This is a genomic window from Stieleria maiorica (genome assembly GCF_008035925.1).
GTDB classification, from domain to species: domain Bacteria; phylum Planctomycetota; class Planctomycetia; order Pirellulales; family Pirellulaceae; genus Stieleria; species Stieleria maiorica.
This window is the reverse complement of sequence record NZ_CP036264.1, coordinates 8,728,222-8,785,892: the sequence shown is the minus strand read 5'-3', so window position 1 is coordinate 8,785,892 and position 57,671 is coordinate 8,728,222. Positions and strand designations below refer to the sequence as shown.

Genomic DNA, 57,671 nt, shown 5'->3' with positions numbered 1-57,671 from the left:
ACGCGGCGTGAAACAGGAGGTGGAGGACGGTGGAGGGAGATGACAGAAAAATGGGGGGCAGAAAAATGGGGTGTGGAAAGTGGTGACAAGAATACAGTTGCAGTTGCCAGTTGGCAGAAAAATAGAGGTGGGGAAAAAGAAGAGACGAGAAAATGGGTGACAGGAAAATATTGGGCAAATCTGAAAACTGACGACCGATGACTTAATCCATTTTTCTGCCCCCTATTTTTCTGTCACTCCCCTGCCCTGCTCCGATGACGCTTCAACGTGCCGGGTTTTCGTACCAGATGATGCCGAGGTTTTGGCGTTCTTCACAGGTCATCACGTCCAGGTCTCCGTCGCCGTCGAGGTCCAGCAATTCCATTCGATCGAACTTGACGGCGGTCGTGGGATCGATCGCCGACCAGTTTCCCTGTGGATCGCGGATCCAGATTCCCGGCAGGTCGCGGTTGGGGCTGGCATGGGTGTTGGCCGTCAGCACGATCCGGTCGTCAGGGAAACACTCGATCGCTTTGCCATTGTTGACTCCGGGCGGGTGTTTTAGCGTCGTCACGTGCCAGGCGTCGCCGGTGCGGCGGCAATCCAGCGAGTCGCTGTTTCGTGTGCTGATCAGGCAACGCTCTGCGGTGGCGGTCAGAAACATCACCTCCCTGCCCTGCCCCGCGATCACGTGTTCGGTCCACGTTTGTTCGGGATCGTCGGGTTGTTCCAGCCAGGCGGCGACGCGGCGGTTGCCTTTGCGGTCGGAAAAAACGATGTCCAGGTCACCATCGTGATCCATGTCGACGGCCCGCAGCGACATGATCCAGCCGGCGTCACGCAGCGGGATCGAGGCCCATGTTGATAGGTCACGGGAAGGTTTCGGTGAGCTGAGCAGCAGAGTGATCGTGGCCTTGGGACCCTTTGCCCCGGCGACCAACGCGATCCGGGAGTCGATCTTGCCCAGCGGCAAGGCGAACATCCACATCACGCCGTCGAGCTGTTTGAACCGATCGGTGGTCCAGTTTGGTTGACGGAGCAGTTGTGATGTATCCGCGTTGGAGGCCGATGTGTCGTTCCAATGGACCAACAATTGTCGCTGTTTGCCTTCGTGGCAACTGACGATGTCCAGCCGTCCATCGCCGTCCATGTCGATCGGCACGGCGTCTTCGGGGGATTTGGCACGGGCGATCGTCGCCGCCGGCCATGGGGCGGTGGCACTGGCGCTGCCGGGATTCAAGTACAGCCGCACCAGTCCCGATTCTTCCCAGCCGGTGACGACGTCGGGCAAACCATCGCCGTTGAAGTCACCCAGTCGCACGCCGTCGGCGCCGCGATGGGTGTCGTCGATCGTGTGTCGTTTCCAAGCAGTCTGTGCCGATGCGAGGGGCGGCGCGCCGGTCGACGAGAGCAGGACGACGAATCCGATGACGGACAAGATCGCATCTAGGCGGAAGCGGGTTGGATGCATGCCTGGTTTTTCGGCTAGAATTCAATTGAGTCATTATCGGATGGCACGGCATGCGTGTTGGTGTTTAGCCATTAGGCGATTCCCTGTTGCTGCAAAGCAGCGACCGAGAATTGCCCAGGGGAATCGCCTAAAGGCTAGACACCAACGTTGATACCCGTGTCGTTTGAGTCGGTATCAGTTTACCGCGGCCGAACTTGTTCAGGTGGTGCGATGGGACGTCACGGATTTGTCAGCGACGGGTACGAACGCGCCATCGCCGGGATCGAGGCCGAGGTCCGCCCCGAGATCGAAGCGCGGTACGCAGACGAGTGGAACGCGGCGGGGATCTTTCGCCGCCGCGTGCTGCGTCGACAGATCGAGAAAGAAGTCGATCGAGCGATCGAGGCTCGGTCGGATCAGGCGCCGCCTGATGGAATGTATTGAGGCGGGGACGGCTGCGAGCACCTCATCATTCTGCCACCCCTCTTGATTCCTTTTCGACGCGTCAGGTGGAGAGGTAGGAAAATTATAGGGTAGGAAAATTCGCTAAACCGGATGGACGGTGCACTTCATCATTTTCTTACCCCTGAAATCTTCCTACCCGATATCTACAGTGGACCTGGAGTGACGTCCGGATTCGCTGGGGCTCACCCTCGGCGAGGATGTTTATCGCCGTTGGCGAACCGGACGGTCTGTGTGCAAGCCCGAATAGTTTCCCTGGGGCGGCTACGCTCGGACGGCTGGCCCCAGGCTACGGGTTTGCATGCCCTTCAGGCAAAGAGGACTCCCGCGTGAGGCGAGGTCAAGCGGTTTTCGGAATCACTCGCCTCCGCGGACCGTATCATTCTGCCCCGTATCATTCTGCCGATCCCGCTCCACTGCCGCGAGCGGTACGCTTCGTGCCTACTTATTCGGCAAATGTCGAACGGCGAGGACGCCGTCGATTTTTCGGAGCGCTTGCAGTGACGCTTCTTCGATGTTGCCGTCCAGGTCGATGATGGTGTAAGCCAGATCGCCGCGCGACTTGTTCAACAGGTCGGCGATGTTCAGTCCGGCGTTGGCCAGGATCGTCGAGATTTGGCCGACCATGTTGGGGACGTTGGCGTTGGCGATCGTGACACGGCATCCGGTGCCGCCGCGTGGCATGGTGGCTTCGGGGAAGTTGACCGAATTGGTCACCGTGCCGTCTTCCAGGAATTCGCGGACCTGATCGGCGACCATGATCGCACAATTCTCTTCGGCCTCTTCGGTCGACGCACCGAGGTGCGGGAACGAGATCACTTTGGGGTGCTTGATCAACTGAGCGGTGGGGAAATCGATCACATAGGCGCTCAGCTTTCCGGAATCCAACGCGGCCAGCACCGCGTCGTCGTCGCAGATGCCGCCGCGGGCCAGATTGACGATGATGCCGCCATCGTTCATCGATTCGATGCGCGACTTGTTGACCAGGCCTTTGGTGACGTCCAACAGCGGGACGTGGACACTGACGGCGTCGCATTGAGAGAACAGGTGATCCAAGTTGATCGCTTGCTCGACGTTCCGCGACAGTCGCCAGGCGTTTTCGACGGAGATTTGTGGGTCGTACCCGACGACTTTCATGCCCAGGGCGCTGGCCGCGTTGGCGACGCGTCGTCCGATCGCACCGAGTCCGATCACGCCGAAGGTTTTGGAGTGTAATTCGCAGCCGACGTAGTTCTTTTTGCCGGATTCAACCGCCGCAGAAATCTCCGCGTCGGTGCCCTCGAGTGAGGCGGCAAATTTCATCGCCGGATAGATGTTGCGAGACGCGAGCAGCAACCCGGCCAGCACCAGTTCCTTCACCGCGTTGGCGTTGGCACCGGGGGCGTTGAACACCGGCACGCCACGCTGGGTCATCTTGTCCACGGGGATGTTGTTCACGCCCGCGCCGGCACGACCGATCGCCGCGACCGATTCGGGGATGTCCATGTCGTGCATCTTGAAGGAACGAAGCAGAATCGCATCCGGGTGACTGGCTTCGGAGGTGATTTCGTAGTCTTCGCGTGGCAGGCGAGAGAGTCCTTTGACGGAGATGTTGTTGAGCGTCAGGATCTTGTACATCGCTGGCGTTGCTGTGGTTGGAGGAAAGGTGTGGGAGCGGGGATGTCACGGCGCCGGCACTGCAACACAGGCACAGACGCCGGACAGATCGGGCGTGTTCGGCAGACCGACGCGTTACGCGTTTTTGGTTGCAAAATCGGTCATGAAGTTTGCCAGCGTCTGGACGCCCTGGACCGGCATCGCGTTGTAGATACTGGCGCGGATTCCGCCGACGCTGCGATGCCCTTTCAAGCTGACCAGATCCTGCGCGGCGGCTTCGGCCAAGAACGCCGATTGCAAGTCGTCGTTGGGCAGCGTGAAGGTCGCATTCATCAACGATCGGCAATCCGGTTTGGCGTGTCCGGTGTAAAAGCCGCCGGATTGATCGATCGCGTTGTACAGCATCGCGGCCTTTTCGCGATTGATCTTCTCCATCGCCTCAAGCCCACCGATGTCGTTTTGAAGCCACTTGGCGACTTTACCCAGCACCCAGATGGAGAACGTCGGCGGGGTGTTCCACTCGGAATCCGCGTCGGCGTGGTTCTTGTAGTTCAGGTAGCCGGGCAACGAATCGGAACCTCGCTCGAGCAGGTCGCGACGGATGACGACGACGGTGACGCCCGCCGGGCCGGCGTTCTTTTGGGCACAGGCGTAGATCAAGCCGTATTTGTTGATATCGATCGCGCGATGCATAAAATCGCTCGACGCATCGCAGATCAGCGGCACGTCGGCCGGGCACTCGGGTTCACTGGGGAATTGAACGCCCTGGATCGTTTCGTTGTTGCAGAAGTACAGGTAAGCCGCGTCATCGGCGACGCTGTAATCCTGGGCCCTGGGGACGTGGTTGAAATTCGACGCCGACGCATCGTAGACCACATCGACCGAGCCCTCTTTTTTGGCTTCGGCGATGGCTTTCTTGCCCCACGTTCCGGTTTGGATGTAGGCGGCTGACTTTCCCGAATCGCGGAGCAGATTGGCCGGGATCATCGAAAACTGCAGCGCCGCACCGCCTTGCAGAAACAGCACTGCATAGTCGTCGCTGATGTTCATCAACGATCGCAGCGTGTTTTCGGCGTCGTGCAGGATGTCGACGAAGGTCTTGTCGCGGTGGCTCATCTCCAGCAGCGAGCATCGCGCGCCGGGAAGGCAGACCAGTTCGTCACGCACTTCTTCGAGAACCGGAACCGGCAAAACGGCTGGGCCGGCGGAAAAGTTGTAAGCTCGTTGGGCGGTCGCGGTGGCTGTCATCGAACGAATCGGAGTCACATTGGGGGGTGGGGCCGCCGACGGCACGGTTGCGTCGGCAAGGATCGAAGGGAGGATTCTATGTCGAGCCGGTCGTGTGCGGAAGGAGCATCACGTCGCAGGGGGGCGGTTGATTGAATCGCAACCGAAACGTGAGCCGATGGCGCTAGCCACGGGCCTCCAAGGGCAATGATGTCACCGCCGGCCCGCGGCTAGCGCCGTCGGCTCACAGTTGGCCCGCGGATAGCGCCGTCGGCTCAGTGAAGCGACAAGTGCCGATTAATCCGGATCAAAACCGAATTCTCGCATCCAGGCGTCGACTTCGGCCTGGTCCTGGACCCGCGGTTTGTTGGTCGCCCCGCGGTCCTTTCTGGGGGGATTGCCGAGGATCGCTGGCGAACGACCGCCCTGCCCTGCCCCGCCGGAATCTCGCCCTGATCTGGCGGAATCTGAAACGGCGGAATCTGAAACCGGAGAAATCGCAAGGTGGATTTTTCCGTCCGTCAGGTCGTCCATCCAGGGTTGGCTGTCAAAGTGCGCGGCGCCCCTCCGTCGCGCGGCGATTTGGATTCGGTGGTCCGACGAGACCACCATCAGCCGTTTGGGCGTGTGGTGGGCGCGAATGATCTCTTCCAGTAAATCGTCCGCCGACAGATAGTCGACCGCGAATCGGATGGCCATTTCCTGGTGCACGAACTCGCTGGGCCGGTCTCGCGGTGGGTTGGCGGCGTCGAAGACGACACAGGTTTTCTTGCGCACCGGTGCGCTCAGGTGGTTGGTCAGTTCGCGCAGCAACACGTTGCGATCGCGCTCCAGCCAACGGGGGTCGGCGTTTCGAACCGGCCCGATCGGCTGGGTGATGTTGTAGCCGTCGATCAGTAACAGGAGTGACATGGTGCGTGTAGCCTACCATGCACGATCGACGGCGAAACGGAAGCCACGAAGGCTTTCGGCGGTGTTGGTGTGGGGTGACGCCGGGGGAGCGAAACTCTTGGCGAGTTCCGCTACGGGGGTTTTGGGGGGGATTGCCTCTCGCCTACACGTCGCGAACCGGGCGTTCAATCCAGGTCTTGGCGGATTTCCACGTTGGTCGGGCTGCCGAATTGATAGAGTTGGTAGCCCAGCAGCCCCAAGGTGGCGACGACCAGCGTGACGGTCCCGAGCAGTTTCCAGTCGTAGCCCTCACCGGAGCGGAGCGAGAAGCTTGGCAGATTGAAGGAGCGTCGGGCGGCGCGCTTGTATTGTTTGTGGTCGATCTTTTGCCGCGGCGGTCGCTTTTTCGGTTTCGAATCGACTTCGATCTCTTTTTCACCGTTCGACTCGTCGTCGATCTCATCGGCCACTTCACCGATGAACGTGTCCTGGGGTTTGCCCGAACGAATCGCGCTGTCGGCGAGCACATTCGCATCGGCGATCTCTTCGGCCAGAGCGTCATCATCGATGTCGGCTTGTCGCGAATCGCTGCCGTTTTCGTCCGGCCCGTAGCCAAAGTCGAAGTCGATTTGGTCTTCCAGTTCCAGAAACTCTGTGACGTCCTGGTTGTTCCACGAGATCGGTGGCTCGCTTTCAGCGGCGTTGGTGTCGCCGCCGTTGTCACCGCGCCCGGGGATCGCGGCGCTAGCGGCAAAGGCGGGTTGTTTGACGGAGACTTTGAAAACGACTTTGCCGAAGCGGAGTTCGTCGCCGTCGGCGAGCACGCACCACTGATGCGGGACGAGCTTGGTCCCGTTGACATAGGTTCCGCGCGTGCTTTTCAGGTCCAGTGCTCCGAAGCCATCCTCGTTGTGCAAGAGCAAGCAGTGTCGTCGGCTGACCGATCGGCTCTTGGGCCGGATTTGACATTCCTTCAGCCGCCCGACCAGGTAGTAGCCTTGGTGGATCGGCGCCGCCGTTCCGGCATTGCTTCCCTGTGTGATAATTAATTCGACGGACATGGGGGATCTTGGTCCTTCTCACTGCTCGATGACGATGACATTTCCTTTGCCGTCTTCCATGGTTTTGAGTCGGGGGGAGGCTTTGTCGTCTTTGGTCACTTGGTAGAACGTGACGCCGACGACCGCCAAGAGCGCGACGATCGACAGTGCCAGTCCGATGCCCAGCAGAATGCTCTGGCCGGATTCGACGTCGCCGCCAGTGCGTTTGGTTTTCGGTGTCGTGGTCTTGGTCGCCGCATTGGAAGGAGCGGCCAGGGGGGAGACGGGAACGGCGGCGCCGGGCAGCGTCGCCAAGTCGATCGGCGGCAGGCTGCCGAAATCGATTTCGGCGATTTCGGCCATGGCCGCCGGTGATGCTTCGCCGAGCGGACCACTGTCGTCCAGTGACGCGAAACTGGATGAGTCGTCCGGCGGGGTGGCGATCTGTTCGGAACGAGGCCGATTGGCCAGCTCGCGACCGGCCAATTTGGAACCCGCAATCCGACGCAGTTGGGTCAGCAGCTCGGCCGCCGAGGCGGGACGGTCGACCGGGCGTTTGGCCATCATCCGTTGGATCAGCAAGCTGATCGCCGGCGGGCAATCCGATCGCGTGTCGGAAACCAGCGGCACCTTGGCGGTTTGGTGCTTGGCCAACCGCTGTGCGACGTTGTTTCCGGAAAACGGCGGCTTGCCGACCAGCAAGAAGTACCAGGTGCAACCCAGCGAGTAGATGTCGGCGCGGGCGTCGACGGTGTGTGAGTCGATGGCCTGTTCGGGGGCGATGAAATCGGCCGTGCCGGTCAAGCGATTGGGCGCATCGGTTCCGGCGGCCGTGTAACCGATCCTGGCCAGACCCATGTCGCTGACTTTGATCACCCCGTCGTTGCGGAGCAGCAGATTCGACGGTTTGATGTCGCGGTGGACGATGCCCCGTTGATGTGCATGGGCCAACGCGTCGGTCGTTTGGATCATCGCGTCTAGTGCTTCGGTGGGCGACATCACTCCGTCGCGGGCGACCGCCCGGTGCAAGTCGACGCCTTCGATGTATTCCATCACGATGAACAGTTTGCCATCGGATTCGGAAAAGTCGAACGCCTGGACGATGTTGGGGTGCTCCAGCTTCGCCGAGGCCCGCGCCTCTTCTTTGAAGCGTTCGATCCGGCGCGAATCTTTGGAGGCTTCGGAGGGCAGGATCTTGAGCGCCATCAATCGGTTCATGACGGCATGACGGGCCAGAAAGACGACTCCCATCCCGCCGCGTCCGAGCGGGCGAAGCAGTCGATAATTGCCCAGGTGAAATCCCCTCGCTTTGCCGGCCAGCAACTTTTTCGCTTGCCAGGGGGTCAACAGGTCTGCGCCCACCATGCCTTGGGCCAGTCGGTCAGGGGTGAACACGACGTCTTCGGTCATCAGCGAAACGACGACCTTCTTGATGTCGGCAAGTTCAACCAAGCCGGCTTGCATCGACCGGCGAACGAAGTCGCGGGTTGCTTCATCCAGGACCGGTTCGGGCACGGTGGTTTCAACCGACATTGATGGGTGCGTCTGCTCTCCGAGAATGACCCCCGCGTGATCACGCGATCGCGCAATTTGTGGGAGGCTAGATTATTGAGCATCGACCCACGAAAACGGTTAAGGTTGAGTTAAGGGGCGGTGTCGATCCGATGAGGGTTGGCCGCGGTGGTTCTGTGCCGCGGCGTCGACACGTTTAAGGGGGTTCCGGCAACGTTAAGCGGGTAGGAATCCGGGGCGGTAATAGACTTCTTTCAGAAAAAGGCCCTGGGGAGGTGCGGCTTGCCCCGCATAGATTCGGTTTTTCTGGCCCAGCACCTCGTCGATCCACGCCGGTGTCTGTTTCCCGTAGCCGACTTCGACCAGCGTCCCGACGATGTTGCGGACCATGTTGTACAGGAAGCCGTTCGCTTCGACTTCGATCGCCAAGTGGCCGCTGGTTTCGTAATCCGGCGCCGGGATCACTTGGCAATCGCGGACGTCGCGGACGGAGCTTTTCCGCGCGGCGCCGGCCGATTCAAAGCTGGCGAAATCGCGGTGCCCGATGATCTTGGCCGCGGCGGATTGCATCGCCGCGACATCGACGTTGCGGCGAAGTCGCCAGCGGTAGCGATGCCCGAAGGGGTCACGCTGCTGGCGGACTTGGATTTGGTACCGGTAGCGTTTCCCGATCGCGTCGCGGATGGCATGGAAATCCTGCGGCGCGTCGTGGACTTCAGTCACGACCACGGTATCGGGCAGGCGTGAATTGATCGCTTTCAGTAGTGCGTCGGTCGACGCGGTCCAGGTCGCGAATCGGCAACTGGCGACCTGGGCGAGCGCGTGGACGCCGGCATCGGTGCGTCCGCTGCCGGTCACCGTGACGTCCTGTTGGGTCGAGCGCAAGATCGCCCGCTGCAGCGTCCCCTGGATCGTCTCTTGGCCGGGTTGGACTTGCCAGCCGGCGAAGTCCGTGCCGTCATAGGCGATCGAGAGCGCGAAGGTTCGCGTCACCGATCAGCCGGCCGACGCGACGCTCTGTTGCAGCAATTCGGCGATCTGCACGGCGTTGGTCGCGGCGCCCTTGCGCAAGTTGTCGCTGACGCACCAGAACGCGATTCCGTGACCGTTGCCGCTGATGTCGCGTCGGATCCGGCCGACGAACACGTCGTCTTTGCCGTCGCAATCACGCGGCATCGGGTACTGGTGGTTGCCCAGGTCGTCGACGACGGTGATGCCCGGTGCGGCGCGGAACAGCTCGGTCGCCTCGGCCGCGGTGAGCGGTTTTTCGGTTTCCACCAGGATCGATTCGCTGTGTCCGATCGTGACCGGAACGCGAACGGCGGTCGGGCAGACTTGAATGTTCTCGTCGCCCATGATCTTTCGCGTCTCGTACACCATCTTCATTTCTTCGCTGGTGTAGCCTTCGAATTTCTCGCTGCCGATTTGCGGAATCAGGTTGAAACCGATCGGGTGTTGAAACGTCTCGTGGCTGGGTGTTTCGCCGTCGAGCATCTGTCGGACGCTGGATTTCAGTTCCACGTTGCCGGCCAATCCCGCACCGCTGGTCGCCTGGTAGGTGCTGACGACGACGCGTTTGACGGTCGCCGCTTGGTGCAGCGGTGCCAGGGCGACGACCATCTGCGTGGTGCTGCAGTTGGGGCTGGCGATGATGCCTTGGTGATCGGCGACGGCGTCCGGGTTGACTTCGGGGATGATCAGCGGGACGGTGGGATCCATCCGCCAATATCCGCTTTCGTCGACGACGACCGCGCCTTCTTTGACGGCGTAGGGTGCGAATTCGGCGGACACCTCATCGGGGGTGCTGGCGATCACGATGTCGACATCTTCGAAGGCGCCCGGGGCGAGCAGTTCGATTTTGATCGTTTCGTCTTTGACACGAATCTCGCGACCGACCGACCGCTCCGAAGCCAGCAGCTTCAGTCGCTTGTAGGGAAAGTTGCGGCTGGCAAGTTGTTCAAGAACGATTCGTCCGACCGCACCGGTGGCGCCGACGACAGCTAAGGTTTCGTACACGGGACTTAGAAAGGTTGGAGTGATGTGGCGAAGGGAGGCCTTCGCCGAGAGGTTCATTGGGGTGATCGAGTTCGCGCTATTTATTGAGCTCTTCGATCGCTTTGGGCAAGTCTTTGTCGATCACGCCCATGCCGCCACGGCCGCCGTCCATCCGGGATTCGACATCCAGCAAGGTGTCTTCGGCTTGGGCCTCCCAGAACTTGGTCAGCGTTTCTTTGGCAAGCGGCTTGTAAGATCGGAAGATTCGGAAGCCGACGCCGCGCGAGGGGTCGCTGGTGTGCCACCAGGGGCTGCGTGGGAAGTTCGGGTCTTCGGATTTCCACTCTTCGTCGTCGGAGGCCATGCGGGCGGCGCTGCGCAGGTCTTCGGCGTCTGATTCCCAAGTTCCGCCACGCACCACGCAGGGCGAGGGGACTTCGGGCCACTTGACCAGGTCGGTGGCGTTGATGCCTTGCTTGTCGGCGAAGGCGACGTAGCCGTCTTCGGTGTATTGGTTGACGGTCCATTCGCCGACGTTGCCGTGCATGTCGTGCAATCCGAACGCGTTGGGTTTCTTGGTTCCGACGGCAACTTGGCCCTCGTCGGCGTTGTCAAAGAACCAGGCGTAATCATCGATGTCGTCGGCGTCGTCGCCCCACGAGTATGCCGTGTCGGTTCCGGCGCGGGCGGCGTATTCCCATTCCGCTTCGGTCGGCAATCGGTACTGTTGGCCGGTGACCAGACTGATCCACTTGGTGAATTGTTGTGCCGAGTACTGGGTCATGGTGACCGCGGGTTGATCGTCTTCTTCGCCGTATTCGTACGTGAACGTGGGGTCGTACAGTTCCGTCGGCGCGGTGATTGCATCGACCTTGTTGTCGTCATTGACCGCCCGAATTCCGCTCGATTCGAATTCTTTGAAGATGCCGTACAGTTCCATGTACTCCTTGTACAAGCCCCAGGTGACTTCGGTTTTGGCGACCCACATCGGATCGACGGTGACCTTGATTTGCGGGCCTTCGTCGTCGCGGCGGTCCGCCTCGTCCTCGGGGCTTCCGAACAGGAACTCGCCGCCGGGGACCGGGATCATTTCCACTTCTTCGTCGGTGCCGGGCACGCGAAGGGTGTAAGGGACCATGTACCCCTCGTCGACCTTGACCGATGGGCCGTCAGCGGGCTTCTCTGCCGCGATTCCAGGTGTCGATTCGTCCGCAGACGCCACGGGGGTGAAGGAAACGAATGCTGTGAAAACGGAAAGGCCGATCACAGCAATGACGCGGGGCATGTTCACGGTGCTGGGGTCTCGTAATTGGAAAAGAGAGTCGGAGGGTTTTAGCGATCTTAGTATAGCGCAGGGGCCGAGGATTTTCGATCGGCTGAATGTGGGAAAATGCACCGGAAAGGGTGGATAGCGGCGGAGTCGTCACCGGGGTGTACTGGGGGGACGGGCGAGATCAGGTAAGAAGATTTCGGGGGTAAGAAAATGGGGACCTGCGACGCATCAAGTTTCTGCCTCGTTCCTAGGCTCCGCCTGGGAACGCACTGCAACGTCCCTAAACCCGGCACGGGTCGAATGTGGTAGCGGAATTCGCCAAGAATTTCGGCTTTTCCCGTGTGGACTGCTGCAAGTCGAAAGCCTTGTCGGCTTCCGCTACGGGTTTCGGGACAGAGCCTACCGGAGGTCCATGGGCGGTGGGCGGCGGCCGAGCAGCACGTCGAATTCCATCGGCTGGCCGTCGCGGACGATGTCCAATCGGATCGCCGTGCCGGCCATCGCGTTTCCGATCAATTGCATCAGGTGATCGACGTTCCGCACCCGCTCTTGGTCCAGCGAAATCACCAAGTCGCCGGGTTTCAGCCCGGCTCGCGCGGCCCCGGAGTTCCGGTCGGCCAGTGCGGCGATCATCGCCCCGCGGACGCGGTGGTTTTGGTCCTGCAACCTGTCATCAGGGACCTCGACCAGGGAGACACCCAGCCAACCTCGCTCGATCGATCCCGTTTCTCGTAGTTGCAGGTAGATCTTTTTGGCGATGCCGCTGGGGATCGCAAAACTGACTCCCTGGTAGGTGTCGCCGACGATGGCGGTGTTGATTCCGATCAGCGTGCCACGTGAATCGACCAGTGGTCCGCCGCTGTTGCCCGGGTTGACGGCAACATCGCTTTGCATGAAATCCTGGTAGCGGTCTTTCGCTCGGACCACGCGGTGTTTGCCGCTCAGGATGCCGAAGGTGACAGTGCGGTCCAGGCCGAAGGGGCTGCCGATCGCCCAGACGGGAGAGCCCACCCGAATCCGCTCGCTGTCGCCCCAGGGGATCGGGATCAAGCGATCGGCGTTGACCTTCAAAACCGCCAAATCAGTCAATTCGTCGGTGCCGACGATCACGGCATCCACCGTCCGGCCGTCGCTGAGCGTGACGGAGATCTGGTCGCTGCTGGCGACGACATGGCGGTTGGTCAGGATGTAACCGTCGGCATCAACGACGACTCCACTGCCCTGGTCGGAGATCAGGATCGCCGGTGCACCGGGGACCTCATGATGGGCGACCGCTTGGTGGTCGGTGCGGTGGATGTCGATATGAACCACGCTGGGCCCGGCCGCCGCATTGACCATCTGGTAGGCTTGGCTGAGCGTGTCTAAGGAGACGTTTTTCAGTCCTTCCCCGGCGACTTCGAATTCAGCCCGCAGCTGACCGCGGTGTTGTGCGTAGCGGATTTCTTCGACGATCCCCGGCAGGATGTACCGGGCGGTGCCCAGCATCGCCAGGACGGTCAACAACATCACCACGCCGTGTCGCACCGGATCGCTACGCCGTGCGTGTTGGCGGTGTTTCGTCGAGATCGAAATCGACTCGGGCTCGGTGATCAATTCCGGATCGGGGCTGACGACGATGTCCGCTACATCGATGTCCGTGATTTCCGCGTCGGTGATTTCCGCATCCGCCTCAGGCGCGAAGTGCGGACGGGGCGGACCGGAGGTTCGGGGGTGAAACCGATGGAAGACCAGCGTGCGAGTCGGATCGATGTTCTCCACTTCGATCGGTTCGGCCGGAGGCACGTCGCAGGGGCGATCCGCTGTGGATGGGGCTGTCGTCAAGCGGTCCGTTTCGGGCGGTTGCGGATCGCCGGCGGAAGTGTCTTGCGCGGAACCTGCGATTTCGTCGGAGGACGGTTCAGGCTGCGGGTCTTCTGGCGGTCGGTCCATGATGGAGCTCGGTCCCACACGCAAACGGACGGAAAACGGAAAGGTCATATTCTAGCGCGACAGGATTCCGAATCGGCAACTTTTTTTCTGCAATTCGGCAGCAAATCCGTTTCTGCCGGCGGAAAAACCGGTTCGGGTGGCTCGCCTTCGGTCACGCTTTGCGCGACAATTGGCGTTTGCTTTGCGGGTGACGCAGACCGTACCGGGGCCAGTCAAACGGCGTCGCGGGGGGTATGCTGTCGGACGCAAACAAGAACTGACCGCACCTTTCGTATTTCGGATCCTGATCCCTTATGGCTTCTTCAGCGGCACGTGACACCTCTTCGGCGCGCGAGACGATTTACCAGGCAATCTCCGCGATTCGTCTGGTCGACCCCCACACGCACATCAATCCGCACACGCCCGCATCGAGCACGTTGGCGGACATTCTGGGGTACCACTACTACACCGAATTGGTCCACTCGGCGGGGATGCCGCGGCAGGAGATCGAGGAACCCGGCATCGGTCCCCGCGAGCTGGTGCGGCGAATGGTTCATGGGCTGGGCAATATCACCAACACCGCGAACTACCACTGGTTGCTGCAGATCTGCCGCGAGTTTTTTGATTTCAACGACGACGCGATCACGCCAGACAATTGGGAGTCGTTGTACGACGCGGCGGAAGAAAAAATGAACGGCGCCGGCTGGGCGCAAACCGTGCTGGACCAAAGCAATGTCGAAGCGGTTTTTCTGACCAACGACTTCGACGATGAATTGGAAGGCTTTGATTCCAGCACCTACATCCCCTGTCTTCGCACCGACGATCTGGTGTTCCATCTGGCCAAACCGGAGGTCCGCGGGCGGCTGGAACGTTGCAGCGGCGTGCCGCTGGACGGAACCCTCGGATCGCTGCGGGCGGCGCTCGAGCAACGTTTCGAGCATTTCGTTTCTCACGGCGCCCGGGCTTGTGCGATTTCGATCCCGCCCACCTTCCAGCCCACGATGGTCGACGACGGTGCGGCCCAAAACGCGTTGGACCATGTCTTGCGCCACGACACCGGGTCCGAAGACGCACAGCGTGACGCGCTGTCGCGACGTGTCTTTTGGACGCTCGCCGAATTGTGCGATCAATACGGTTTGCCCTTCGATTTGATGATCGGTGTCAACCGCGGCGTCTATCCCTCGGGCGTCTATCAAGGCCAAGACCTGTATGACAGTCGGGTCTCGTTGATCCAATACAAAGAACTGTTCAACGCGTTCCCCAAGGTCAAGTTTCCGGTCTCGGTGCTGGCCAGCGTGACCAACCAGGAATTGGTCAGCTACAGCTGGATCTTCCCCAACGTGTTGACCAACGGGCATTGGTGGTACAGCAACACGCCGTCGTTCATTCATCGTGATGCGGCGGCGCGGTTGGAAGCGGTCCCGCGCAACAAGCAAATCGCGTACTACAGCGATGCGTACAAGTTAGAGTTCGTGTTGCCCAAGTTCGACATGTACCGTCGAATCTTGTCGCGGGTGCTGGCGGACGAATTCGTCGGCGAAAACGGTTGGAGTGAAGAGAAGGCGATTCAGCTGGGCCGTCAGGTGTTGCGTGGCAACGTCGATGAAGTCTTTCGGTCGCCGTTGATCGAAGCGGATTCCATCGACGACTCAAACGACGCAGCCGCTTCGCCGATCGTCGTCGCGACGTCTGGCGGTGGCGATGAATTGGGTTTGTCAGACGATGATTCGGAACTGTCGGCGTTCCTGGCCAGTGATTCCGATGCCGGCGACGATCAAGACGGGTTTGCGACTGTCACCGATGATTCCGATCGCACGGTCGGGTCGGAGAGTTTTGGCACGGTCGATCCCCTTGCCGAAACGGTCGCCGCGTCGGACGATGAGTTGGGGTTCCTGGACCCGATTCCGACCGCCGAGGAAATCGATGCGGCGGAGGTGGCCGACGTCGTGTTGGAAGATGCCTCGCGTGATTTTGATGCCACCGCGATGGAGGCGGAGATCGATCCGAGCCCGCTGGACGTCGGCGACCTGTTGGGAGAACAAGGGGACAACCCGCCCGGTCCCGATACCCCCGGTTCCAGCATTCATCTATTGGCCGCCGACGGAGAATTCACTCCCGACAGCGACTCGATGAAACTCAAGCCCGATCCGATGACCGGCGAGTTGCATTTTCCCGTCGGCGAAGACGACGGTGGCGATGAGGATGAGGGCGGGTTCGGAGCCGGCGTGTTCGACAAGTCGTGACGGACGGGCCGCTCGCTGACGCTTCCCGCTGGCATGGGATGCCAGCACGTGGCGTAAGCCAGTGGCGGGCGCTGGTGGTGGAGTGGACTGACGAGCCGCTTGCTGACCGGCCCGTTGAATTAATCAGCCGTTTGGCGCGAGCCTACGGGCACCAGTGCGTTTTCTTGGTATCGGAAGCCCGTACGCTCGCGCGAAACGGCTGATCCCACGTGTGATCGAACTAAATCAACAGGCCGTAACGCTTCCCGCTGGCATTGCCGCTCGCTAACGCTTCCCGCTGGCATGGCCGGTCGCTATCGCGGTCGGCGGGTATTGGGATCGTCCCACGATGGCAACTCGAATCCGTCTAGCGGTGCGTCGCTTCGGGCATCGTCGGGTGCGAGCAACGATTGATAGACGCGATAGTCAACGGTTTCGCTCAGGAACCGCAATGATCCATCGGCCAGCGCGATGTTCACACCGCCGGGGTGCAGCGAACTCGGGCGAGCGAGATCGTGGGCGTTGGCTTTGGTCATTTCCAGTGCTTCAATCGGACGCCCGGCGATCGTGGAATTGATGCGGTGGATCGGATTGATCGCCGGCAATCCGCTCGAAGGATCGTCTGATTCCCGGTGCCAGACAACGCCCTGTGTGTAGCGGCACGTCGGTTCATACGACACGTGCTCTTGGCCTTCGCGCAGGACTAGGTCTTCGGCATCGATGAACCCCGCGCGGTGCCACGGCATCGCTTGCAGGTTCTCGGTGAACAGCAGCGTGTTGGAGAGTCCGTCGGCAATGTCGTCGAAACGAATTTCGGGGCCGAGCGGAACCGTGTCGCCGTTTGGATCACGTCCCGGGAATTGATTGTTGAACACGCCGTTGGCCGCGGACATCGAGCGTTCAAAATGCGGACTCATCATCGGGGCGTGCATGCCTGCGTTACAGGCGTAGTTGTTAACGCCCGGAATCGCGGTTCGTCCCGCCGCCTCCGGGCACTGCAGGACGTCGATCGACGCGGCAATCGATTGATTGAACCCGATGCCGGCGCGACCTTCGGTCAATGGACCTTGCGCTGCGAATGCGATCGGGAATTTGTTTATAGACCATCGGTCATAGAGCGGTTGCTGATCCAGATAGGGCAACATCGCGACAACCCAGGTACCAACTTTCTGGTGTGCGCGCGTGCTGGAGAGTTCAACGTCGAGAGGATCTGCGGAGGGTGAAAGCGGGCCCGGTCGCCAATCGCCGTACCACCGGACGTATCCCGGCAGTCGGCCTCGTTGGGAATGGAAGTTCTGAGCGGCCAGTCCGAGTTGTTTGAGGTTGTTCAGGCAGTGGACGTTACGATGTGGACGCCGCACGGCATCAATGGCCGGTAGTAAAAGGAACACCAGCATCGCGGTCGCAGCGCCCAAGAAAATAACTTCGATCGCTCTCAGACGTCGTTTTGAACGAGCCAATGAACTGATCCTCGCTGATTGCTACGTTTGTCTATTGACATCGTAACAGGTCGGCGGCGCGATGGCTCGATTCTGTAAGGAGGCACACTCGAGAATCGGATGGAGGTTCACCCACGGATGGCAAAGCGTACCCACGGATGAAAAGCAGCCAGGGATCCGTGGGTACGCTTTGCCATCCGTGGGAATACTTTCACACGAGTGACATCAGCCGATTCGCGCAAGCGTTCGGGCCCCAGTATTCGTGGAGGCCCGTAGGCTGGCGCCAAACAACTGGCCCTAAGAGGGTTTAGCGGAATCGAAAACGCCAAAATCCTACGAACGAAAACGGGAACGAATCGACCGGTTTTGTGCAGCCCAGGCGGAGCCGGGGAACAAGTTTTGAAAGAGCGGTATGCACAGCATGCCCTACGACGCGCATCACTCTGCGGCGATGCGGTTGATGGCGTTCAACATCGCCAGGATCGTGCTTTCGACGCTGTCGGTGCTGACGCCGGTGCCGCGATACAGCCGTCCCTTGTGTTCGACTTCCAAGTTGACTTCGCCGATCGCGTCGCGGCCGAGTGTGGCGCTGCGGACGCGGTAGTCCTTGCAGACCAACTGCACGCCGGTGATCTGTTCGACCGCCCAGAACGCGGCATCGATCGGGCCGTCCCCCTCGGTGACTTCGGCCGACTTTTCTTCGCTGCCGTCACTGAGCGTCAACTTGACGCGCGGCGCCTGCTGTTTCGAACACGTGACTTCGTAATCGACCAGCGACCAGGTCTGTCCGCCGCTGGTGCTGATCTTTTGTTGGACCAGCGCGATGATGTCGCCGTCGTAGATTTCCTTTTTCTTGTCGGCCAACAACTTGAACTGTTCGAAGACGGCGTTCAGTTCCTCGCCGTCGATGTGGAAGCCGAGCGTCTTGGCGCGGTCGGCCAACGCGGCGCGGCCGCTGTGTTTGCCCAGCACCAAGTCGGTTTTGGCGAACCCGACTTCTTCGGGCGACATGATTTCATAGGTGCTGCGTTCTTTCAGCATCCCGTCTTGGTGGATCCCCGATTCGTGCGCGAACGCGTTGCGACCGACGATGGCTTTGTTGCGTTGCACGCTGATCCCGGTCACCTTGCTGACCAGTCGGCTGACGGGAACCAATCGCTGGGAATTGATTCGGGTGGTGCAGTCATAGAAATCGCCGCGGGTCTTCATCGCCATCACGACTTCTTCCAGGGCGGCATTGCCGGCGCGTTCGCCGATGCCGTTGATGGTGCATTCGATCTGGCCGGCACCGGCGGCGACGGCGGCCAGGCTGTTGGCCACCGCCATGCCCAAGTCGTCGTGGCAATGGGTGCTCAAGACGGCTTTGTCCATGTTGGGCACGCGGTTGCGGAGCATGTCAAAGATCTTGAAGATCTCCGCGGGCGTGACATATCCCACGGTGTCGGGAACGTTGATGGTCGTCGCCCCGGCATCGATCGCTGCTTCGACCACACGGCACAAAAAGTCGTGTTCGGTGCGGCAGGCGTCTTCGGGCGAGAACTCGACGTCGTCGCATTTGCTGACGGCCAGTTTGACACCGTCGACGGCTCGCTGGACGATCTCGTCGGGCGTCATCCGCAACTTGAACTCGCGGTGGATCGCGCTGGTCGCCAAGAACACGTGGATGCGGGATTGTTCGGCGTTCTGGACCGCTTCGGCCGCCCGCAAGATGTCCTTTTCATTACAGCGGGCCAAACCGCAGATCGTCGAACCTTTGATCGTTTCGGCGATCTGTTTGACCGCTTCGAAATCGCCGGGCGAAGCGATCGGGAATCCGGCTTCGATCACGTCGACGCCCAAGTCGGCCAGTGCGTGGGCGACCTCCAGCTTTTCGGCCAAATTCATGCTCGCCCCGGGCGATTGTTCGCCGTCGCGAAGCGTGGTGTCAAAGATACGGATCTGACGCTGGGATTGGGGATTAGTTTCTGGCACGGCTTCGCGGGGTGCGATTCTGGAGTCGGGGGTGGTGGATTCCATGACGGTGTCCATCAATAGGGTTCGGATAGTATGGGAAACAGGGGGCGTTTAAAAAACACGGGGATCCCAAAAACCCGGGGCATTCGTCGGAACAACAAAAAAACCCGAGTCCTCGGGGACTCGGGTTTTCGCTGTTTTTTCGATTGATTCCGCGTGTCAGCGGTTTGTCAATCGAAGCGTGCAAACCTTCATCTCCCGCCCGTCTGGCAGTAGCAGTAGAAGTAGTAGAAGGCTAAGCAAGCTAATGTTCATGGCCGTAGCGTAGATCAGGGGGCCCGGGGGCGTCAAGTCAATTCGGTCAGCAAGTTCGGACGCGGAAGTCCGCCGGCGGGTTCGCGCCGGCGCCCGCGGGATGCGGCAATGCCCGCGGGAAGCGTCACTTGTTCCCGGGCTCCGCCTGGGAACACACTGAACGGGAGGCTCCGCCTCTCCGGCAACGCATTGGGCGGGAGGCGGAGCCTCCCGGCAGCCCGTTCCAAGGCAGAGCCATGGAACGAGTCGATAAATCAACAGGCCGTAACGCCACGTGCTGGCATTTGCTCGCCTACGCCACCCCCTGCACCGCTTGCGTCGTCGCACTTGCCGCGGGGGCCGCCCGTTGGGCGTCTCGCATTTCCTCACGCAGCTCTTGTTCGGTCATCATCAAATCCCGTTCGTGTTGCCATCGGGCCAACGCGTAATCCACGCTGGACAGTGCCAGCAGCGTCGCGCCCATCCAAAAACAACACCCGATCAAGGTGTCAAAGATGGTCGTCGCGATCGCGGCCATCGGCTGCTGGGCCAGACCGACGAAGGTTGGCAGACCATGACGCACCACGCCGATGGCGACGGCGCTGACTGCGATCAGTTTTAGCAGCGTGATGGCGAATCTCCCCAGCGAGCGAGCCGAGGCCATCGACTTCAACCGCGCACTCGGCGAGAACCGGTCCAGCGAAGGAGCCAGTTTGGACGGCGTCATCATTAAACCGGTCTGCAGCAGGTTCAGGGCGACGCCGCACATCAACATCGCGACCAGCATCGGCAGCAACATCGTTCCGACCGCCGCAAACGCTTTGATGATCCGGCGCTGTGATTCCCACGTGTCCAATGACAACGTGATCGGTTGACTGAATGAATCGGTCAATGACGCGGTCAGCGATTGTGCCAACCCAGGACCGAACCAAGACAGCAAACACGTCGTCACCAGCAAGGAACCGGCAGAGACCACGTCGCTGCTGCGCGGTGCCCTGCCCTGCTCTTTCGCTTGCTTGCGTCGGCGTGGAGTCGGCGGATGAATCTTTTCGGACATCAGTGATTCGGGTAGTGGGCGAGGCGACGAGCCCTTTCGGAATGCGAACTGCGAGGACTGCTCACGTCGTCCACTACTTCAACCTCAGCCTCGCGATCGCGTTGGAAAGTTCGGTTTCGAAGACCAATCCCGCCGATCCGATCGTCAATGCCATCAGCAACAACGCCGCCATCACGTTGATGTTCAATCCGATCGCCAAGACATTCAATTGCGGAGCGGTCCGGCTGACCAACGCCACGACTAAATTGGTCAGCATCACGCAGGCGACCACCGGCGCGGCGACGCGAAGGCCTGATTCGATCCCGATGGCCAAATGATCGATCACCAATGCGGACAGCGTTTGATCAATCGAGACGGTCATCGGCGGAAACCGGTGAAAGCTGGTCAGCAACGCATCGATCAGTAAACGATGCCCGCCGACGGCGAACAGGACTGCCGTCACCAACAGCCCCAGCAACCGCGAAAGTTGCGGGACGGGCTCGCCGCTGGACGGATCGGCGGTTTGCGCCAACTGCATGCCCGTCGCGTTGGAAATCAGTTCGCCGGCCAGGGAGACGCCCGAGACCAGCAGTTGAACCACGCCACCGATGATCATCCCAAAGATGACTTCACGTCCGGCGGAAAAGAGGATCTCGATTCCGGCAAGCTCGGTTCCGGCAGAGGGAACCGCGGTGCCGACGCCGGGTACCAGCACCAGCGTGATCGCGAGTACCAACAGCACACGAATTCGCATCGGCAGCCCGCCGGAAAGGACCGGCAACGCGACGACCAGTCCGCCAAGCCGGGCGGCGACCATCGCAAAGACCATCAGCTGGTGCAGCAGCCATTGTCCGGTCACGTCGCCGAGCGTGTCGTAGAAATTCATCGAGCAATACTTACGGCGAACCGACGAACATGGTCTGGGTGAATTCGATCATCCGCGAAAACATCCACGGCATGCAGGCCAACAGCACCAGGCTGGACACGATCAATTTGGGCACAAAGGAAATCGATTGATCTTGGATTTGAAACAGCGTTTGCAACAGCCCGGTCACGATGCCGACGACCGCGCCGATCAACAACACGGGGGCGGCCAACAACGCGGCCAGCATCAACGCCTGGCGGCACAGGTCAACGGCTTGGCTGGAATCGAGCGTCATCTAACCCACCGGTCCAAAACTGGCCAACAACATTCCCACGACCAAGTGCCAGCCATTGACCAGCACGAACAACAACAGTTTCAGCGGCAGCGAGATCATCGCCGGCGGCAGCATGAACATCCCCATCGACATCGTCACGCTGGCGACCACGATGTCGACGACCAGGAACGGCAGGTAGATGCTGAATCCCATCAAGAACGCGATCTTCAGCTCGCTGATCACGAACGCCGGTAACAGCACTCGGATCGGGATGTCGGCAAAGGAACTTGGGGTCGGCCCGTCCGGGACGGCGTGTCGGTAAAACAGGACCACGTCGGCGTGGTTCTTCGCCGCGGCAATTTGTTTCGACATGAATTCGCGGACCGGCAACGCGCCGGCTTCATAGGCCTCCGCCAGCGTCATCTCCGTGTCCGGATCGGTGTAGGGTTTGATCGCTTCGTCGTAGACGCGGGTCCAGACCGGTGTCATCACCAACAGCGTCATGAACAATGAAATGCTGGTCAGCACCTGCGTCGGCGGCAAGGCCTGTAACCCGATCGCTTGTCGCAGCAGCGAAAGCACGACGATGATGCGGATGTAACAGGTCGTCATTAACAGGATCGCGGGGGCGAGCGAAATCACCGACAGCAACAACATCGTTTGGATGCTGCCGCCGACTTTGTCGGGGCTGGCCCACGATTCGGGGCCGCCGGCGATGGTTTCGATCGCCTCGGCCGACAGCGAGATCGTCGGCCGTGAAACTAACTGTGGAACTGAGTCGTCGGCCGCGACCGCCCTGCCCTGCCCCGGCAGATTGCCCTGCCCCGGCTGATTGCCCTGCCCCGGGAGATTTCCCTGCTCCGGGAAGTCGAGGCTGCCGCCCTGCTCTGCGGTCACCCTGCCCGGACACAGCAGTGTCAGCAGCACCAGGGGCAGCAAGAGTGGCAGGAAGCGGTTCAAGATCGGGACCGGGTCGCGAGTGGGTCGGCGGACGCGGCGACCCCGTCGGCCGCCAGCGACCGGGACTTTAGGAAAAAGCACGCAGAAATCGAAAGATTAGTTTTCGACTTGTTCCCGGGCGGAGCCCGGGAACGAGAGCGGCTGGCATGGGATGCCCGCGCGTGGCGTGAGCCAGTGGCGGGCGCTGGTGGTGGAGTTGATTCCCGGGCCGCTCGCTGACCGGCCTGTTGATTTAATTCGATCACACGTGGGATCAGCCGTTTCGCGCAAGCGTACGGGCCTCCAATACCAAGAAAATGCACTGTCGCCCGTAGGCTCGCGCCAAACGGCTGATTAAATCAACAGGTCGTGACGCTTCCCGCTGGCATGGGATGCCAGCACGTGGCGTGAGCCAGTGGCGGGCGCTGGTGGTGGAGTTGATTCGCGGGCCGCTCGCTGACGCTTCCCGCTGGCATGGGATGCCCGCACGTGGCGTGAGCCGGTGGCGGGCGTTTGTGGTGGAGTTGATTCCCGGGCCGCTCGCTGACCGGCCTGTTGATTTAATTCGATCACACGTGGGATCAGCCGTTTCGCGCAAGCGTACGGGCCTCCAATACCAAGAAAATGCACTGTCGCCCGTAGGCTCGCGCAAAACGGTTGATTAAATCAACAGGTCGTGACGCTTCCCGCTGGCATCGCTGGGCTTCACCCGGCGTCTCGCAGGCCGGCGAAGTAGGCGTCGTAGCCGGCCAGCGTGCTGCCCGGGACCAGCAACGTGGTCGAATCGGGAAACGTCACGCGGCAATCGCTGCGGACATACCCGGCGACCTTTTCGATTCTCGTGTCGGCGATCGGGCAGCGGGACACGACGAACAGCTTGGTGGTCGACTGGTCCGTGTCCGTCTGAATCCGAAAGCAGATCAGCGACGAACCGATTCTCGCAAGCGCAACGGCCTGCTCGGTGGACTCGATCCTGGCATCGCTGAACACGCAGCGGATCGACTCGCCGGTGCCGGATTGGCCGGCCAAGTAGTGCAGTGCCGCGGCGATCTCGGGGGACAGGCTGGGCGGATTGGGTTTGCCCAGCAGGTGCGCCGCGTCGGATTGGCGATAGCATTTGATCGCGGCTTCGGCATCGGCGCGGAGGAAGTACGCGGACACGCGGAGGGCGTTCTCGCCGGGCCAAGTGGCCAGTTGGACGCCATCGTCTTCGACTCCAGGTCCCGTCTCCAGCAGCGATGGCGATTTGCGACCCGCGGCCGCCAACTCGATCAGATCACTGAGATAACGCACGCAGACTTCGCTATCCGGATTCACGTCGGGCGGGTGATACAAGAACGGCGGATCGGATTCCAGTTCTCGGGACAATCTCGCGCGAGTGGAGGAATCGATCGCATTCCAGGTCTTGGTGGACTCGATCCGACCGATGGCGGCGTCGGGTTCGTCGCCGAAGTGCTGCAACGCAAACGCCGCCAACGCCACGACCGCACGCTCGGATTGTTCCTCGGCCGACGCACTGACTTGGCCGGCGCGGAATTGGATTTCCAACCGGTCGGCGGCCGCGGACTGCCAGGCATCGATCAGCGATTTTTGCGGTCGATTGCGTTTGTCAACCAAGACGTGACTGAGCAAGAACGCTTCCAAACGCTCGGCAACGATCCTGCGGTCGGATGCGGACAAGGATTGCGCGGGCTGGTAGTTGGCCGGCCGGGACGTCGTGCCGTCGGCCAGGTGCCGCATCAGCGAAACGCGTCCGTATTCGTCGCGCAGATTCAGTGCCGCCAACTGTTTCATCGCCGCCACGCGGGCGGAATCGGAAATGCCCAATTCGCCGGCCAGGTGCACCAGTTCGACGCCGTAGATCCAGTGCACATCGCGGTAGCGGACCATCGGGCTGTAGATGGATGCGACTTCGATCGCGATGATTTCGACCAGTTGCCGGATCAGCCCGACGGCTTGTTGGTCCAGCACGTGCTCGCCCAACTTGGATGCGCCGTAGGTGGTCGCTTTGCTGGCCGCCCACCAGGCGACCAGGGTCAGCGGGTTGGTGCTGCTGACGATCCGCCCGGCAAACAGCACGCTGGAGGCGACATCGATGTAGGGTTTGGCGGATTTGTAGATCCCGAACGTTTTGACGGCCCGCATCACGACGTTGTAGATCGATTGGAAATCGTAGCTCGCCAGCCCTCCCGGCAAACTCTCCACGGCGACCAACAGTCTCAGCGAGGCGCGTCCGACGGCACGAGAAACGGCGTCGACGTTGGTTTTCAAGAGCGGCGAGGTTTCGCCGGGGCGATAGATCGCCACGACGTCGGAAACCAGCGCGAACAGGTCGCTGCGAATTCGCTCGTTGTCAAACACTTTGCGGTCACCGCTGTCTTTGCGGTACGCATCTCGCTTGATGCTGTCAAACAACTCGCGTGTTTTGGATTCGACCAATTCCAACAGTTGGCGATCGTGCCGGGCCATCGGGTCATCGGCCGAGATCGTGGGCAAGTCCTGTTGCGGTCGCGGACGGAGATCATCGGGGTGTTTGAAATCGATCGCGTCGGGAAATTGCAGCCATTGCTGCAGCGACAGGGCGCGGCCGTTCAAGTCCCGTTCACGCACCGCCAGCGATTCGGCACGCTGGTCCAACCATTCGGCCAGCCCCGCGGCGTCGTCGCCAGCCGAGTCGGCACCGCCCTGCCCTGCCCCGCCGGTTTGTTTGGATCCGGCCGCGGCGAATTTGCTTTTCAAACGGACCGAATCGACCAGTGCAGCGGCAAGCGGCAGCAATCCGAGTGCCCCCAGGCCGATGTTGGGGATGGGGGTCCGGGAAACGGCAAAGACGACCAGCACGATCGCGACGATCATGCCCGAGGCAAGCGAATAAAGCGGCAGGCGTTTCAGGGTATCGGCGGGCACGGTGGTGATGGAAGCGCGAGCAGCTGAGAGCGGACGAGTATCAACCCGCGGACGAGCATAAACGGACAGAGCCCGGCGATGCAGCGGTGTGACGGAAAATCGGTTCGCAATTCGTTCAATCCGCTGGAAACTTTGCCGGCAGACGCATGCGAAGCCCGCGCGATTCCCTTAAAGTGAGTTTTCGGGAGGGCTGTTCCCCGCAATGGTCTGCCAGGCGGGTTCCTGGAGACGTCCGGACGCGGATGTGATTAGAATCAGGTCGATCGTCTGGAACTTGGCGGATCCAGTCCCACCATCGAACGTCCTTTTCCTTCGTGTCGTTTGCCGTCGCGCCCCGTTCGCCGGGGTGTAGAAGACTCCGCCATGCAAAAACAAACTTCCGGATCTCTGTCTCAGGTTCAATCTGCCGGTCCGATTCCGACGCTGCCCGACTACCAGTCGGACGGTTTCTTTGACGAACTGGTGGACCAGAACAACCTCGCTCGGCCCGACGCCGAAGCCTTGGTTTCGTTGTTCAACCGGCTGCCGCCGAAAGAGTTGCTGCGTCGTCAGCACGCGATCGAGCAGGCCCTGTATCGGATGGGGATCACGTTCACGGTCTACAGCGACAAATCGGGAACGGAAAAGATCATGCCGTTTGATGTGGTTCCGCGGATCGTTTCGGCGATTCTGTGGAAACACATCGATGCCGGACTGCGCCAGCGGATCCGCGCGCTCAATCGATTTTTGTGCGACGTCTACAACGAGCGGGAGATCATCCAGGAAGGCATCGTTCCGGCGGAGTTGGTCGATACGGCGCCGGCCTACCTGAAAGAGTGCCGCGGATTGAAACCCTTCAACGACGTGTGGTGTCACATCACAGGGACCGATCTGGTGCGTGACAACAGCGGAACGGTTTATGTGTTGGAGGACAATTTACGCTGCCCGTCGGGGGTGTCGTATGTGCTGCAAAACCGCCACGTGATGAAACGAAACTTTCCGCAGGTGTTCGGCGCCTCGCGGGTCCGGCCGGTGACCGATTACACGTCGCGGCTGTTTCAACTGTTGCGTGACGTCGCCCCGCCACACGTCTCCGATCCGACCGTGGTGGTGCTGACGCCAGGGGTTTTCAACAGCGCGTACTACGAGCACTCGTTCCTGGCCCAGAAAATGGGGGTCCAGTTGGTCGAGGGCCGTGATCTGGTCGTCGAAAGCGACCTGGTGTACATGAAAACGACGCGTGGATTGCAACGGGTCGACGTGATCTACCGCCGCATCGATGACGCGTTTTTGGATCCGAAAACGTTTCGCAAGGACAGCGTGCTGGGCGTGGCCGGATTGATGGACGCCTACCGCGCCGGCAACGTGACGCTGGCCAATGCACCGGGGACGGGGATCGCCGACGACAAAGTGATCTATGCGTTCGTCCCGGACATGATCAAGTATTACTTGGACGAAGAACCGATCTTGCCGAACGTGCCGACCTATGTGTGTCAAAAGGACGAGGATCGGGAGTACGTGTTGGCGCACATGGATGAATTGGTGATCAAGGCGGCCGGGGAATCGGGCGGCTATGGGATTCTGATCGGGCCCCAGGCGACGCAAGAAGAACGTGACGCGTTTGCCAAAAAAATCAACGAGGACCCGCGGAACTGGATCGCCCAGCCGACGCTGCAACTCTCTCGCGCCCCCACCGTCGTCGACGATCATCTGGAAGGACGCCACGTCGATTTGCGACCCTACATTCTGTGCAGCCGTCCCGATGACGTTTGGGTCTTGCCGGGCGGGCTGACCCGCGTGGCGCTACGAAAAGGATCGTTGGTCGTCAATTCATCTCAAGGCGGCGGCAGCAAGGACACCTGGGTGGTCGCCGAACAAGGGCAAGCGATCGCTTCGGTGCACGGTGACGACACCGACCCACCCGAGCACTGACACTTCGAGCAATGACGGACCGGCCGATGAGAGTTGGCCATTGACAATTGGAACGGCTCGTCCGAATCAAGCGAGCCGAAGGAAACGTAGACGAGAACCGTCGGGGGACCGACGGGGGACAACCTAGCAGAGCCAAAGATGCTTTCACGTGTTGCTGAATCGATTTATTGGATGAGCCGTCAGGCCGAGCGGGCTGAGAATCTGGCTCGTTTCATCGAAGTGACCTTGCACATGACGTTGGACCAGCCGGAATACCTGGTCGATCCCTGGGAACCGCTGGTCCAGGTGACCGGGGACAACGAGTGGTTCAAGAAAAAGTACGGCAAAGCGACGTGTCAGAATGTGGTGCAGTTTCTGGCATTCGATGGTGAGTATCACAGTTCGATGTTGACGTGTTTGCGGGCCTCGCGTGAGAACGCGCGGAGCGTTCGCGAAGCGTTGTCGACCGAGGCCTTCGAACAGCTGAACAATTTTTATCATTTCGTTCGCGACAGCAGCCCGCCGCAGTTGACCGATCCGACGGCCGACTTTTTTGATCAGGTCCGCGACTATGCGTTGATGTGGACGGGCGTGCTGGACAGCACGATGGCCCACAACACGGCCTGGCACTTCATGAACATCGGGCGTTTACTGGAGCGTGCCGACAAGACGTCACGGATTTTGGACGTCAAGTATTTCAATCTGCTGCCACGCGTCGAAGACGTCGGCACCGCCGTGGATGACCTGCAGTGGTCCACGTTGCTGCTGGCGATCAGCGGTTTCGAAGCCTATCGTCGCGAACATCAGCTGATGGATATCGAAAAGATCGTTGCGTTTTTCCTGTTTCATCGTACGTTTCCACGCAGCATCTATTCCTGCATCGCCGGCGTGGATCGATCACTTCGCGAGATCGAAAGCGAATCGGAATCGGAATTGCCCGGCCAGGCCAGGCAGCGGATCGCCGCACTTCGCCACCGTTTGGAAAACACGAACGTCAAAGAAGTCATCGCCGGCGGCATGCACCAGTTCATCGATCGCCTGCAAGTTGAACTCAACGCCGTCGGTGATTCACTCGGACAAGACTACTTTTACGCAACTTACTCTGCATGACCATCCGCGTCGCTCTCCACCACAAGACTCAGTATCAATACGACCGCGCGATCGGGCTTGGCCCCCAGAAAGTTCGCCTGCGACCGGCGTACCATGGCCGCACCAAAATCGTCTCCTACGATCTGAGCATTCGTCCCGAAGACCATTTCATCAATTGGCAACAAGACCCCTTTGCCAATCCCGTTGCCCGCTTGGTGTTCCCCAAACGGGCGCGTGAATTGTCGATCGTGGTCGATCTGGTCGCCGACATGACGGTGATCAACCCGTTCGATTTTTTCGTCGAGGAGAGCGCCGAGTCGTGGCCGTTCAAGTACGCTCCGGAAATCGAACGTCAGCTGGCGCCCTATCTGGCCGCCGATCCGATGACGCCGCTGTTGGGGGAGTGGATCGAGGAATTGCCCAAAGAATCCGAGCGGGTGATCGATTTTCTGGTCGACGTCAATCGCATGGCGCAGCAGCGAATCGAATACAAGATCCGCCTGGAACCGGGCGTGCAGACGCCGGAAGAAACGTTGCAGCTGGCCAGCGGATCGTGTCGCGATTCGGCCTGGATGCTGGTCCAAGCCTTTCGCAATATCGGGATGGCCGCGCGGTTCGTTTCAGGCTATCTGATCCAACTGGCGCCGGATGAGAAACCGATCGAAGGGCCGTCCGGACCGACGGCCGATTTTTGTGATCTGCACGCTTGGACCGAAGTGTATTTGCCCGGTGCCGGATGGGTCGGCTTGGACCCGACCAGCGGCTTGATGGCCGGCGAGGGGCACATCCCGTTGGCGTGCACGCCGCACTACAGCGATGCGGCACCGATCACCGGCGGACACGAACCGTGCGAAGTCGAATTCCAGCACGAGATGACGGTCACGCGGATCGTCGAAGCCCCGCGGACCACCAAGCCGTACACCGACCATCAATGGTCGGAGATCGTGGCGGCCGGCGACCGCGTCGACGATGCCTTGGCCATCGGCGACGTGCGGCTGACGATGGGCGGGGAACCGACGTTCGTCGCCATCGACGACGTCGATCACCCGCAGTGGAACACCGATGCGGTCGGCAAAGAAAAACGCGTGCTCTCCAACGTCTTGCTGTTAAAACTGCGCGACACCGTCGCACCCGGCGCGCTGCTGCACTACGGCCAGGGGAAATGGTACCCCGGTGAGTCGTTGCCGCGTTGGGCGCTGACCTGTTTGTGGCGCAAAGACGGACAACCGGTTTGGCAAAACCCCAAGTACATCGCCGACGAAGGCAAGGATTACGGGTTCACCCACGACGATGCCCAACGCTTCGTCAAACACCTGGCCGTCACGCTGGGGATCGAGTCCAAGGTCACGCTGCCGGTCTATGAAGACACCTTTCACTACCTGTGGAAAGAACAGAAGCTGCCGATCGATGTCGAACCGACCGACCCGAAGTTGGAAGACCCCAACGAACGGGCGATGATGGTCCGTACGTTCACCCAGGGGCTGAACAAACCCGTCGGGTTCGTGATGCCGCTCAAACGCGCCTGGTGGCAAGCACACCCGGGGTGGATCGGCGGACGTTGGCCGGTCCGCGGCGAAAAAGTGTTTGTCATCCCCGGTGACTCGCCGATCGGGCTGCGGTTGCCGCTGGACAGTCTGCCCAAGTCCGCCGCGCTCTCTCCGGTCGACTCTCTGCCGTACGATCCGTTTGCACCACGCAATCCGTTGCCGGAGGTTCCGACCATTCGGCAAGACCAACAGCGAATCGAACAGGTCCGTGAGCAGCTGCGCCGTGAGGACGACAGGCCGCTGGAGGCCGAAGTGATCCCGACGGCGTTGTGTGTCGAGTGTCGTTTCGGCCGACTGCACGTCTTCATGCCGCCGACGCAAAACTTGGAAGACTATTTGGATCTGGTCTCGGCCGTCGAAGAAACCTGCGTCGATCTGGACCTCCCCGTGGTTTTGGAAGGCTATTTGCCGCCGCACGACCACCGCATCGAAATGTTCAAGGTCACGCCCGATCCGGGGGTGATCGAAGTCAACGTTCAACCCACGTCGTCGTGGCGTGAATTGGTCGATCTGACCGAAACGATTTATCGCGAGGCTCGCGAGAGTCGATTGACGGCACAGAAGTTCGACATCGACGGCATGCACACCGGGACCGGAGGCGGTGCCCACGTCGTGCTGGGCGGCAAGACCCCGACCGACAGCCCCTTCATCCGTCGCCCCGACTTGTTGGCCAGCATGATTCGGTTCTGGCACAACCACCCTGCCCTGTCGTATCTGTTCAGCGGCAAATTCATCGGGCCGACCAGCCAGGCACCGCGGATGGACGAAGCCCGCCGCGACAGCGTTCATGAGATGGAGATCGCGCTGGTGGAAATGGAGCGGTTCTATCGCGAGGGGCAGCAAATCATGCCTTGGACGGTCGACCGCTTGTACCGAGATTTGTTGGTCGATTTGACCGGCAACACGCACCGCGCCGAAATCTGTATCGACAAACTCTATTCGCCCGATTCCAGCACCGGCCGTTTGGGGCTGGTGGAGTTCCGCGGCTTTGAGATGCCGCCCAACGCGAGGATGAATCTGGCACAACAACTGTTGATCCGCGGGATCGTCGCCGCATTCTGGAATCAACCCTACAAACAACCGCTGGCGCGCTGGGGCACGTCGCTGTATGACCGCTTCATGCTGCCGCATTTTGTCTGGAATGATCTCGACGAACTGCTCAGTGTGCTCCGTCAGATGGGCGTCGATTTGAAACTGGAGTGGTTCTTGCCGCATTACGAGTTTCGTTTTCCCAAGATCGGTGAAATCGTGCTCGGCGATGCACGGATGGAATTGCGCGGGGCGATCGAACCGTGGTATCTGATGGGCGAAGAACCGTCCGGTGGCGGCACGGCTCGTTTTGTCGATTCGTCGATGGAGCGGGTGCAACTCAGTTTGGACGGTTTCGACCCCGCGCGTTACGCCGTGCTGTGCAACGGTCATCGTGTCCCGATGCATCCCAGCGAAGTGGCCGGGCAGTACTTGGCGGGAATTAAATTCCGCGCCTGGCAGCCGCCGCGTTGTTTGCACCCGACGATCGGGGTTCATGTGCCGTTGCAGTTCGACATCGTGGACCGATTCACCGAGCACTCGATCGGTGGATGCCGCTACTTCGTGTCCGATCCCAGCGGACGGGCTCACGAGATCTATCCGGTCAACGCCAACGAAGCGGAAACACGTCGCTCGGCGCGGTTCCACACCGGCACCGTGACCGGCGGCCGCCTGGTGCTGCCCGACCTGCCCCCGGTCGATTCGCCCAACGACTTCCCCGTGACGTTCGACCTGCGCAAGGTGGTCCGAAACTAACACGCTTCTCCTGAGACGATGCCGTTCCGGGCGGGTCGCGTGTGGGTGTGCAGGCTTTATCCGCCCGTTGTCGCTGCGGGGGACGTCAATTCTATTACAGCCGCATTTGGCGACCAATTTAGATTCTCTCCCTCTGGGAGAGACGGCGTTTGCGCAGCAAGCAAACGCCAGAGAGGGCCCACGGCTTGCGAAAGTCTTGGCGACTTCCGCTGCGATCAAATCCGTCACTCAAAAAATCGACGTCCGCGTGCACCACTCGGTTCACGCGGATCGGCCACGAAGACAGTTTGAGCCATCATCGCTGGTTGCCAATGTACTCGATTGAAATCGCCGAGTGAAATCGAGTCTCCAAGTCAGCAGTCAGCGCGTCGGTTGTCGCCGTTGCATTCGACAGGCGTCGGTTTGTCGAATTCGGCCGAGTCGACCGCGCACCAAGTGAGACAAGAGTCACGCAAAGACGCCAAGCCGCAAAGGCGCAGGTGCAAATCTTTGCGGCTTGGCGACCTTGCGTGAGCCCCTTCCAGCAAGTACGTCAGCGCACCTATCAAACCGTAACACTAGAGGCGTATCTCAGGAAACAAAGGTCTGATGAAATCCGGTGGACGCAATTCGAGCGCACCAATCGCAGTCGGGATGTCAGGCGTTGGACAACGCTGGGAACCGCGGAAGAGAGGGGACCACGAAACAGGCCAATCACACGAAAGAGAAATCGGCACCGTCGTCAGGCGTCGGTCAGCAGCGTGAACATCCGCCGTTCACCCAGTCGCGGCGAACGATTTTTCATTGTCAAAAATGACGACTCCAGGCCTGTCGCAGAGCGACCCAAGGCGTTCCAGCGGGCTGCTGACCGCGAAGCCGAACCGGAAGCCCGGCGGATGCCCAAAAGAATTGCTTAGCGTAGGTAAATCAGGAGCTTGGGCAGGGATAGATCACGATGCTCCCGCTTGCGGGAGCCCCTTATTTGGGGAGATCTCAGACATGTACCCGCGAGTAGGGCTTGCCCGAAAGGCGGGGCGGATGTCTCGTAAGGTCCACGACCGTGTACTGCTGAAGCTGATCGGCCGCTACCTGCGCGCGGGCGTGATGGTCGATGGCATCCTCCAACCTTCCACCGAAGGCACGATGCAAGGCGGCCCGTTGTCTCCCTTGTTGGCCAACATTCTGTTGGATGATTTTCACAAGGTTCTCGAACAACGGGGCCTCCGTCTTGTTCGCTACGCCGACGATTTTCTGATCTTCGTACGATCGGAACGCGCGGCCCGGCGGGTCTTTGACTCGGTGGAACGTTACCTCACTGGGACCCTTAAGCTGGTCGTCAACCGCGACAAAAGTTGCATCTGCCGAACCGCCGGTGTCGAATTCCTCGGCTACCAATTCCACGGTTTCGGCGGCCAGATCCGAGTGAGCCCGAAGAGTCTCAAGAAGTTCAAGCAACGGGCAAAAGAGATTTTGACCCGCAACCGCGGCATCTCGATGCGTCAGCGGTTTCGTGAACTTCGTCTGTACCTTCGGGGTTGGATCGATTACTTCGTCTTAGAACAACGCAAGAGTTTTACGCTCACCCTGGACAAGTGGCTGCGGCGACGCGTCCGAGCGTGTTACTGGAGCAATTGGCGCTTACCACGCACCCGATTGAAGAAGTTGCAAGCTCTTGGCGTGCCACACGAAGAATCCTACCCTCCGGCCCACTCGGGCAAGGGTCCATGGCGTCTCTCGACGACGTCTGGCGTTCACCAAGCTCTTTCGAACACCTGGCTGCAGTCTCAAGGCTTATTCACGCTCGAAGAAAGATGGAGCGAGCTTGCTCCGAAACGGCGAACCGCCTAGTGCGGACCCGCATGCTAGGTGGTGTGGGAGGGAACCCGGAGCAATCCGGGTCCCTATCCCGATCGGCAATGTTATGAGCATTCAGCATACAGTATGCTGCATACCAAGGTGAACGATCCAAGCAAGCCATAAGTCAATCGCCAGTCGGTCGGTGGGTCATTTTTGACCGGAACGAAGCGACGAAGCACGAAGTACAAAACAAGAACCAGGCCAATCGTCAATGCAGTCACGACTTGAGTCCGCAGGTAGGAGATTCCGAAACCGATGGCGTCCACAAATGGGATGGAGATGAAGAGCATTGCGACCGCAAGGTCCGCGACCCGCGCGCGAATACAAAACGCACCGCCTGCGAGCGCCGTCATTAAAATGATCCCGGGTAGCTGCAGTGAGAAGAAGGAGATCTGACCGGTCGCGATCGAGACCGGAAGACCGGCTTCGATCCAGGTTCGGCGAAGTGTGCCGTCTATCATCCACTCCGGCGAAAAGCAGAGCCCGATCGCGTCGACAATTGTCACACACGGGACAGCAGCGATCGCCATGACCGGAAGAATCAGCAATTCACGGATTGAAGTCTGCACGGTGTGAACATCACCTACGCGGCATAACGGGAGCGTTCAGTGGCGTGCGGCGAAGTGCCAAGCCTCTTTGATTCACCACTAGAACGTGATTCTAGCACATCTCGCAACCACGCGGCCAACGAGCACGTCCACTGCAACGCGTTGTTGGGCGGCGCGAGGGTGTCGCCGCATGTAGCGGAGTTAATCGGAGTTGCAATCCTGCAACGATCCTGCTTGAACCTGAGGTGCGTTGTCGCCCCGCAATCATCGACATGCTTTAGGAGGTCCAGCATGACGTATTCAGGTCCTTAGTTTGTTACCAGTTGATTTCTTTACCGATTCATCAGCAAACTCGCGCCGCCCAACATCAGCGATCACCTCGCACACGGACCTTTACGATTGAGATGGCGTGAGCGTGATGACCGAATCGGGTAAAAGTTTGCGTCTCGCAACAATGAGTGTGCTGGGGTGCATCGCCCGGTTCGTGGCGCCGGTCGGCACGCCGGCTTGAAACATCGTCGCGGTTTGCCAATGTACTCGATTCGAATCGCCACGGGAAATTCGAACCTCCCAATCTCCAGTCAGCATTTCAGGCGTCGGTTTTCAGCATTGAAGTCGTCAGGCGTCGGTTTGTCTTCGTCAGCCGAGTCGACCGCGCACCCGTCATACCGTGACATCAAGAGCGAATCCCAGGAAACGGAGGTTCGACGACATCAAGTGGGCCAAATTCGAGCGCACCCGTCAGCAGCATGGACGACAGGCGCCGGACCATCGCAGCCAAGTCTACCGCCGCGAACATCGGGCATATCCGAGACGCGGCGAACGTCTCACCACTTCAAAAAACTTGACTCCGCGTCTTCGGTTCATGCCATGGTTCGTTGGCTATTTCGCTGGGAACGGCTGTCCATCGTATGCTCGGTAACCATCATTACCACGAGATTCGGTTTCTAGATTTTTGTGTTTCCGGAAGTCCTCAGCCGCACCGACATCGTCACCTTCCTTCAGTCTACAGATTGCCCGACACAGATATGCCATCTCGCACTTGTCGTCCAGTATTATGGCCATCTCCGCATCGGCAGTTGCCCGCTTGTACTCGTGCTGCCTTAATCGTACGAAGCCACGGATAGCGTATGCAAAACTCGAATCGCTGGTAAGGTTGATTCCCGTTGAACAATCCGCAATTGCTCCGGTAAAATCACCCAATTCGGTTTTCGAAATAGCCCTCGTCACGTATATCTCGCTACGTGACATTCCAAGGAAAATTGCTTTCGAGAGGTCTTCGACGGCTTCCTCATGTTTCTTGGCTTGTTGTCGCAAACTGCCGCGAGTGGCGTAGGCTTCTGCTACGGATGGATGATGGTCAATAACATCATTTACAACATCAATTGCGGCAATGTGTTTGCCTTTATCGAACAATTCCCTTGCGTGCTTCAACTGACCGCGAGGATCGTCGAAATGCTGGCTTTCTTGTGCATCTACCGTTGCCGAGCTCACGGCAAGACAGAATGCAACAAATCCCGGGACTGAGATTGAGCGAAAACCTGATCGATCCATGACATTCCCCGCGAAGAGTGGTTCGAGACCACCACAAACCGTACTCAAAAGTCAACGAGCAAATCAATGGACGATCGGGTACCATTCGCTGGAATCGATTACGAAGTCCAACGAACATCAGCGATCACCTCGCACACGGACCTTTACGATTGAGATGGCGTGAGCGTGATGACCGAATCGGGTAAAAGTTTGCGTCTCGCAACAATGAGTGTGCTGGGGTGCATCGCCGGGTTCGTGGCGTCGGTCGGCACGCCGGGTAGAAGCATCGTCGCGGCTTGCCAGTGTACTCGATGTGAATTGCCGCGGGAAATTCCGGTGTCCCAATCTCCAGTCGGCACGTCAGGCGTCGGTCGTCAGCATCGAAGTCGACAGGCGTTGGTTAGTCTTCGTCAGCCGAATCGACCGCGCACCCGTCAAACCGTGACATCAAAAGCGAATCTTAGGCAACAGAGGTTGGACGACATCAAGTGGGCCAAATTCGAGCGCCCCCGTCAGCAGCACGGACGACAGGCGCCGGACCATCGCAGCCACGTCTACCGCTACGAACGATAGTGATAACGGGGTTGCGGCCAGACGATGTGAACTCAGGAAAGATGGAGTCCGCAACTCCCGTTCATCACCTGGTTCGCCGCATTTCCGAGCCGAGACATCGCGTGCGTTTCAGTCAACAAGCTATCGACAATCATACCGTCCCCTCAATCCGCGCGTCAGTGATTCGATGCATTCGAAGGAAGGATGAACTCGCAGTAGTCCAATAGGTCTGCACCAAGGTCGTCAAGCACAACTTCGGGTTTCGGGAGGAACGCCAAAAAGCACTCAGTAATGCCAAGAGAATCTGCAACGCCACGCGAATACTCCGCCCCACCGCGACTCCAGCAATAAAGTTGGTGTCCATCGGCATGCATTCTGCGGACATACTCCACACACGACGTCATCGGAATTTGCTTGGCTCCAAACGTTCGAATTAGCGTGTCGTCAACATCAATGTAGATGATGCGTTTGCGTTCCAAGTTCAATGCATCCGTGTAAGGCTTGAGTCAACACCTGTCGGCGAACGATAGGGTTCAGCGGGGCCGCGCGAATGACTCACCACTTCGTTGGACTTGGATCGCGGCCTCCGTTGCAACCGGTGGTTACCCGTTCGGTTTGGTAGCCGCAACCATGAAACGCTGCGTACGCGTCGAGGGCAAAGCGTTCGTGTGGTCCATCAGTCCCACAAAGTCGATGCGGAAACCGATTTGTTCGAGCAAGTATGGAACAGTCGCAGTAGTTCGGCAAGCAGCGAGTGGAAGCGTGTCCACAAGGCCGTCCCATCTGCCAGACCAGTCATGGCGGTCAAAAAGACCGTCCAACACGACAACTGTACCACCCGGGCGGAGCCAAAAATGCCAGTTTCGAAATGCGGCAAGTGGATCGAATAGGCAATTTGCAAGTTGCCGCGAGGCAATCATGTCGAAAGACCCCGCGTCGAAGTGCGATTGATCATCCGCGTGGTCGCAGAAGCCCCGAACGGTCGACACGCACTTCAGGTCGGGCTTCGAGTCAAGCAACTTGCTCATCGTTGCGCATGGTTCGAGAGCGGTGATGCGAAGACCGGAAACGCGAACTAACGCCAGACACAACGCACCGGTGCCACTACCAGCGTCGAGAACAGTCATGCCGTCAAAAAATGCGATGCAGCGATTGAGATCAGCAACACAAGCGTCGTGATCCGCAGAGGTCATTGCATTGACCCATGCGTCGTATTTCGACGCCTCCTCGGCGTCGCAAGTCGCAAGGTAGCGCTTTCGCGATTCCTGTTGAGTGCCACGATACGTCATGGATGCAATTCAGTCGGGTAACATCAGCGATCACCTCGCACACGGACCTTTACGATTGAGATGGCGTGAGCGTGATGACCGAATCGGGTAAAAGTTTGCGTCTCGCAACAATGAGTGTGCTGGGGTGCATCGCCGGGTTCGTGGCGTCGGTCGGCACGCCGGGTAGAAGCATCGTCGCGGCTTGCCAGTGTACTCGATGTGAATTGCCGCGGGAAATTCCGGTGTCCCAATCTCCAGTCGGCACGTCAGGCGTCGGTCGTCAGCATCGAAGTCGACAGGCGTTGGTTAGTCTTCGTCAGCCGAATCGACCGCGCACCCGTCAAACCGTGACATCAAAAGCGAATCTTAGGCAACAGAGGTTGGACGACATCAAGTGGGCCAAATTCGAGCGCCCCCGTCAGCAGCACGGACGACAGGCGCCGGACCATCGCAGCCACGTCTACCGCTACGAACGTCGGTGGTCACCGCGTCGGCGCGATGGACCGGAACTCAAAAACAAACTCGACTCGCCGACTGCGGTGCACCACTAGGTTCACGCGGATCGGCCACGACGACAGCCCGTGCCACCATCGCTGGTTGCCAATGTACTCGATCGGAATCGCCAAGGGAAATTCAGTATTCCAATCAGCAGTCGGCATGTCAGGCGTCGGTTGTCAGCGTTGCATTTGACAGGCGTCGGTTTGTCTTCTTCGGCCGAGTCGACCGCGGACCTATCGAACCGTGAAGTCAGGAGCGAATTTCAGGAAACAGAGGTCTGACGAAATCCGCTGGGCGCAATTCGAGCGTACCAGTCGCAGCCGGGATGTCAGGCGTTGGACAAGGATGCGAACAGCGCAGAAGAGATTTGTCCACGAATCACTCGAATGACACGAATCGATGTGCCGTTGCTGCCAGGCGTCGGTTAGCAGCGTGAACGGCCATCGTTCACCGCGGCACGGCGAACGACATTGTGTTTTCGGTTGACGCCGACTCCGTGCCTGCGTGTGCAACGGATGGTTCGCGCGTCCGGCCACGACGACAGCACGTGCCAGCGCCGCTGACAGCCAATGTAACTGATCGAAATCGCCAAGGGAAATCCAGTGCCCCAATCAGCAGCCGACATTCGGGCGTCGGATTGTCTTGGATCGTACTCGTACTCAGCAACGCGGTACTCGTGCTCGCACTCGATCGACAGGCGTCGGTTTGACTTCTTCGGCCGAGTCGACCGCGCACCATTCGAACGATGACATCAGTAGCGAATCCCGGGGAACGGAGGTCTGATGAATTCAGTTGGGCGCACTTCGAGCGCACCAATCAGCGGCATCGACGAATGGCGTTGGTTTGCTTGCGGCTGTTTCGAGTACGAGTACGAGTACCGGCTGACGCCTGAGTACGAGCACGATTTGGCAGCGTGAACGTTGGCGTTGACCGGGCCGCCGCCAACCAACGTTGACTTCAAAAAAGACGCGATCGGCGGCTCCGCGTCCAACGCATGGTTCGTCCTGGTTCAATCCCATGCGATTCGCATAGTTGCACCACATTCTTCGAGTTGCTTTTTCCAATTCATGAATTCTGCGGGCCATCCCTTTGAGACAAACACGGGGAGGTGTTCAATTGCCTCTTTCGCTTGAGTTGGTGTCATTTGTGTTGCAGCACGGAGTATCGCGAATACTTTTGGTCGATTCGGGCCGATACGGTCGATAAACAGATGAGGTTCATCACGTCCTTCTGTGACGGAGTATCTTTGCACACCAATCTGTCGTCGGAGTTCGGCGATTGCGGTTTCAACAGGTAAGTCAATGCATTCAAGAGCAATCGAAAGGTGTTCTTCGCAAATCCATGCCGCGCCTACGACGCCGGGGCAATAGCCACGCTTGGCGGCGGAATCATCAAAGTCCGAGAAATGCACGAGCCGTCCGCCTTCCTGAATGTGGAAGTATTGGTTTTGAAAACAGCGTCCGCAGACCGCGCAGTACGAAGGAGTCATCTTATCTCTGTGGACGAACATCAGCGATCACCTCGCACACGGACCTTTACGATTGAGATGGCGTGAGCGTGATGACCGAATCGGGTAAAAGTTTGCGTCTCGCAACAATGAGTGTGCTGGGGTGCATCGCCCGGTTCGTGGCGCCGGTCGGCACGCCGGCTTGAAACATCGTCGCGGTTTGCCAATGTACTCGATTCGAATCGCCACGGGAAATTCGAACCTCCCAATCTCCAGTCAGCATTTCAGGCGTCGGTTTTCAGCATTGAAGTCGTCAGGCGTCGGCTTGTCTTCGTCAGCCGAGTCGACCGCGCACCCGTCATACCGTGACATCAAGAGCGAATCCCAGGAAACGGAGGTTCGACGACATCAAGTGGGCCAAATTCGAGCGCACCCGTCAGCAGCATGGACGACAGGCGCCGGACCATCGCAGCCAAGTCTACCGCCGCGAACGTCAGTGGTCACCGCGTCGGCGCGATCGACCGGAACTCAAAAACAAACTCGACTCGCCGACTGCGGTGCACCACTTAGTTCACGCGCATCGGCCACGACGACCGTGAAAACCAGCGCCGCTGATGGCCAATGTACTCGATTGGAGTCGCCGTGGGGCATCCAGTGACCCAATTTGCGGCCGGCATTTTGGACGTCGGATTGCCTCGGAACGTGCCCCATTGGATGCTGGCTGGTCTCTTCTGACAAACACAATGGAACACCGTCCGATGCATCGAAAACCTTGAGGCACAGAAGGCTGGGCCTTTCCTTCGATGTCAAGCCATGTGGCAAACGAATGGATGGCAGACGAATGATTGCAGCTCGTTCTGCCGACGTTGATCGATTCTCTCCTATTCGTCTGCCAATCATTCGTCTGCCACATCTTCCACTTCGGGCGCACCAATTAAACCGTGGATGAATCAACAATCACTGAGGTCGCAGAGGGACACAGAGAAGAGGTGGGCCGTCGCTGCCGGGCGTCGGTTAGCAGCGCGAACGTCGGGGATCAGCGGGCGGCGGGAGTTGACGTTGATCTCACTAAAAACCGCACCACCGCCGCTCCGTTGCATCCCATGGTTCGCCGATTCCTATGCGTTTCGCCCGAATGTGGATCGAACGCAAGTGTGAACATCAGGAGAATTCAGTTTTTCGGATGCTGCGATGATCATTGATTCGTCACCACCAACATCCCACATGGTAACAAAACGGTTGATCGCTCGTTCACCGAATAGGCCGTCCCGCTTTAGATCGATCAAGACGTCAAGCATTGCGTCATATATCATGTTTGATTCGAGGTTATCGTCGCCCCAACACCGATTGGCGATCTCCGACACCAGCGAATTAACACTATCGTCAAAAAGTATCGTTCCAAATGATTGCCATTCCGGTGGGAAGTACGTTGCGAGGCCAACCGAGCCTGGCGCGTTGGCCTCCAACTCCGATGTCAATTGGTACGCGGGAAAGACGTGCTCGAAAGTTGCTGGAGCACAAACGGCGTACCCGCAGACATCGTCAAATTGACGCGTAAGTTCAGCGAAGTGCGACGAAATCGCAACGCGCAACGCGTTCTGTAATTTGGTTAAGAGTTCGGTGTTGTCCAAGTGCTTTATTTCGGCGAACATCAGCGATCACCTCGCACACGGACCTTTACGATTGAGATGGCGTGAGCGTGATGACCGAATCGGGTAAAAGTTTGCGTCTCGCAACAATGAGTGTGCTGGGGTGCATCGCCCGGTTCGTGGCGCCGGTCGGCACGCCGGCTTGAAACATCGTCGCGGTTTGCCAATGTACTCGATTCGAATCGCCACGGGAAATTCGAACCTCCCAATCTCCAGTCAGCATTTCAGGCGTCGGTTTTCAGCATTGAAGTCGTCAGGCGTCGGTTTGTCTTCGTCAGCCGAGTCGACCGCGCACCCGTCATACCGTGACATCAAGAGCGAATCCCAGGAAACGGAGGTTCGACGACATCAAGTGGGCCAAATTCGAGCGCACCCGTCAGCAGCATGGACGACAGGCGCCGGACCATCGCAGCCAAGTCTACCGCCGCGAACGTCCGCCGTTCACCGCGGCACGGCGAACGACATTGTGTTTTCGATTGACGCCGACTCCGTGCCTGCGTGTGCAACGGATGGTTCACGCGTCGGGCCACGACGACAGCACGTGCCATCGTCGCTGATGGCCAATGTACTCGATCGGAATCGCCAAGGGAAATTCGGCATCCCGATCTACGGAAGGCACTTCGGACGTGGGGCGTCAGCGTTGCAATCGTCAGGCGTCGGTTTGTCATCGTCAGCCGAGTCGACCTCGCACCTATCGAACCGTGACATCGGGAGCGAATCCGAGGAAATGGAGGTCTGATGAAATCCGATGGGCGCCATTCGAGCGCACCAATCAAACCGTGGACGAATGATCAACCACAGAGGTCACGGAGGGACACAGAGAAGACGTGGGCCGTTGTTGTCAGGCGTCGGTTAGCAGCGTGAACGGCCTGTGGTCACCGCGTCGGCGCGATGGACCGGAACTCAAAAACAAACTCGACTCGCCGACTGCGGTGCACCACTTGGTTCACGCGGATCGGCCACGACGACAGCTTGAGCCATCGTCGCTGATGGCCAATGTACTCGATCGGAATGGCCAAGGGAAATCGAGCGTCCCAATCTGCGGTCAGCACTTCGGGTGTCGGTTGTCAGCGTTGCAATCGTCAGGCGTCGGTTTGTCATCGTCTGCCGAGTCGACCGCGCACCGCTCGAACGATGACGTCAGGAGCGAATCCCAAGAAATAGAGGTCTGATGAAATCCGATGAGCGCAATTCGAGCGCACCAATCGCAGTCGGGATGTCAGGCGTTGGACCAGAATGCGCATAGCGGAGAAGAGATTTGTCCACGAATCACTCGAATGACACGAATCGTAGTGACTGGCGTGTCACGCGTCGGTTGGAAGCGTGAACGGTAAGGATCACGCGGCGGCGACGAAAGATCATCCACTCCAACCAACTTGATTTCGCCGCTTGTCGTGCATCCGTTGGTTACCCGTTATACGTTCCCACTTCCACGTCTCTTGAAGTCTCTCACCATGGTGAGGAACTCCCCCATATCATCTTCATTCACTTCGTGCTTATGGGCAAGATAGCACGCCTCAACTTGATCCATTTCTATCTTGTCACCCGAGTGAACCAAGGCAGAATGGGCATCTACGAGAAATGGCACTGGGCATCCCTTAAGACGCATACGCAGGATTGAAACAAGACTCACTTGGGCACCGGACATCATCGCACGCTGCCATGGCCAGAGAATCCTAAGAAACTCCAAAAGACGCATCGCTATGAAGGTCATTACGCACCCGACGAGCAATCCAGCGGCGAATTTGTCCATGGACACTTCTCGTCTTCGATCAAGTTACAGTAGCTGACATCAGGGTGCACGGCTCCTGTCACGGGTAACGATGAATTCTTGGCAGTCGGACTGCCGTGATCTACGCATATTATCAGCAGTCGGACTGCCGATAATGGGAACCACCCGATTGTACGGGGCCCGAATGGGCTATGCAATACCGCCGCCAACGATTAAGATCGAGAGGTCACTGGAATCACACGAGGGAGAAATCGATCATGACACTCCAACGGTATGACGCTTGCTTGGGATTCTTGAATTTGCCAGCAAAGGAACGGGAGTGGTTTCCTCGCTGGATGAAAGCCTATGCCGACTTCCCCTCTGTCGTCGCCGATCAGTCGGCGGCACCCAATCACACCGTCAAACGCGAGTTGGTGATCGCGTTTCTACAGAGCCTCCGAGACCGCAAGATCGAGGCTTGGAGGCGATTGCAGGCTGCCCGTGCGATCGAGGCCTACCAAGGAACCGTGCTCCAAACGAGCGAAGTCGATTTTCGGCCGATTCGGGAAACTTTGCAGCAGCTGGTCAGGCGACAATCCAGTGGAGCTGTGATTCAAGATCAACAGGACGCCAATCTGGTCGCCGGCGAGGGTAATGCAGGTGTCATCGATCAATCCGAGCCGGAATGCATCCAACGGATGCGGGCAACGATGCGCCGACTTCATCACCCCAAAAGCACCGAGGACACGTACGTTGGGCAAATCAAAAAATTTATCCGACACCTGGACGACGATCGGCTTGAGCGATTCGGCAGAATTCGCATGGATTGCTACAAGAACAAATCGCAAACGTCCGCGCGCTACACCAGTGCGATTTGGCAGATGGTTTCGGTGAGGTCTACCTGCCGTTCGCGCTGGCACGAAAATATCCAAACGCACAGCGTGACTTCGGCTGGCAATACCTGTTTCCCTCGCCAAAACTATCCAAAGATCCTCGAAGTGGAAGAGTGCGACGCCATCACCTGCACGAAAAAACGTTTGCGGTCCGATTCAAAGCGGCAATGAAGCGAACGGAAATCGTAAAAAACGCCGTGCCGCACACGCTCCGGCACAGCTTTGCCACCCACATGCCCCGAAGACGGGGCGGACATTCGTACCGTGCAGGAATTGCTCGGGCACAAGGATGTCAAAACGACGATGATCTATACCCACGTCATGAACCGACCCGGTCTGGCCGTGACCAGCCCCTCGGATCGGCTGGGGTTGGTTTGAGTCGCTGGGATGCTGATTGTAGAACCATTGTCCTCAATTGTTCTCCTCTCAGTCGCTTGGCTGAGAGGATTGGACGGGTGACCGCGTGGCGGTCAGGGGGGAACAGTTGGGGACAACGGTTCTACACTGGGACAACGGTTCTACACTGGGACAGCGGTTCTACACTGGGACAGCGGTTCTACACGTCGGCGATCGGTTCGACGTCGACGCTGACTTTGAGGGTGTTGGTGCCGCCGCCGAGGACGACGCCGCGCATCGGGCTGACGTCGTCGTAGTCGCGGCCGATGCACACCGGGATGTGGTCGGTCCCGACCAGACAGGCGTTGGTCGGGTCCAGCCCCAACCAACCGATCTCGTCACCGGCATAGACCTCGACCCAGGCGTGGGATTCATCGGCGCCGACCAGCCGTTCTTTTCCCGGCGGCGGCAACGTCCGCAGGTAGCCGCTGACGTAGCGTGCGGCCAGTCCCATCGATCGCAGGCAAGCGATTTCGACGTGGGCGAAGTCTTGGCAGACGCCGGCACGCAGTGAAAACGCTTCCTTGGTGGTGGTTTCGACGGTGGTGGCCGTGGTGTCGTACTTGAATTCGTCGTGGATGCGACGCGTCAGATCCAAGGCCGCGTCGACGATTTCGCGTTGCGGCGTGAAGGAGCTTTCGGCGTATTGGCGAAACGTCTCGGCCGGGGTGATGCGTGGCGAGCCGAAGCGATGTTCATCGATCTTGGGATGTCGCATCTGGTCCGGGCTGGTCGCCAACAGCGATTCCCAGTTCGGTGATTGTGTCTTGTCGTCGGTCGGATTGGCTGCGACGGCGACGACGCTTTCCACGTCGACGGCCAGCGACTTGTGGATCGCTTCGATCGAAAACGTGATCACGCGATTGCCGAAGTAATCGACATGTTCGTCTCGGCTGGTCGGTTCCGGCGCGATCTTCAATTCCGTCCGCTCGCAGGTCACGTTGCCTCCGCTGACCGGTTGCATCCGCACTTGATTCTGGCAGACGGCAACATTGTTGCTGTAGCGGTATTCCGTCAGGTGTCGGATTCGGTAGCGGATCTTTGCGCCGTTGTCTTCGCTCATCGCCCCGTCCCGGTCAGGATTTGTCTCGCTTCGGTATGGATCAGATAGCGGGCGTTGATGCCTTCGGCCAGTCGGGGCAGGTCCTCGGCGACCTGCTCGAGCACGGACTGCAGTTGTGCGAGCGTGCCGTCGTCGCCGGTGTCGGACAATTGGATCGGATCGGCGGTGGTGATGCGGTACTGCAGGTCCAGCACGATCCGTTTGATCGCATCGAGTCCGACGGGGCCTTCGACGGTGGGTAGTTTTTCGACCAGGGCGGCGATGTGATCGAGTTGGAATCGCAGCGAACGGGGATTGGTTTCGTCGGTCACCAGCAGGTCGATCACAGGTGCCAAGCGGACCAGGTTCTTGTAGCGTGACCGGTAGGTGACGATGCTGTCGGTGACTTCCAGGACGGCTTCGCAAACCGGTTTGCCGTTTTCCGTCGCCGGGCACAGTGTCGTGACCAGAAGTTCGCACAGGTGTTCGGCACGCTCGATCCGGCGGCCCAATTCCAGAAACTGCCAGGCGTGGGTGCGGACCAGGCTTTCGCTGGTCAATCCGGCCAGCGCCAACAGGTCGACGATCAGCCGGTCGACCCGTTCGATGGCTTCGCCGATGCCGATCGAACTTGCGCCCGAGGCGGTGGTCGAATTGGTCAGTTCGGCGGTGGCGCGATGCACGATCCGATAGGCTTCGGAGGACAGGCGGCCGCGGACGGCGATCGTGTTGTGCATCACCGATTCCAGCGTGCGAACGAGCCCGCGCGGTTGGTCGCGGTCCAGGACCGATGCGGGCAGGGTTTGTTCGACGTGCGGCAGATTGGCGACGAAGGGTTCGACGGCAAAACTCGCTTCGATCTGACCCATCGAAGCCAAGGTGCGCACCAACCGCTGGACTTCGGTCAGCGTGTCCCAGTTTTCCTCGCCGGCGATTCGTGCCAGCGTGGTCCGCATGACGCGCGAGATCGCTTCGGCGCGTTCGGCATAGCGGCCGAGCCAATAGAGGTGTTCGGCGACGCGGCTGGGTAATTCGTCGCCGCCGCGACGCAATTTGATCACGGTTTCCGAATCCGGCAGCAACGTCTTGGTTTCGTCGACCGGCGTGTCGCTGGTGACCCAGCAGTCCTGGGTCATCTGTCCGCTGACGGGCGAGCGAGAGAGTTCCAATTGGTCATGACCGACACGGGCCAGTGCACCGGGCAGCACCGTCACGCCGCCGGGGGTCAGCAATTGAAACGATCGCAGCGTGGCCTTTTGAGGTTCGATCTGGTTGCCGGTCCACACCGGAGTCTTGCTGAACTGTAACCGCTGCTGTGCGACGTAGTCCGATGGTTTCGCATGCAGTCGTCGCAGGAAAGCTTCGCGATCATTCTGTGACAACTGGTTCAGCGTGATCGCCGATCCGCCGGAGACGGCGAACGCGTTGCGAAAGTTCAGCGAGTCGAGGTGCTGCATCACGTAGGCGCGGTGATCCGGGTCGCCGCACCAATAGGTTTTCGCCGACGTCAATTTCAATTCATCGCCGAAAAAGAAGCGATGGGCCTGGTCCAGGTAAGGCAGCAGCGCGGGTGTTTGGACCAGCACGCTGCCGATCGCGTTGACCACCTCGACGCTGCGACGACGCACACAACGCAGCAGACCGGTGACGCCTTCGCGGGTCGTCGGGTCCAGTTCCAGTGGGTCGCAGCGGCGGTCCGACACGTGTCGCCACAGGACTTGGATCGGCTGTAATCCGCCCAGCGTTTTCAGATTCAGCTCGCCGTTGCGGACGGCCAAGTCGCTTCCTTGGACGAGCGTAAATCCGAGATAACGCGCCAGGTAGTTGTCTTCGAACTCGCGGTAGCTGCCGCTGGGCGGCGTCAGCAAGACCACGCGTGGGTTGTCACGATGGCTGGCCGCCAACGAATACAAGTGTTCCTTGAGTGATTCAAAGAACGACGCCAGCCGCAGCGTGTTGCTGTGCCGGATCAGCGTCGGCATGACGCGACTGGTGATGATTCGATTTTCCAGCAGGTAGCCCAGTCCGCTCGGGGCTCGCGTGCGGTCGCCGGTGACATGCCAGACTCCGTCGGCATCGCGCGCCAAGTCCGTTGCGGTGACGTGCAGGTGCTGTTGGGGCTTTTCCAGGCTGTGGTAGGTACGTTTAAAGGACGGGTTGGCCCACAACAGCTCGCCCGGAACGACGCCTTCACGGATCAACCGTTGCGGTCCCAGCAAGTCGGCCAGCACGGTTTCCAACAGTCGCGTCCGTCCGGCCAGTGCGGCCGACAGGTCGCTCCATTCGCCGGCACCGATCACGAAGGGGACGACCGACAGTTGCCACGGGCGATTGGTTTCCTCGGGGGTTTCGGCGGCGTGAAAGGTGACGCCGTTCTCGCGACAGAAGCGTTCAATCGCCGCCGAGCGTTCTTGGAGCGCTTGGCGGCCCAAGCTGTTGATCTCCTCGCTGACCATCGCCCAGTGGGGGCGCACTGCTCCCTCGGCGTCGCAGCGCTCGTAGAAACCGTCGGCGTCGAGCGTGGTGTCGTTCCACAAGGCGTTAGATTGGAGCGTTGTGTTCAATCGATCCGTTTCCGGGCCGGGTGGAGGTTCGGTTGCCGCCTGGGAATCGTTCCCAAGCCATTCGAGCCGATACATCATAGCCGCCAGCGATGGATCGTCGATGGGAACGGTGTCGCGCGCGGCCGATGATCGGTCGTCACCCCCCGGGAAAATGCCAATTTGGACGGGATACAGGGCATATGCGGTGCCCCTGCGCCGCATTCCGACCGTCGCCGTGTTCTCTGAACTCGGCGAGCGAAAAAGTCGCCGTGTTTTCCGAACTCGGCGAGCGAAAAAGTCGCCGTGTTCTCCGAACTCGGCGAGCGCGAAAAAGCGAAGCTTTCCCCGCGCCGACCTCGGAGAGGACGGCGACTGTCCTGCCACATCAAAAACGAAGCCGCGGTAGCCTAGTCCATTCGTCCCAGCGACAGGATGCGTCGGTGTCCGGCCAGGTCTTTGATGAATCGCAGATCCCCGAGCTCGCTGATGTGTTCGGCCAGATCTTCGCAGGCGTCGGCGATCATCGGGCTGAGTTCGATGATCAGCCGGCCGCCGGGTTCCAGCCGCGGATACGCTTCGGCCATCAGCCGCTTGATCACCTCCGTCCCGTCCTCCCCGGCGACCAAGGCCGATTTCGGTTCGTGTTCGCGGACCGAGCGGTCGAGCTGTTCGAATTCGCTTTCGCTGACATACGGCGGGTTGCTGCAGATCAGGTCAAACGTCGCGGGCTGATCGATGCCCGCCAACAGATCGCAGCAGACAAAGTCGACGCGATCGGAAACCTCGTGTTTGTCGGCGTTCCAGCGAGCGACTTCCAGCGCCGGTTCGCTCAGATCGGTCGCGGTGACCTGGGCGCCGGGCAAGTGCAGCGCGAGGGCGACGGCGATCGCACCCGATCCGGTACCGACATCGGCGATCCGCGAAGGGCGATCGCTGATCGACATCGCTTTGGCACAGTCGAGTGCTTCGATCACCAGGTGCTCGGTTTCCGGACGCGGGATCAACGTGTGCTCGTTGACTCGGAATCGCAGCGAATAGAATTCTTTGTACCCGACCAGTTGTGCGACCGGGGTGCCTTCGCCCCGGCGGCGGACGAGTTCGCGAAACGCGGCGCGCTGTTCTTCATCGGGTTCTTGCTCGAACGCCGTGTACAGTTCGATGCGGCTGCACTGACGGGCGTGGGCGAGCAGGATTTCCGCTTCCAGCCGGGCCGAGTCGCTGCCGCGTTTTTGAAAGAACTCGGTCGTCCATTGCAGCAGCCGCAAGACGGTCCACGGCTGATCGGCGGTTTGCGATCGAGAGGTTGGGGAGTCAGACATCAATCCACCATGTCTCCGCGGAGTTGATCTCGATCGTATTCGATCAAAGCCTCGGTCACGGGGGACAGGTCGCCGGCGAGGATCTGATCCAGTTTATAAAGTGTCAGGTTGATGCGGTGGTCGGTCAGCCGGTTCTGGGGAAAGTTGTAGGTGCGGATGCGTTGGCTGCGGTCGCCCGATCCGATCAGACCCTTTCGTTGTTCGGCCTGTTTGGCGGCTTCCTCTTCGCGTTTCTTTTCATAGATCCGCGCCTTGAGCACTCGCAGTGCTTTGGCCAGATTCTTGTGCTGGCTTTTTTCGTCTTGGCACTGGACGACGATGCCGGTTTCGTGGTGGGTCAATCGGATCGCCGATTCGGTCTTGTTGACGTGTTGGCCGCCGGGTCCGGAGGCGCCGAATTTGTCGACGCGATAGTCGTCGGCTTTCAAGTCGATTTCGACGTCTTCCGGTTCGGGCATGACGGCGACGGTCGCGGCACTGGTGTGGACACGGCCTTGGGTTTCCGTTTCCGGGACACGCTGGACGCGGTGTCCGCCGGATTCATAGGCCAGGTCGCGGTAGACGCTGTCGCCTTCGAGTGTCAGCGTGATGTCTTTGAAGCCGCCCATGTCGCTGGGGCTGCTGTCCATCAGCTCGACTTTCCATTTTTTCAGTTCGGCATAGCGGCGATACATTTCAAACAGATCGCGGGCGAACAGCGCGGCTTCTTCACCGCCGGTGCCGGCGCGGATTTCCATCACGCATCGGGTGCGATGGCTGTCTTCGCCGCCGATGGTCATCGACAACAGGTCTTCCCACAGCGATTCGCGTTGATGCCGCAGGTCGGCCATCTCCGTTTCGGCCATTTCGCGCTCTTCGCTGTCCTCGGCTGCCTCGGCCATCTCCTTGCAGCCCTGGATCTCGTTGCTCATCCGTTTGAATTCGCGATACTTGCCGGCCAGCCGGGCCAAGCCGCCGTGTTCGCGTGCGGTCGCGCTCATCCGTGCCCCGTCGCCGAGCACCTCCGGGTCGGACATGTCGCGTTCAAGTTGCTCGAATCGGTCCAGTTTTTCTTCCAGCAGGCTGCGGATGGAACTCATGGTCGCAAGCGGTTCGTTGGGTACGTCGGGGGGGCTGTGGCGGAATGCAGGGAATCGACGAAAAAAACCGCATGTTCCTGCGAGCTGCAAGGACCATGCGGTTAGCGTAGCCTGGCGTCAGATCACTTGGGGCACCCGGATGGTCGGGGCGGAGTGGTCTGGCGGCGGAGATGAACCGGCTATTTCTTCTTTTTGCCTTTCTTCTGCAAGCTGCCGTAGGAACCGGCGGCGAACTTCTTCTGGAATTTATCGATCCGGCCGGCGGTGTCGACGAATTTCAGCTTCCCGGTGTAAAACGGATGGCAGGCGTTGCAAATATCGACCTTCAGCTCGCCGCCACGGACGGTTCGGGTTTCAAAGGAATTGCCGCAACCGCAGGAGATCGTGGTCGCTTCGTACTTCGGGTGGATGCCTTCTTTCATGGCATTTCTCTCGTTGTTTCTAGGATGCAAGCGGGCCTGGCTGGCGTACAGAACCGCGAAGCCCCACAAGATAGGCAATCGAGCCCCGATTCGGCAAGGGCTGTCCTGAGAACGACCGAAAACTCCGCCGGCGCGTGATGCGCGCCAGCGGAGTTCGCTTTCGTCTTCGCAGGTGGCGGGACGAGCGACGGGCGAATTAGATTCAGCTCTTGGGCAGGATCACGGTGTCGATGACGTGGATCACCCCGTTGGAGGAGTTGATGTCGGTTTTAACGACCTTGGACTTGCCGTTCAGGATCACGCTGCCGTCCTTGACTTCGATCTTGACGGCCGAGCCTTGTACAGTCTTGGCCTCATCGAGCCCGACGACCTGCTTGGCCATCACCTTTGCGGGGACGACGTGGTAGGTCAGGATGCTGACCAGCTTTTCTTTGTTCTCGGGCTTCAGCAGGCTTTCCACGGTGCCTTCGGGCAGCTTGGCGAACGCCTCGTCGGTCGGGGCGAAGACGGTGAACGGGCCCTTGCCGGAAAGCGTTTCAGCCAATCCGGCAGCCTTGACGGCGGCGACGAGGGTGTTGAAGGACTTGGCCGCGACAGCGTTCTCGACGATCGTCTTGTCGCACGTTCCGCAACCGGCCATGGCCGACGCACTGAACGAACCTGCCAAGACCACTGCCAACGCCATTGCTACAAACTTACGCATCGAAATTCTCCACAAACGGGTGTGATGAACAGCGTGGCGGCGTGCTGACAAACATCCGTCAGCAGGGGATGAATCGCGGCGACACTGTTTCACCGAGGTTGTTTTCTCGTGCACCCATTGTCGTGAGCCGGCAAGTGGTTTTTGGGTAAGAAAATTTCGGGGGTAAGAAAATGATGAATCGCACCATCCATTCGATTTCGCCAATTTTCCTACCTCCAAAATTTTCCTACCTCTCCACCTGTCACGGTGACGGAGATCAGGTGACGGAGATCAGGTGACGGATGGCAGAATGATTCGGGGCAGAATGATTAAACGCCCCTAGGCAGGCGGCTGATTTCGAGAGGGCTCCGCGTATTCGAGACCTCCAAAACCCCACAATCGAAAACTCATTCGAATTGCAAGGTTGTTACGCAGCCAAGACGGAGCCTTGGAACGAGTTAAAGGAGGCGAGGGAGCATTGACAGGCAGAAAGCCTATCCCACGGTGGGGCGCATGGACTGGGCGACCGAGTCGATGATGGCGTCCAGGTCTTTCGTGGCAGCGTAGCCGATCGTTTCGGCGATCCGTGCCAGGTCGGGGACACGGCGGCGGATGTCTTCGAAGGTTTCGTCGTAGGCGTCGGCATAAGAACGGAAGTCGATCTCTGCCTTCGGATTGACTCGCTCGATGACGCGTTTGGCGAGCTCCAGGATCGTCACCGGGGTGTCGCTGCCGATGTTGTAAACGCGTCCGTGGGCGGCCGGCGTGTCGACCAGCCTGATCACCGCACCGACGACATCATCGACGTGTGCGAAGCATCGGATTTGCGCGCCGTCGTCGTGGACGATCAGTTTCTCGCCTTTCATGGCCGCTTCGACGAACCGCGGCAGCACCATGCCGTAGGCGCCGGTTTGGCGTGGCCCGACGACGTTGAAGAACCGCCCGACGACGACCGGCAGTTGTTGTTCCTTGTAGAAAGCCAACGCCAAGAATTCGTCGATCGCCTTGGACACCCCATAGCTCCAACGCGGCTTGGTCGTCGCACCGAACACCAAGTCGTCTTCTTCCGACCAGACTTCTTTGGGGTTCTTGCCATACACTTCGCTGGTGCTGGCGATGAAGCATGGCACGTGTGCCCCACGCCGCGCCCGTTCGCCCAGCCGGTCCAGGATCAATTGCGTGGGATAGACGTTGCGTTCGATCGTCTGGATCGGCTGCTTGGCGATCAGCGCGACGCCCACGGCGGCGGCCAAGTGGTACACGCTGTCGGCGCGGCCGACGACTTCGGCCACCAAGCGATCGTCTTCAACCGATCCCTCGATGTACTCCAGGTTCTCGTGGTCCAGAATCGGATCCAAGTTCTTGCGTTGACCGGTCGACAGGTCATCGACGATCAGGACCCGTTCCCCCCGCGCGAGCAGTCGTTGAGCGAGGTGCGAGCCGATGAATCCGGCACCGCCGGTGATCAGATGGGTCTTGCCAGAGGGGCTGAGTTGCGTCACGTCTAACTTTCACTGTGAAATTGTATAGGTGTCCTGCACGACCGTTGCGGAGCTAACTGATACGTCACGAGGGACTGGAACGGTTCGCTGGGAAGGGGTTGTGGTGCGGAAACCGCCGGAAATGCGACATTTTGGCCGGTATCTGCGGGGATCCTCACGCTCCTGCGGCGACTTTTCGGACTGGGCAATCCCGAGGGCGAACTATCGACTCCAACGACACACCGCTAAACTGTGGCTGATGTCCCGTCTGTCACCCGGACTCCTTTGCCCCCAAACATCGCCGTGCGTTCTGATTCTTTTGTTCGATCCCCGGCCTGTACGACGCCGGCCTTTGCGTTCCTGCCCCGTGCGATTGTGGTCTGCCCGAGTGTTGCTGCGGCGGTTGTGCGATGCTGCTGTGGTTTGGCGATCACCCTGACGACCCTGCTCGGGTTCTCGAGCGGCGATCGGCTGATGGCGGCCGAGTCGACCGAGCAGTCGATTGCGTTGTATGCCGACGCGGCTAATTTTCAAACCGGCGGTGCGATCGAATTGGCGATCCAGAACTGGAAGAAGTTTTTGGAGATGTACCCGGACGACGATCTGGCCTCCAAGGCGGCGCACTATCTGGGCGTCTGTTACATGCAGAAAGAAAACCCGGACTACGTCGCCGCGGCCGAGGCGTTCGGGGTGGCGTTGGAAGACAAGAAGTATGAGCTGCGTGAGGAGAGTCTTGCCAATCGCGGGTGGTGTTTTTACGCGTCGGCCGGGGACGGTCCCCAGCGTGACCGGTCGCGTTTGCAAAAAACGATCGAGACCTTCGAAACGTTGCGCAAAGAAAACGCGAAGAGTGCCTACATCGACCGCGCCTATTTTTACAGCGGCGAAGCGGCTTATGGATTGGGCGATCGTGCGAAGGCGATCGAATTTTACCACCGTTTTTTGTCGCTGCCGTCGGCCAAGGATTCACCGCTGCGGTGCGATGCCTTGTACGCGTTGGGCATCGCCCACGAAGAGCTGGACCAGACCGCCAAGGCCGTCGAGACCTTCGAGAAGCTGTTGGCCGGATGTGCGGACAACCCGTTGGTCGTCGATGTTCATTTGCGACTGGGCGATCTGATGATCGTGCAGCGGGATTATCCCGCCGCCGTCACCTCGTTCGACAAAGCGATCGCGGCATCGACCGGGGATGCCGACACGAGTTATGCGATCTTTCGTCGTTCGTACGCGCTCGTGCAAGACGGCAAGCCGACCGAAGCCGCCGCCGGGTACGATCGATTGCAACGCGAGTTTCCCACGTCACCCTATGCCGCCAACGCGACGTTGGCTTCCGGGCAAAGCCTGTATCGCGGTGGCCAGATCGAACAGGCCGCCGCTCGGTTCGAGACGGTGCTGACACAGAACAACCCGGTCGCGGCGACCGAAGCGGCCCACTGGCTGGTGCGAATCAAACTGGCAAAGGGCGACGCCGCAGCGGCCGTTGCGATCGCCAAGCAACGGTTAAATTCTGGAGTCGAAGGAGACTTTGCGATCGATCTGCGCGTCGATCTGGCCGAGGCGTTGTCGATGACCCCGGCGACCGTCGCCGAATCGATCGGTGTGGCCGAGCAAGTTTACCGCGACGCGCCGAATGATCCCTTGGCCCCGCGGGCACTCTACAACGCCGCGTTCTCCGCTTTGCAGCTGAACGACTATGAAAAGGCGGGGAAGCTGGCCGGCGAATTCTTGAACCACTTTGCGTCCGACCCGCTGGAGAGCGACGTCCGCTTTATTGTCGCCGAAAGCCAACTGTTTACCGGCAAGACACAGGCGGCGGTCGACAGCTACCGGACACTGCTCAATACCGCGGCGGATGACAACGTGCAGCGACCGGTGTGGGTCTTGCGAACCGCCGTCGCGATGAACTCCATGAAGGCGTTCGACGATGCCGTCGCGCTGTTGAAAACGGAGTATGAGAGTTTGGAGCAAGCGTCGCACAAAGCGGAAGCACAGTTTCTGGTCGGTCAAGCCCACTTGATGTCTGATCGTCCAGCCGACGCGGCGGAGTCGTTCGGGCGAGTGGCGGAGGTCGCACCGGAGTGGTCGCGCGCCGGGGAAGCTCGCCTGCTGCAGGGGACCGCGTTGCTTTCGGCAGGAAAGTCCGACCAGGCGAAAGCCGCGTGGGAAGCGTTGATCGACCGAGACCCTTCGTCGACGATGGCGGACCAGGCACGTTACAAGTTGGGGCAGCTGGCAAGCAAAGCGGGCGACTACGCCCAGGCGGTGAAGTTGTATAGCCAGGTCATCGACGCCGGACGCGACCAAGGTCTGATCCCGTATGCACTTTACGGTCGCGGCTGGTCACACATGCAACAGGGGGATCACCGCGAAGCCCTCAAGTCGCTCGACGTGATCCTGAATCAGTCGCCCGGCCATGCACTCAGTGACGATGCCTTGATCGCGCGTGGGATTTCGCATCGCACCCTCGGAGATCTGGAATCCGCCCAAGCGGATTTGCAACGGTACTTGGAACTCGGGCCGACCGGTGTCAACCTGGGCCATGCGTTGTACGAGCTGGCGTTGGTGGATCAAAAGCAAGGCCGCCCCGGTGACGCGGCGGAAAAACTGCAGCGGCTTGACGACGAGGTCGCGGGCTACCCCGCGATGGACAAGGTGCTCTACGAACTCGGCTGGTCGTTGCGTGAATCGGGCAAGGAGCCGCAAGCGGTCGAGCAGTTCCGCCGTCTGCTGAGCGAGTATCCCGAGACGTCATTGGCGGCCGAGGCGGCCTACTTTGTCGGCCAGCAAAGTTATTCGGCGAGTGATTGGCCGACCGCGGTGAATTACTTTCGAATCGCCGCCGACAAGACGGCCGATGATGCGATGAGCGAAAAGGCGCTGTATCGCCTGGGATGGTCGTTGTTCAAAGAATCCAAGCTGGACGAGGCGAAACAGGCGTTCGCCAAACAGGCGGAGAAACATCCCGGGGGAAACCTGGCGATCGACGCGCGGATGATGGTCGGGGAGTGTTTGTTTAAACAGGAAGCGTTCGAAGAGGCGCTGCGGTCCTATGCGATCGGCCGGCAAAAGATTCGCGATGCCGACGAGAACGCTAACACCCTGCGTGACGCGGCCGAACGTCAGGTCCGTGAATTGATCCTGTTGCACGGCGGTCAGTCGGCGGCGCAGCTGAAACGCTGGGACGAAGCGATCGGTTGGTACGACGAATTGAAACAACGGTTCCCCGCGACCGCTTACCTGCCGCAAGTCTTTTACGAAACCGGGTTCGCCTACCAACAGAAAAACGACCTGCCGCAGGCGCTGAAGTACTTCGGTCAAGTCGCCGAGCAGTATCGCCGTCGCGAAGTCGGCGCGCGGGCTCGATTCATGATGGGCGAAATCTATTTCGGTGAAAAGCAATTCGACAAAGCGATCCCGGAGTTTCAAAGTGTGATGTTCGGTTTCGGCGGAGACAACGCGCCGGCGGAGATCAAGAATTGGCAAGCCAAAAGTGGGTTCGAAGCGGGACGCTGCAGCGAGTTGCTGATGCAGTCCGCCAGGACACAGGATGCAAAGAATCGGTCGCGTCAGTTCGCGACACAGTTTTATCAGTACGTCGTCCAGAAGCATGCCGGACACGAACTGGCGAAGAAATCCGCCGAGCGTCTGGAGGCGTTGCAGTAGTCGTGACTTCCAATCAGATGAACCCGCGTCGCGACGGCGGCGCCAGGCAAAAACGAATCACGATGGTCTGCTTGGTCGTCGGTCTTTGTGTGGCGTGGTGGTGCGGCGTGACAGACCCGGCTCGCACTTGGGCACAAGACGACCTCGGGCCGCCGGTCAACGCGTCCGACATCCAATCGGTCATGAATGCCGAACCGGTCGGCGACGAACCGCAAGCGGTCGCCGAACCGACGGGGATCGACATGTTGTCGCTAATCTTGCGCGGCGGTCGCTTCATGATCCCGATCGGGTTGATGAGTCTGTTGGTGGTCACGCTGGCGGTCGAACGGATGCTCAGTCTGCGACGCGGGAAAGTCATGCCGCGTCGTCTGGTCCGCGAGCTCCGCCGACTGGCCGATCCGGTCGAATCCTTCGACCCGCCGACGGCGTATCAGGCGTGTTTGCAGCACCCCTCGCCGACGGCCAGCATCGTCGGCGCGATGTTGATGCGGACCGGCCAGCCGCTGGGGGAAATCGAACGCACCGCGACCGAGACGATCGGGCGCGAAGCCGACCGCTACGCGTCGCCGGTCCGCTGGTTGACGCTGGCCGCCGCGGCGACCCCGTTGATGGGATTGCTGGGGACGGTCTGGGGCATGATCGTTGCCTTTCACGAGTCGACGTCGCTGTCGGCCGATCGCTCTCGCAGCGAGCAACTGTCCGAGGGGATCTACACCGCATTGGTCACCACGCTGGCCGGTTTGGCCGTCGCGATCCCGGCGGCGATCTTTGCCCAGTACTTGGAAAATCGAATCGCAAAACTGTTTCACAGCGTTGAACAACTCGTGTTCGACCTGGCACCCGGGTTGGCCCGATTCGACGGCCGGCGACGGTTGGACAGCGATGGCACGTTGATCCCGATCCAATACGTCGACGGATCGGCAGGCAACGTCACCCCACCGCCTCCACCCCCACCGTCGCATGCGCCTCCACATGCCGCCGTCGCGGATAGCGTTTCGGACAGCGGCAATCCGGCCAAGGCGAGTTGAGCGATGGCCGTTCAAATCAAACGCTCCAGCGTCGCCGGGACGCTCAGTCTGACGCCGCTGATCGACGTCGTGTTCTTGCTGCTGATCTTCTTCCTGGTCACCAGCGAGTTTGAGGAGGAGGAGCGTCGATTGGACATCGTGTTGCCGACGGCCACCAGCGCCGTGCCGATGATCGGCAAGCCTCGCGAAATCGTGATCGACATCGACAAGGCCGGCGAGATCTACCTGCGCGGACAAGCGACGTCGCTACCGGATCTGGAAAAATTGCTCAAGGCCAGCGTCGCGTCCAACCCGACCAACCAGTCCGCCGTGATCCGAGCCGATCGTGAATCGTCGTTCCAACCGGTCGTCAGCGTGATGGATGTTTGTAATCGAAGCGGAATCAGCGATTATTCCGTGACGACGCTGGAAGGCCCCGAGTGAGAGTGGTTTCAAATTTTGAGTTTTGAGTCAGTTCCATCTGTTTTCATGTCACCCATTTTCTTGTCTCCTCTTTCCCCACCGCTAT

Annotated in this window: 40 protein-coding genes and 1 pseudogene; 12 read left to right on the top strand and 29 right to left on the bottom strand. The window is 59.7% G+C overall.

What is annotated here, in order from left to right:
- Nucleotides 1-39: 39 nt before the first annotated feature.
- Nucleotides 40-201, top strand: coding sequence for a hypothetical protein (locus tag Mal15_RS34280; RefSeq protein ID WP_167547122.1), 162 nt, complete (start codon nucleotides 40-42; stop codon nucleotides 199-201).
- A gap of 61 nt (nucleotides 202-262) precedes the next feature.
- Here Mal15_RS34280 and Mal15_RS29830 read toward each other — a convergent pair whose 3' ends face one another.
- On the bottom strand, nucleotides 263-1,450 hold the full coding sequence (locus Mal15_RS29830) for an FG-GAP repeat domain-containing protein (RefSeq protein WP_147871090.1): 1,188 nt from the start codon (nucleotides 1,448-1,450) through the stop codon (nucleotides 263-265).
- A 210-nt stretch (nucleotides 1,451-1,660) separates the two neighbouring features.
- Between Mal15_RS29830 and Mal15_RS29825 the strand changes: the two genes are divergently transcribed.
- Nucleotides 1,661-1,873 carry a hypothetical protein gene (locus Mal15_RS29825; protein WP_147871089.1) on the top strand — a complete coding sequence of 71 codons (213 nt, stop codon included), beginning with the start codon at nucleotides 1,661-1,663 and terminating at the stop codon, nucleotides 1,871-1,873.
- Between the two features lie 459 nt (nucleotides 1,874-2,332).
- Here Mal15_RS29825 and Mal15_RS29820 read toward each other — a convergent pair whose 3' ends face one another.
- The 9 genes from Mal15_RS29820 to Mal15_RS29780 form a co-directional block, all read right to left on the bottom strand.
- Nucleotides 2,333-3,508 carry a phosphoglycerate dehydrogenase gene (locus Mal15_RS29820; protein WP_147871088.1) on the bottom strand — a complete coding sequence of 392 codons (1,176 nt, stop codon included), beginning with the start codon at nucleotides 3,506-3,508 and terminating at the stop codon, nucleotides 2,333-2,335.
- Nucleotides 3,509-3,622: 114 nt separating this feature from the next.
- The gene (serC, locus tag Mal15_RS29815; protein ID WP_147871087.1) at nucleotides 3,623-4,735 is read right to left on the bottom strand and encodes a 3-phosphoserine/phosphohydroxythreonine transaminase; all 1,113 of its coding nucleotides are present in this window, start codon (nucleotides 4,733-4,735) and stop codon (nucleotides 3,623-3,625) included.
- Between the two features lie 276 nt (nucleotides 4,736-5,011).
- A complete protein-coding gene (locus Mal15_RS29810; protein ID WP_147871086.1) occupies nucleotides 5,012-5,626 on the bottom strand; it encodes an NYN domain-containing protein in 615 nt (204 codons plus the stop codon).
- 164 nt (nucleotides 5,627-5,790) lie between these two features.
- Complete coding sequence (locus tag Mal15_RS29805) at nucleotides 5,791-6,666, bottom strand: FHA domain-containing protein (RefSeq protein ID WP_147871085.1); 876 nt, start codon at nucleotides 6,664-6,666, stop codon at nucleotides 5,791-5,793.
- Nucleotides 6,667-6,684: 18 nt separating this feature from the next.
- Entirely contained in the window at nucleotides 6,685-8,178 is a 1,494-nt protein-coding gene (locus tag Mal15_RS29800; protein WP_147871084.1) for a serine/threonine protein kinase, read from the bottom strand.
- 195 nt (nucleotides 8,179-8,373) lie between these two features.
- The gene (truA, locus tag Mal15_RS29795; RefSeq protein ID WP_147871083.1) at nucleotides 8,374-9,150 is read right to left on the bottom strand and encodes a tRNA pseudouridine(38-40) synthase TruA; all 777 of its coding nucleotides are present in this window, start codon (nucleotides 9,148-9,150) and stop codon (nucleotides 8,374-8,376) included.
- Nucleotides 9,151-9,153: 3 nt separating this feature from the next.
- The gene (locus tag Mal15_RS29790) at nucleotides 9,154-10,173 is read right to left on the bottom strand and encodes an aspartate-semialdehyde dehydrogenase (RefSeq protein WP_147871082.1); all 1,020 of its coding nucleotides are present in this window, start codon (nucleotides 10,171-10,173) and stop codon (nucleotides 9,154-9,156) included.
- A 76-nt stretch (nucleotides 10,174-10,249) separates the two neighbouring features.
- On the bottom strand, nucleotides 10,250-11,437 hold the full coding sequence (locus Mal15_RS29785) for a formylglycine-generating enzyme family protein (protein WP_147871081.1): 1,188 nt from the start codon (nucleotides 11,435-11,437) through the stop codon (nucleotides 10,250-10,252).
- Nucleotides 11,438-11,824: 387 nt separating this feature from the next.
- Nucleotides 11,825-13,354: a S1C family serine protease gene (locus Mal15_RS29780; RefSeq protein ID WP_147871080.1), complete on the bottom strand. Its 1,530-nt coding sequence runs from the start codon at nucleotides 13,352-13,354 to the stop codon at nucleotides 11,825-11,827.
- A gap of 293 nt (nucleotides 13,355-13,647) precedes the next feature.
- On the opposite strand from Mal15_RS29780, the gene Mal15_RS29775 reads away from it, so the two are divergent.
- Complete coding sequence (locus Mal15_RS29775) at nucleotides 13,648-15,576, top strand: glucuronate isomerase (protein ID WP_147871079.1); 1,929 nt, start codon at nucleotides 13,648-13,650, stop codon at nucleotides 15,574-15,576.
- Nucleotides 15,577-15,869: 293 nt separating this feature from the next.
- Here Mal15_RS29775 and Mal15_RS29770 read toward each other — a convergent pair whose 3' ends face one another.
- The 7 genes from Mal15_RS29770 to Mal15_RS29740 all read right to left on the bottom strand — a co-directional run bounded on the left by Mal15_RS29770 (nucleotide 15,870) and on the right by Mal15_RS29740 (nucleotide 25,262).
- Nucleotides 15,870-17,015, bottom strand: a complete 1,146-nt coding sequence (locus Mal15_RS29770) for a DUF1559 family PulG-like putative transporter (RefSeq protein ID WP_147871078.1) — start codon at nucleotides 17,013-17,015, stop codon at nucleotides 15,870-15,872.
- A 417-nt stretch (nucleotides 17,016-17,432) separates the two neighbouring features.
- On the bottom strand, nucleotides 17,433-19,010 hold the full coding sequence (locus tag Mal15_RS29765) for a 2-isopropylmalate synthase (RefSeq protein ID WP_147871077.1): 1,578 nt from the start codon (nucleotides 19,008-19,010) through the stop codon (nucleotides 17,433-17,435).
- A gap of 544 nt (nucleotides 19,011-19,554) precedes the next feature.
- Nucleotides 19,555-20,298, bottom strand: coding sequence for an EscU/YscU/HrcU family type III secretion system export apparatus switch protein (locus tag Mal15_RS29760; RefSeq protein WP_147871076.1), 744 nt, complete (start codon nucleotides 20,296-20,298; stop codon nucleotides 19,555-19,557).
- A gap of 73 nt (nucleotides 20,299-20,371) precedes the next feature.
- Nucleotides 20,372-21,163 carry a flagellar biosynthetic protein FliR gene (locus tag Mal15_RS29755; RefSeq protein ID WP_147871075.1) on the bottom strand — a complete coding sequence of 264 codons (792 nt, stop codon included), beginning with the start codon at nucleotides 21,161-21,163 and terminating at the stop codon, nucleotides 20,372-20,374.
- A 10-nt stretch (nucleotides 21,164-21,173) separates the two neighbouring features.
- Nucleotides 21,174-21,437: a flagellar biosynthetic protein FliQ gene (locus Mal15_RS29750; RefSeq protein WP_147871074.1), complete on the bottom strand. Its 264-nt coding sequence runs from the start codon at nucleotides 21,435-21,437 to the stop codon at nucleotides 21,174-21,176.
- Nucleotides 21,438-22,376 carry a flagellar type III secretion system pore protein FliP gene (fliP, locus tag Mal15_RS29745; RefSeq protein WP_233903116.1) on the bottom strand — a complete coding sequence of 313 codons (939 nt, stop codon included), beginning with the start codon at nucleotides 22,374-22,376 and terminating at the stop codon, nucleotides 21,438-21,440. It lies immediately after the preceding gene.
- A 684-nt stretch (nucleotides 22,377-23,060) separates the two neighbouring features.
- Complete coding sequence (locus Mal15_RS29740) at nucleotides 23,061-25,262, bottom strand: hypothetical protein (RefSeq protein WP_147871073.1); 2,202 nt, start codon at nucleotides 25,260-25,262, stop codon at nucleotides 23,061-23,063.
- 363 nt (nucleotides 25,263-25,625) lie between these two features.
- On the opposite strand from Mal15_RS29740, the gene Mal15_RS29735 reads away from it, so the two are divergent.
- From Mal15_RS29735 to Mal15_RS29720, 4 genes are all read left to right on the top strand, one after another.
- Nucleotides 25,626-27,173 (top strand): circularly permuted type 2 ATP-grasp protein, encoded by a 1,548-nt coding sequence (locus Mal15_RS29735; protein WP_147871072.1) that lies wholly within the window; start codon nucleotides 25,626-25,628, stop codon nucleotides 27,171-27,173.
- A 138-nt stretch (nucleotides 27,174-27,311) separates the two neighbouring features.
- Nucleotides 27,312-28,262 (top strand): alpha-E domain-containing protein, encoded by a 951-nt coding sequence (locus tag Mal15_RS29730; RefSeq protein ID WP_147871071.1) that lies wholly within the window; start codon nucleotides 27,312-27,314, stop codon nucleotides 28,260-28,262.
- Nucleotides 28,259-31,573, top strand: coding sequence for a transglutaminase family protein (locus Mal15_RS29725; RefSeq protein WP_147871070.1), 3,315 nt, complete (start codon nucleotides 28,259-28,261; stop codon nucleotides 31,571-31,573). Before Mal15_RS29730 ends, Mal15_RS29725 begins: the two co-directional genes overlap by 4 nt.
- Before the next feature lie 1,017 nt (nucleotides 31,574-32,590).
- Nucleotides 32,591-33,400, top strand: coding sequence for a reverse transcriptase domain-containing protein (locus Mal15_RS29720; protein WP_233903115.1), 810 nt, complete (start codon nucleotides 32,591-32,593; stop codon nucleotides 33,398-33,400).
- Nucleotides 33,401-33,471: 71 nt separating this feature from the next.
- Here the strand turns inward: Mal15_RS29720 and Mal15_RS29715 are convergent, their stop codons facing one another.
- The 5 genes from Mal15_RS29715 to Mal15_RS29690 form a co-directional block, all read right to left on the bottom strand.
- A complete protein-coding gene (locus Mal15_RS29715; RefSeq protein WP_147871068.1) occupies nucleotides 33,472-33,957 on the bottom strand; it encodes a hypothetical protein in 486 nt (161 codons plus the stop codon).
- An 882-nt stretch (nucleotides 33,958-34,839) separates the two neighbouring features.
- Nucleotides 34,840-35,511 (bottom strand): tetratricopeptide repeat protein, encoded by a 672-nt coding sequence (locus Mal15_RS29710; protein ID WP_147871067.1) that lies wholly within the window; start codon nucleotides 35,509-35,511, stop codon nucleotides 34,840-34,842.
- Nucleotides 35,512-36,644: 1,133 nt separating this feature from the next.
- A complete protein-coding gene (locus Mal15_RS29700) occupies nucleotides 36,645-37,331 on the bottom strand; it encodes a class I SAM-dependent methyltransferase (protein WP_147871065.1) in 687 nt (228 codons plus the stop codon).
- A gap of 1,486 nt (nucleotides 37,332-38,817) precedes the next feature.
- Nucleotides 38,818-39,297, bottom strand: a complete 480-nt coding sequence (locus Mal15_RS29695) for a ribosomal protein L7/L12 (RefSeq protein ID WP_233903114.1) — start codon at nucleotides 39,295-39,297, stop codon at nucleotides 38,818-38,820.
- 1,076 nt (nucleotides 39,298-40,373) lie between these two features.
- The gene (locus tag Mal15_RS29690) at nucleotides 40,374-40,907 is read right to left on the bottom strand and encodes a DUF4303 domain-containing protein (RefSeq protein ID WP_147871063.1); all 534 of its coding nucleotides are present in this window, start codon (nucleotides 40,905-40,907) and stop codon (nucleotides 40,374-40,376) included.
- 2,714 nt (nucleotides 40,908-43,621) lie between these two features.
- Here Mal15_RS29690 and Mal15_RS35200 point away from each other — a divergent pair.
- Both Mal15_RS35200 and Mal15_RS29680 read left to right on the top strand, forming a co-directional pair.
- Nucleotides 43,622-43,690: pseudogene (locus Mal15_RS35200) on the top strand (hypothetical protein); the annotation flags it as partial.
- 40 nt (nucleotides 43,691-43,730) lie between these two features.
- A complete protein-coding gene (locus Mal15_RS29680) occupies nucleotides 43,731-43,886 on the top strand; it encodes a tyrosine-type recombinase/integrase (RefSeq protein ID WP_315854278.1) in 156 nt (51 codons plus the stop codon).
- Between the two features lie 178 nt (nucleotides 43,887-44,064).
- On the opposite strand, the gene Mal15_RS29675 is transcribed toward Mal15_RS29680, so the two are convergent.
- The 7 genes from Mal15_RS29675 to Mal15_RS29645 all read right to left on the bottom strand — a co-directional run bounded on the left by Mal15_RS29675 (nucleotide 44,065) and on the right by Mal15_RS29645 (nucleotide 52,493).
- A complete protein-coding gene (locus tag Mal15_RS29675; RefSeq protein WP_147871061.1) occupies nucleotides 44,065-44,967 on the bottom strand; it encodes a transglutaminase family protein in 903 nt (300 codons plus the stop codon).
- Entirely contained in the window at nucleotides 44,964-47,510 is a 2,547-nt protein-coding gene (locus tag Mal15_RS29670; RefSeq protein WP_233903113.1) for a circularly permuted type 2 ATP-grasp protein, read from the bottom strand. Before Mal15_RS29670 ends, Mal15_RS29675 begins: the two co-directional genes overlap by 4 nt.
- A gap of 386 nt (nucleotides 47,511-47,896) precedes the next feature.
- Nucleotides 47,897-48,808, bottom strand: coding sequence for a peptide chain release factor N(5)-glutamine methyltransferase (gene prmC, locus Mal15_RS29665; protein WP_147871060.1), 912 nt, complete (start codon nucleotides 48,806-48,808; stop codon nucleotides 47,897-47,899).
- Nucleotides 48,808-49,887 (bottom strand): peptide chain release factor 1, encoded by a 1,080-nt coding sequence (gene prfA / locus Mal15_RS29660; protein ID WP_147871059.1) that lies wholly within the window; start codon nucleotides 49,885-49,887, stop codon nucleotides 48,808-48,810. The genes prmC and prfA overlap by 1 nt, the downstream gene beginning before the upstream one ends.
- Nucleotides 49,888-50,066: 179 nt before the next feature.
- A complete protein-coding gene (rpmE, locus tag Mal15_RS29655; RefSeq protein ID WP_147871058.1) occupies nucleotides 50,067-50,309 on the bottom strand; it encodes a 50S ribosomal protein L31 in 243 nt (80 codons plus the stop codon).
- Nucleotides 50,310-50,511: 202 nt separating this feature from the next.
- Entirely contained in the window at nucleotides 50,512-50,949 is a 438-nt protein-coding gene (locus tag Mal15_RS29650) for a fasciclin domain-containing protein (protein ID WP_390623543.1), read from the bottom strand.
- Nucleotides 50,950-51,485: 536 nt separating this feature from the next.
- Nucleotides 51,486-52,493 (bottom strand): NAD-dependent epimerase/dehydratase family protein, encoded by a 1,008-nt coding sequence (locus tag Mal15_RS29645; RefSeq protein WP_147871057.1) that lies wholly within the window; start codon nucleotides 52,491-52,493, stop codon nucleotides 51,486-51,488.
- Between the two features lie 282 nt (nucleotides 52,494-52,775).
- On the opposite strand from Mal15_RS29645, the gene Mal15_RS29640 reads away from it, so the two are divergent.
- From Mal15_RS29640 to Mal15_RS29630, 3 genes are read left to right on the top strand one after another with little or no spacing between them, the layout of a single operon-like run.
- The gene (locus Mal15_RS29640; protein ID WP_233903112.1) at nucleotides 52,776-56,135 is read left to right on the top strand and encodes a tetratricopeptide repeat protein; all 3,360 of its coding nucleotides are present in this window, start codon (nucleotides 52,776-52,778) and stop codon (nucleotides 56,133-56,135) included.
- Between the two features lie 2 nt (nucleotides 56,136-56,137).
- Entirely contained in the window at nucleotides 56,138-57,163 is a 1,026-nt protein-coding gene (locus Mal15_RS29635) for a MotA/TolQ/ExbB proton channel family protein (RefSeq protein ID WP_233903111.1), read from the top strand.
- Between the two features lie 3 nt (nucleotides 57,164-57,166).
- Nucleotides 57,167-57,586, top strand: coding sequence for an ExbD/TolR family protein (locus tag Mal15_RS29630; protein WP_147871056.1), 420 nt, complete (start codon nucleotides 57,167-57,169; stop codon nucleotides 57,584-57,586).
- Nucleotides 57,587-57,671: the final 85 nt, after the last annotated feature.

Excerpts from the sequence above, each read along its gene's own strand:
- Mal15_RS34280 (WP_167547122.1), top strand. The coding sequence starts at position 40 with ATGACAGAAAAATGGGGGGCAGAAAAATGGGGTGTGGAAAGTGGTGAC.
- Mal15_RS29830 (WP_147871090.1), bottom strand. The coding sequence starts at position 1,450 with ATGCATCCAACCCGCTTCCGCCTAGATGCGATCTTGTCCGTCATCGGA.
- Mal15_RS29825 (WP_147871089.1), top strand. The coding sequence starts at position 1,661 with ATGGGACGTCACGGATTTGTCAGCGACGGGTACGAACGCGCCATCGCC.
- Mal15_RS29820 (WP_147871088.1), bottom strand. The coding sequence starts at position 3,508 with ATGTACAAGATCCTGACGCTCAACAACATCTCCGTCAAAGGACTCTCT.
- serC (WP_147871087.1), bottom strand. The coding sequence starts at position 4,735 with ATGACAGCCACCGCGACCGCCCAACGAGCTTACAACTTTTCCGCCGGC.
- Mal15_RS29810 (WP_147871086.1), bottom strand. The coding sequence starts at position 5,626 with ATGTCACTCCTGTTACTGATCGACGGCTACAACATCACCCAGCCGATC.
- Mal15_RS29805 (WP_147871085.1), bottom strand. The coding sequence starts at position 6,666 with ATGTCCGTCGAATTAATTATCACACAGGGAAGCAATGCCGGAACGGCG.
- Mal15_RS29800 (WP_147871084.1), bottom strand. The coding sequence starts at position 8,178 with ATGTCGGTTGAAACCACCGTGCCCGAACCGGTCCTGGATGAAGCAACC.
- Mal15_RS29785 (WP_147871081.1), bottom strand. The coding sequence starts at position 11,437 with ATGCCCCGCGTCATTGCTGTGATCGGCCTTTCCGTTTTCACAGCATTC.
- Mal15_RS29780 (WP_147871080.1), bottom strand. The coding sequence starts at position 13,354 with ATGGACCGACCGCCAGAAGACCCGCAGCCTGAACCGTCCTCCGACGAA.
- Mal15_RS29775 (WP_147871079.1), top strand. The coding sequence starts at position 13,648 with ATGGCTTCTTCAGCGGCACGTGACACCTCTTCGGCGCGCGAGACGATT.
- Mal15_RS29765 (WP_147871077.1), bottom strand. The coding sequence starts at position 19,010 with ATGGAATCCACCACCCCCGACTCCAGAATCGCACCCCGCGAAGCCGTG.
- Mal15_RS29760 (WP_147871076.1), bottom strand. The coding sequence starts at position 20,298 with ATGTCCGAAAAGATTCATCCGCCGACTCCACGCCGACGCAAGCAAGCG.
- Mal15_RS29755 (WP_147871075.1), bottom strand. The coding sequence starts at position 21,163 with ATGAATTTCTACGACACGCTCGGCGACGTGACCGGACAATGGCTGCTG.
- Mal15_RS29750 (WP_147871074.1), bottom strand. The coding sequence starts at position 21,437 with ATGACGCTCGATTCCAGCCAAGCCGTTGACCTGTGCCGCCAGGCGTTG.
- Mal15_RS29735 (WP_147871072.1), top strand. The coding sequence starts at position 25,626 with ATGCAAAAACAAACTTCCGGATCTCTGTCTCAGGTTCAATCTGCCGGT.
- Mal15_RS29730 (WP_147871071.1), top strand. The coding sequence starts at position 27,312 with ATGCTTTCACGTGTTGCTGAATCGATTTATTGGATGAGCCGTCAGGCC.
- Mal15_RS29725 (WP_147871070.1), top strand. The coding sequence starts at position 28,259 with ATGACCATCCGCGTCGCTCTCCACCACAAGACTCAGTATCAATACGAC.
- Mal15_RS29720 (WP_233903115.1), top strand. The coding sequence starts at position 32,591 with ATGTCTCGTAAGGTCCACGACCGTGTACTGCTGAAGCTGATCGGCCGC.
- Mal15_RS29710 (WP_147871067.1), bottom strand. The coding sequence starts at position 35,511 with ATGGATCGATCAGGTTTTCGCTCAATCTCAGTCCCGGGATTTGTTGCA.
- Mal15_RS29700 (WP_147871065.1), bottom strand. The coding sequence starts at position 37,331 with ATGACGTATCGTGGCACTCAACAGGAATCGCGAAAGCGCTACCTTGCG.
- Mal15_RS29695 (WP_233903114.1), bottom strand. The coding sequence starts at position 39,297 with ATGACTCCTTCGTACTGCGCGGTCTGCGGACGCTGTTTTCAAAACCAA.
- Mal15_RS29690 (WP_147871063.1), bottom strand. The coding sequence starts at position 40,907 with ATGTTCGCCGAAATAAAGCACTTGGACAACACCGAACTCTTAACCAAA.
- Mal15_RS29675 (WP_147871061.1), bottom strand. The coding sequence starts at position 44,967 with ATGAGCGAAGACAACGGCGCAAAGATCCGCTACCGAATCCGACACCTG.
- prmC (WP_147871060.1), bottom strand. The coding sequence starts at position 48,808 with ATGTCTGACTCCCCAACCTCTCGATCGCAAACCGCCGATCAGCCGTGG.
- prfA (WP_147871059.1), bottom strand. The coding sequence starts at position 49,887 with ATGAGTTCCATCCGCAGCCTGCTGGAAGAAAAACTGGACCGATTCGAG.
- rpmE (WP_147871058.1), bottom strand. The coding sequence starts at position 50,309 with ATGAAAGAAGGCATCCACCCGAAGTACGAAGCGACCACGATCTCCTGC.
- Mal15_RS29650 (WP_390623543.1), bottom strand. The coding sequence starts at position 50,949 with ATGGCCGGTTGCGGAACGTGCGACAAGACGATCGTCGAGAACGCTGTC.
- Mal15_RS29630 (WP_147871056.1), top strand. The coding sequence starts at position 57,167 with ATGGCCGTTCAAATCAAACGCTCCAGCGTCGCCGGGACGCTCAGTCTG.